A 57,671-nucleotide genomic window follows, 5' to 3' on the forward strand; every position below is an offset into this window, starting at 1 on the left:
GCCGTATGCGGGCGCCGTCGAGTAGACGGCGGTTCCAAGCAGCGGCTCTATTCGTGCTGGGTCTGGTCCTGCTGATCGCGGGGGTTGCCCTCCCGCTCAAGCCGGGCGGTTTTCCGATCATCAGCCTGTTCGGTTTCTTGTTCATGTTCGGCGCAGGGGTCTTGTTCCTCTGGGGTGGTGGACGCAAGTCCGCAGCAGCAGCCGAACCCGCTTCCGAAGGTGGCAATCATCCCTCCGGTCCGCCGGGTAGGGGTAGTGCCGGTGGATCCGGGCGGGGACGCGGCCGCAAGTCCGGCGGCGGATTCTCGTCGCGGATGGAAGATCGATTCAAACGCAGGTTCGAGCAGGACTAGCTCTCCCGCCCTTCTTCGGGCGTACTTCGAGAGTGGTGCAGTTCGGACATGACGCCCTCTGTAGGGCACGGACGACCACACGTGTGGCGGTCGGCAACCAAGGTTGCCGACCGCCACACGTCGTTGGTGTGGGTGTTGTACATGTGTGCCGGCAATCCATCGAAGTGAATCAGTGACGCGCGAGCGAATCACTCGCCACCCACGGTCGCCCCTAGGCAAGCCCGCGGGCTTCCTCCACTTCACTCCACTCGGCCCTCCACTTTCCTCCACCCTGGTCGAACTGCAACGCACGACCAGACCTCGTCCCGCTCACGTCTATTCGAAAACCGCGCTTGTACTGCGATTTTGCTTGGGGGAGCGACAAATCGTGGCGTGAAGGGTCGATATGACGGCGGTGTGGGCCGGGACACGGTTGCAAATTTCCCCCACGTATCCCCACCTGCGCTGACCTGCTATTTATCAGCAAATGATGCTGAATAGGGACCATGTGCTCCTTGTTTGTGGGGGAAAGTGGGGTACTGTGGGTTCGGGCGGAGAGCTGAAGCACGATCCGCTCGATAGGGAGGGTTTCAGCGCAAGCTCGCAGGAGGTGTCGAGTGTTCCTCGGTACCTTCACGCCGAAGCTCGACGACAAAGGTCGGCTCACGTTGCCGGCAAAGTTCCGAGACGAACTGGCAGGAGGATTGATGATCACCAAGAGTCAAGATCACAGCCTCGCCATCTACCCCCGGGACGAGTTCGTCAAGCTTGCTCGAAAGGCAGCGGCAGCTCCACGCAATGATCCGGCAGCTCGGGCGTATGTACGTGCCCTGGCCGCCGGTACAGATGAACAGCACGCCGATGCCCAGGGGCGAATCACCCTCTCGGCTGATCATCGGCGTTACGCAAACCTGTCCAAGGAATGCGTAGTGACCGGCTCCGTCGATTACCTCGAGATCTGGGATCTAGCAGCCTGGGAGAGGTATCTCGGAGACAACGAAGAGGACTATTCGCAGGCAACAGGCGAATCTCTCAGCGAGATCGTCTAGGCGAAGAGCCCCCGGCGAATGCCGCGAGGCCTCTGCCCGGAAAGACCCTGACGCACTTCCCCAGCGCCAGGTTCTCCTTCGGGCAGGGACCTCGAAGCATTCGCCTTCTCGAACAGTCATCGCCTTCTCGGAAAGTCAGCACCTTTTCGAAAAGTCATCGGAAATCATGAAAGTAGGAGCCGGAGCAATCATGGTGGATCACGAGGTGAACGAACCCTCGGATGCCGATGGCTTCGCGCACGTCCCCGTACTTCTGCATCGTGCCGACGATCTTCTCGGCCCTGCCATCACCGCCGTCGGTGACGGTGGCGAAGGCGCATACATGATCGATGCGACGTTGGGGCTCGGAGGCCACTCCGAATTCTTCCTCGGCAAGTATCCGGGCCTTCACCTCATCGGTCTCGATCGCGACACCAACGCACTCCGCATCGCTGCCGAGCGTCTGGCGCCATTCGCGGACCGAACCACGTTCGTGCACACCACGTATGACGGGATCGAAGACGCGCTCGAACAGGCAGGTCTGCCGTCGACGGAGTCGGTTCACGCGATCCTCTTCGATCTGGGTGTGTCGTCGATGCAGTTGGACGAAGCCGACCGAGGTTTTGCGTACTCGATCGACGCCCCTCTCGACATGCGGATGGATCAGACGGTCGGGCTGACCGCGGCAGAGGTCCTGAACACCTACAGTCACGGCGACCTTGCTCGCATTCTGAGCACGTACGGCGAAGAGCGGTTCGCCGGAAAGATTGCGTCCGAGATCCTTCGGCAGCGTGAGCGTGAACCATTCACCACCAGTGCAGCTCTGGTCGAGTTGCTGTACCGAACAATCCCGGCGGCCACGCGGCGTACGGGTGGACACCCGGCCAAGCGCACCTTCCAAGCGCTGCGGATCGAAGTCAATGCCGAGTTGGATTCGCTTCGTGCGGCCGTTCCTGCCGGGCTCGATGCACTGGCAGTCGGTGGGCGAGTGGTGTTCATGTCCTACCAGTCGCTCGAGGATCGAGTTGTGAAGGCGGAGTTGGTTCCCCGCTCGAAGTCCACCAGTCCTGAAGGTCTACCGGTCGAGTTGCCGGGTATGGGGCCGGAGTTCCGCATTCTCACCCGTGGCGCAGAACGTGCGTCTGAGCAGGAAATCGAAGAGAACCCACGATCAGCTCCGGTGCGTTTGCGTGCCGCAGAACGCATTTCCAGGAGGCGGGCATGAGTCGTCAGGGCAAATCCGGTGCAGCGCAACGCGCATACGACAAGCGCACCGCACGGGCGGCAGGCCGGACCGGAACTGCCGCTGCTGCCGGCCCGTCGATCTCTCCTCGGGCGATGCTCAAGGGGCGGGTACCGTTCGTGGCCTCCGTTATCGGACTTCTGTCCATCGGTCTCGCGGTGACTCTGCTGCTGACCACTCGCGCTGCCGAGGATTCGTACCAACTCAGTGATGCACGTGCATACAACCAGTCTTTGGTCGAGCAGAAAGCAGCGCTCGAACGTGACTTCCAGTCGCGTAACTCGGCTCCGGAGTTGGCAAATCAGGCAAGCGCTCTCGGCATGGTCCCCGCCAAGGACCCTGCACGTCTGGTAGTTCATCCGGATGGTTCGGTCGAGGTCGTCGGAACGCCGACTCCCGCGACTGCCGGCGCGATGCCGCCGCTCGATGCGCCCACATCGGTGCCCGCACCGACCGCGACACCGCCGCGCACCACAACGCCGGTTGTTCCTGGAGCCACGCCGAGCGTTCCGAATAACACGCGAAACCTCGCGCAGAGTGAACAATTGGTTCCTGTGATCCCCACGACGACAGCACCCGCCACCACGACGGCGGTGCCTGCTCCGCCTGAGGAACGTCGGTGAGTCAGAACTCCCGTAACAACCCCGGTCGGCGTCCGCGCCGCTCGGCCACTGCCTCATTTCCGTTTCGTCAGCGAGTCGGTCGTATCACCATGTGTGGTGCGCTCGCCGTTGCGGCATTGCAGCTCTTGTGGATTCAGGGAATCGATGCGCCGAGCCTGGCTGCGGAATCTGCGAATCAACGAACCACGACGCAGGTCGATCCGGCCGTACGCGGCTCGATAACCGATCGCAACGGAAACCCCCTCGCGTTCACCATGGAAGCCAAGGCGCTGACTTTCCAGCCGGTGCGAGTACGCAAGGAACTCGAGGAAGCGCGCGCGAAGAGCATCGAGCAGGGCGCCGAGGGTGACAAGCAGGCGCCGGAAGTCAGCGATCGCCTCGCCGAGATCGCCGCCGGAATCCACGCCAAGCTCGGCGATACCGTTCCGGAAAAAGATCTGCTTCAGAAGATGAACAGCAACGAGACTTTCACGTACCTCGCTCGCAGCGTGGATCCGGCGGTTGCTGCCGAGATCTCGGACAAGTTCCGGGAGGTCGGCCTCGAGCGACAGGACATCCGCGAGTACCCCGGTGGCTCTCTGGCGGCGAATCTCGTCGGCGCGACCGGCTGGGACGGGCACGGTTTGCTCGGCCTCGAAGATTCGATGGACTCCACGCTCGCCGGAACCGATGGATCCGAAACGTACGACCGCGGTTCCGACGGCGCTGTGATCCCTGGTAGCTGGCGTGACAAGCAACCGGCCGTCAACGGTTCGGGTGTCGAGCTGACCATCGATTCGGACCTCCAGTTCTACGTTCAGCAGCAGGTCCAGATCGCCAAGGACAAGTCGGGCGCCAAGAACGCTTCGGTTGTGGTCATGGACTCCAAGACGGGACAGGTGTTGGCCATGTCCAACGACAGCACCTTCAACCCCGCGATCGGCATCGACAAGAACGCGCCGACAGCCGAAATGGGCAATCCGTCGGTCAGCACGCCGTTCGAGCCCGGATCGGTGAACAAGATCGTCACCGCAGCAGCGGCCATCGAGGACGGTAAGACAACTCCGGACGAAGTTCTGCAAGTCCCGGGCAGCATCACGATGTCCGGTGCCACAGTCAAGGATGCGTGGGATCACGGTGTGGCCCCGTATACCTCTACCGGTGTGTTCGGAAAGTCCTCGAACGTCGGCACCTTGATGCTCGCTCAGCGAGTGGGCGAGGATCGCTACGCAGACATGCTGAATAGGTTCGGCCTCGGACAACGCACAGACGTCGGACTTCCCGGCGAGAGCGCCGGCAGCGTCCCGAGTCGCGATCAGTGGTCCGGCGGAACCTTCGCGAACTTGCCGATCGGGCAGGGTCTTTCGATGACAACCTTGCAGATGACCGGGATGTACCAGGCCATTGCCAACGACGGTGTGCGAATTCCTCCGCGAATCGTGAAGTCGACTGTCGATTCTTCCGGCACTCGGACCGAGACGCCGCAGCCCGAGGGTGTCGAGGTGGTCAGCGCCCAGACAGCGTCGACGGTTCGGGACATGTTCCGATCGGTCACTCAGGAAGACACCGGCAACCAACGAGGAACCGGTGTTGCCGCGGGCGTCGAGGGATACCAGGTCAGCGGAAAGACCGGCACCGCGCAGCAAGTGGATCCCGCGTGCAAGTGCTACTCCAACTCCAACTACTGGATCACCTTCGCGGGGATCGCGCCCGCGGACAACCCCCGATTCGTGATCGGAATCATGCTCGACGCACCGGTTCGCGGTGTGGACGGCGGCGGCGGTCAATCGGCAGCACCGTTGTTCCACAACATCGCGTCGTGGATGCTGCAGCGTGACAGCGTTCCGATGTCGCCGGACCCCGGTCGCAAGTTGGTGTTGCAGGCGGACTGATTGCGGTGTGTCGGTTTCGACAGGGTCTTCGGGTGAATCCCGGACACGGTAATCTCAAACGTCGCAGTAACCTCATTCATCGCAGTACGCCGAACTTTGCTTGCGCTGCGACCGCCAAGAACAACGACAATTGCCAGGAGTCGAGTGACAGTGCCGAATCGTTTGCAATCGTCGAACTCGGACGGCGCTCCCGGGACGCGTCCGACACAACCGGTTGCTACCGCGATCACGGCGCTCTCCGAACTGTCCGGAGCTCGCCTCGAATGGGTCGGGCAACCGGGATCACAGTCGTCGGAGGTCGTCGTCAAGGGCGTCGACCTGCGTGCGCAGGGAATCGTGGCCGATGACCTCTTCGCCGCTCTGCCCGGTGCCAGGACGCACGGCGCTCAGTTCGCCGTCGACGCTCTGGGGCGCGGTGCGACCGCGATCTTGACCGACGAGGCCGGCCTCGAATTGATCGAGTCCGCCGAAAAGGCGCCCGACCGGTCCGTCCCGGTTCTCGTTCATCCGAACCCGCGGGATGTGCTCGGTGAGATCTCAGCGGAGATCTACGGCCGGCCCTCGGAGAAGATGCAGGTCGTCGGCATTACCGGCACATCCGGCAAGACGACGACGTCTTACTTGCTCGAAGCAGCGATTGCCGGAGCCGGCCGCAAGCCCGGTCTGGTTGGCACCATCGAGACTCGGATCGACGGCCGCCGAGTACCCAGCGCTCTGACCACGCCGGAAGCTCCGCAACTCCATGCGCTGTTCGCCGTGATGGCAGAGCAGGGGATCGATACCGTCGTCATGGAGGTGTCCAGTCACGCGCTCGCTCTCGGACGCGTCGACGGCATCCGCTTCGACATCGGCGCGTTCACCAATCTTTCGCAGGACCACCTGGATTTCCATCGGGACTTCGAGGAGTACTTCCAGGCCAAGGCTCGACTGTTCGATCCCGAGTCGACGGTGCGAGCCGAGCATGCCGTCGTCTGCGTCGACGACGTATGGGGTCGACGGATGGCTGAGTTGGCCGCGACCGACGAGAGCGATGCGGTGACCACGGTCTCGACCTCGACGGCCGAGGCCGAGTGGAAGGTCGGCGCCGTCGAGGTTGCCGAGGACGGCTCGCAGACTTTCGAGTTGGTCGGGCCGGACGGACAATCGTGGCCCGTCTCGCTTCGCCTCCCCGGTCGATACAACGTGGCCAACGCAGCCTTGGCACTGACTGTCAGCTTCGCGGCCGGACTCGATCCGGACGCTGCTGTTCGAGCACTCGGAACGGTGGATGTCCCCGGACGGGTCCAGCGGATCGACCGCGGGCAGAGCTTCCTGGCAGTGGTCGACTACGCCCACAAACCGGCGGCACTCGAAGCCGTGATCGCCACCCTGCGCAATCAGGTTCCCGGCCGAGTGGCTGTGGTCGTCGGTGCGGGCGGTGACCGCGACGCCGGCAAACGCACCCTCATGGGCGAAGCTGGTGCGAGGGGCGCAGACCTGCTGATCGTCACCGACGACAACCCGCGCACCGAGGATCCCGCGAAAATTCGCGCTTCGGTTATGCAAGGCGCCATCGACGTTCCCGAATCCGAACGCGGCGAGATTCACGAAGTGGGGGACCGGGCGCTCGCGATCGAGCAAGCAGTCCGGTGGGCGCAGCCAGGCGACGTAGTACTGGTGGCAGGCAAAGGCCACGAAGTGGGTCAAGAAATCGACGGGGTCAAACACCCATTCGACGACCGCGAGGTGTTGGGCGAAATGATCGGCCGATTCGCGATCAACACAGCACATGGAGGCAAGCAATGATCCCGATGACGCTCTCTCGGATCGCCGAGATCGTCGGAGGAACCCTGCATGACGTCGACGATCCGTCGACTCAGGTGACAGGAACCGTCGAATTCGATTCGCGCAAGGCTGGTCCAGGTGGACTGTTTCTCGCACTCCCCGGCGCACGCGTCGACGGTCACGACCATGCGGAAGCGGCGGTGGCCGCCGGTGCGGTGGCGGTGCTAGCAGCGCGGCCGGTCGGGGTTCCGGCGATAGTTGTCCCGTCGGTACCGAACGACGGTCCGAGCGCTGTGATGTTGCTCGAACATGACACAGACGGATCCGGGGCTGCCGTCTTGCATGCCCTCGGCCTCCTGGCCAGGGCCGTGGTCGACGAACTGGCAGCAGAGGGGTCGGCTTCGGGGGGCGGGCTGACGCTGGTCGGTGTCACTGGTTCGGCAGGCAAGACCTCGACCAAGGACCTGATTGCGGCGCTGCTTCGCGAGCGCGGTGAGGTGGTCGCCCCACCAGGCTCGTTCAACAACGAACTGGGTTTGCCGTGGACTGTGCTCCGCGCCGACGAGAAGACCCGCTTCCTGGTCCTCGAGATGTCGGCCCGTGGGGTCGGTCACGTCGGCGAACTGACCAAGATCGCGCCGCCGAAGATCGGCGTCGTTCTCAATGTCGGCACCGCCCATCTCGGTGAATTCGGTTCGCGTGAAGCGATCGCGGTCGCCAAAGGTGAACTGGTGGAAGCACTCCCGTCGGCAGCCGACGGTGGAGTTGCGGTCCTCAACGCCGACGACCGCATGGTCGCCGCAATGGCGAGTCGAACCAAGGCCCGGATCGTATTCGTCGGTCAGTCCGAAGACTGCGACGTTCGGGCGACCGACGTTGTTGTCGACGACCAGGCCCGGGCTTCCTTCACGCTGAACTGTTCACAGGGTTCTGCGCGTATTCGCCTGGCCGTTCACGGCGAACATCACGTGAGCAACGCTCTTGCCGCTGCGGCCGTCGCACTCGAGAACGGCCTCGCGGTTGCAGACATCGCGCGTGTCCTCGAGGGCACGAAGGCAGCGTCAGCGAGGCGGATGGAAGTCACCGAGCGCGCCGACGGCGTCACCGTCGTCAACGACAGTTACAACGCAAATCCCGATTCCATGCGCGCTGCGCTCAAAGCGTTGGTGTCCATGGCGCGATCGGATCGGCACTTCGGGCGCCGTAGCTGGGCTGTGCTCGGTGAGATGGGTGAACTCGGGCCGGAATCGGTCGTCGAGCATGACGCGATCGGTCGCCTGGCCGTCAGACTCGATGTCAGCAAGTTGATCGTCGTCGGAACGGGCCGCACCTCGCGTGCGATGCATCAAGGTGCGGTGATGGAGGGGTCGTGGGGTGACGAGTCCGTCGTCGTGCCAGACGCAGCTGCGGCAATCGCCATTCTCGAAGCGGAACTCGAACCGGGCGATCTCGTCCTGGTGAAGGCGTCCAAGTCGGTTGAACTGTGGACGGTCGCCGAAGCGATTCTGGCCGCAACGCCCAGCGACAACACCGGTGACGCGAACACCGATGGCGAGAACGGCGGGGATTCGCAGTGATCCAGATTCTTCTCGCCGCAGGCATCGCGCTGGCGGTCTCCATCATGCTCACGCCGATCCTGATCAAGGCGTTCTCGAAACAAGGTTTCGGGCAGGAGATCCGAACCGAAGGTCCAGCCAGTCACCAGGCCAAGCGCGGCACTCCCACGATGGGCGGCGTCGCGATCCTGACCGGAATCTGGGCCGGCTATCTCGGCTCACACCTCATCGGTCTCGGCATGGACAACGCGGAGGGACCGTCGGCGTCCGGCCTACTCGTTCTCGGTCTGACCACCGCGCTCGGTGGAGTCGGTTTCCTCGACGACTTCATCAAGATCCGCAAGCAGCGCAATCTGGGACTGAACAAGACAGCGAAGCTGGTCGGCCAGTTCGTCGCTGCCATTGCCTTCGGAATCTTGGCCCTGCAGTTCCGCGGTGACGACGGGCTGACTCCGGGCAGTGTTCATTTGTCGTACGTTCGCGACATCGCCACCGTCTCACTCGGTTCCGTGGTCTTCATCGCCTTCTGCTACCTACTGGTCAGCGCCTGGTCCAATGCCGTCAACCTGACCGACGGCCTCGACGGATTGGCCGCCGGAGCGATGAGTTTCGTTCTCGGCGCCTACGTCATCATCACGTTCTGGCAGTTCCGCTACTCGTGCGAGACGAATCCCGGTAAGGGTTGCTACGACGTCCGAGACCCGCTCGATCTCGCGGTGCTCTGCGCGGCCGGCGCCGGCGCGTGCATCGGTTTCCTCTGGTGGAATGCCGCACCCGCCAAGATCTTCATGGGCGACACCGGTTCTCTTGCCCTCGGCGGCATGCTCGCCGGATTGTCGATCACCACCAGCACGGAACTGTTGATGGTGGTCATCGGTGCACTGTTCGTCGCGGAGGCCGCGTCGGTGGTGATCCAGGTAGCGGTGTTCCGGTCCAGCCGACGGCGGGTCTTCCGAATGGCGCCGTTCCATCACCACTTCGAACTCGCCGGGTGGGCTGAAACCACGGTCATCATCAGATTCTGGTTGCTGGCGGCTATTGCGTCGGCTATCGGATTGGCACTCTTCTACAGCGAATACCTCGCAGCGCTCGGAGGCTGAAAACCATGACCAGCTCAGCGGATTCCGAGAACGACCTGTCCTGGCTCCGCGGTACGCGAGTGCTGGTCGCCGGTGGGCGGGTGTCCGGTCAAGCGACCATCGAACCTCTCGTCGCGCTCGGCGCTGTCGTGACGGTCGCCGATTCGACCCTCGACTTCGCGCAGCGCTGCGCCGAACTCGGCGCGGACATGGTGACCACCACCTCGATCGAGGATGCCCCGGATTCGATCACCGAGTACGGGCTCGTCGTCACCAGTCCGGGCTTTCGGCCGGACGCACCGATCCTTGCAGCGGCCGCCGGTCACGGGATTCCCATCTGGGGAGACGTCGAGTTCTCGTGGCGCGTCGACCACAGCGGGCACTTCGGCGGACCCCGTAAATGGCTCGTCGTGACGGGGACGAACGGAAAGACCACGACGACGTCGATGCTGGCCTCGATTCTCGACGCCGCCGGAGTTGTCGGCCGAGCCTGCGGGAACATCGGGCTTCCGATACTCGAGGCACTCGCCGAGACGTCGCCGCGCGTGGAGTACCTCGCTGTCGAACTGTCGTCTTTCCAATTGCACTGGGCGCCTTCGGTGCGTCCGGATGCCGGCGTCGTCCTCAATGTCGCCGAGGATCACCTCGACTGGCACGGCGGAATGAGCGCGTACGCCGAGGCCAAGTCGCGGGCGCTGAGTGGAAAGGTCGCGGTGGTCGGCCTCGATGACGCAATCGCGTCCGAACTGGGAACTCGCGCAACTGCAGACATTGTCACCGGGTTCAGATTGGGTGAACCGGGCGAAGGAGAACTGGGCGTCGAAGCGGGACACCTCGTGGACAACGCTTTCGGCGATCACGTCCGCTTGGCCGAAGCAGCTTCCATAGATCCGGCCGGCCCGGCAGGCGTCATGGACGCGCTTGCCGCTGCCGCTTTGGCGCGGGCACTCGGATTCGAGGCCGACGTCGTCGAACGCGGTCTGGCCGCGCACAAGGTCGGCCCACACCGAGGGGCCCTGGTCGGTCGTGTCGGGTCCGTTGCGTACATCGACGATTCCAAGGCCACCAATCCGCACGCAGCCAGGCCGTCGATACTCGCGCACGATCGCGTCGTCTGGGTTGCAGGCGGTCTGCTCAAGGGTGCAAGTGTCGAGCAGTTGGTGAGCGAGGTGGGACCGAGACTGTCCGGCGCTGTACTTCTCGGCCGTGACGCCGGTGTGATCGAGGACGCGCTGGCGCGACACGCGCCCGATGTTCCCGTGGTGCACGTGCTGTCGGGGGACGATGAAGCGGTGAGCGAAAACAGCAGCAACTCGACTCTCACCATCCGGCTGCCTTCGGGTGCCGACGCGGATGCCGTCATGGCCGCAGTGGTCGTCGAAGCTGCCGAGTTGGCGTCCCCCGGTGATGCAGTTGTACTTGCCCCGGCCGCCGCGTCCTTGGACATGTTCGCCAGCTACGGACATCGTGGTGACAGTTTCGCCGCCGCCGTCGCCGCATTACCCGATCCGTTCACGGATTCGCCTGGCCAAGCCGGGAACTTGCTATGACCAAGGGTCCCAAGACCCGGATCGGTGCCTGGTTGGCGCGGCCGTTGGCGTCGTTCCACCTGGTGGTGACGATTGCCACGATGTTGACTGTCTTGGGGCTCGTGATGGTTCTGTCGGCGTCGAGCGTCGAGCAGTACGTGTCCGGTGGCTCGGCATATTCGTTGTTCACCCAGCAGTTGATCTTCGCGATTCTCGGGGCGGTGCTCTTCTACGTCGCGCTGCGGATCCCGGCGAGAGTGCTCCGGCAGTATTCGTTTCCGCTGTTCGTCGTCGTGCTGATCATGCTGGTACTCGTCCTGATTCCGGGAATCGGCACCGAAGCGCAGGGTGCGCGTCGCTGGTTCAACGTCGGTGGATTCTCGGTGCAACCATCGGAAATCATGAAGGTCGCCTTGGCGATCTGGGGCGCGCATCTGTTGGCCTCGAGGCGTCCGGACGACCGATCCGTGAAGTCGATCCTGATTCCGCTCGTGCCCGCTGCGATGCTGGTCTTCGCCTTGGTCGTCGCGCAGCCGAACCTCAGTACGACCATCGCACTGGGAATCATCGTCGGGGCCCTGCTGTGGTTCGGCGGGCTGCCACTGAAACTCTTCGGCTCGATAGCGCTGACAGGCGTTGTCGGCGCCGCTGTCCTGGCCATGACGGCTGGGTATCGATCCGACCGAGTCCAGGCCTTCTTCAACAAGAGTGATGACCTGCAGGGCAACAACTATCAGGCCGAGCAGGCCTTGTATTCGCTCGCAGACGGCGGCGTTTTCGGTCGCGGACTCGGGCAGAGCGTCGCCAAATGGAACTACCTACCGAACGCGCACAACGACTTCATCTTCGCGATCATCGGCGAAGAGTTGGGATTTGTCGGCTGCGCTGTGGTGATCGGTTTGTTCGCTGTATTCGTGTACACGGGATTGCGGATCGCAGCCCGCAGCATCGATCCGTTCTGGCGGCTCCTGTCGGCCACCGCAACTACCTGGATCGTCGGCCAGGCGATGATCAACATCGGATACGTCATCGGACTGCTGCCGGTGACCGGACTCCAGTTGCCCTTGGTCTCCGCCGGTGGTTCGTCCTTGGCGATCACGCTGTTCATGTTCGGGGTCATCGCCAATGCAGCGCGCCACGAGCCAGAAGCAGTTGCCGCTCTGAACTCCGGGCAGGACGGCAAGATCTCGAAGTTGCTCAGACTGCCCAAGCCGGTGCTGTACCACCCGCCGTCAGGGGGCCGGCCTATCCGTCGACCGAAGCCCGCACGACAGATCGAACCGGCACGCGGACGCGACGGCCGGCGCGCGATCGAGACGGGCGATCGACGCAAGCGGGCAGATCAAGGCGCTCGCCCTTCCTCGGATTCCAACCGAGGTGCGGCCGCTGGGTCACGGAAGCGCACCGCGGGAGGGCAGAATGGTCAGCGTCGGCAGGCGCCGACACGTAGGGCACAAGATCCACGAGAAGTTCGAGAGCGAGGAATTCGTAGGTGAGCGGCAACAAATCGGCTCTGTCGGTAGTGGTGGCAGGGGGAGGCACGGCTGGTCACATCGAACCCGCACTTGCGGTCGCGGACGCGGTCAAGGCCGCTCAGCCCGACACCAGGATCACCGCACTCGGGACAGCACGTGGTCTCGAAACCACCTTGGTGCCTGCCCGCGGGTACACACTCGAGCTCATTCCGCCGGTTCCGCTTCCTCGTAAGCCCACGATGGATCTGGTGAAATTGCCGACACGCATCCTCGCCTCGGTGCGCAAGACCCGTGAGGTACTCGATTCCGTCGACGCCGACGTGATCGTCGGTTTCGGTGGTTACGTCGCGCTTCCGGCGTATCTTGCCGCACGTGGCGGTGTTCTTCGGCGCCGCCGCAAGATTCCGATCGTCATCCACGAGGCGAACGCCAGTGCCGGCATCGCGAACAAGATCGGTGCTCGCCTGGCGACGCGGGTGCTTGCCGCTGTTCCGGGTTCCGGAGTGAAGAACCGCGGCGATCAGGACGCCGAGATCGTCGGCATCCCGGTTCGCGCGTCGATCGCCAATTTCGATCGAGCGGGACTCCGCTCGCAAGCTCGCGAGTACTTCGGACTGCCTCAGGACGGTCCCGTTCTGCTCGTCTTCGGCGGATCGCAAGGCGCGAAGTCGCTCAACGACGCGGTGTCCGGAGCAGCGGAAGAACTGGCGAAGGCCGGGATCTCGGTCCTTCACGCACACGGACCCAAGAACTCCCTCGAGGTCACGCAGTACTCGGAGACGGCACCGTATGTGGCTGTTCCTTATCTTTCGCGGATGGATCTCGCGTATGCCGCAGCCGACGCGACGATCTGTCGTTCGGGCGCGATGACGGTCGCCGAGGTCTCGGCGGTCGGACTACCGGCCGTCTACGTTCCGTTGCCGCACGGCAACGGTGAACAGGAACTCAACGCGAAACCCGTTGTCGCAGCGGGCGGCGCGATCATCGTCTCCGACAACGAGCTCACGCCGACGTTCGTCGCCGGCACCGTCGTCCCGATGCTGAGCGACAGCGCGCGTCTCGACAAGATGAGCAGTGGCGCTGCCAATGTCGGGCACCGCACGGCGGCAACCGAGATCGCACGGATCGTGCTCGACATCGCGGCAAAGGAAAACGCCGTCCAGGAAAACGCAAGGGGAAACCGATGACCGCGCTGCCCGCCCACCTCGAGCGAGTACACATGGTCGGAATCGGCGGTGCCGGTATGTCCGGCATCGCTCGAATTCTGCTTTCCCGCGGGGGCCTTGTCTCGGGTTCGGACGCCAAGGAGAGCCGAGGAGTCCTGGCGCTTCGTGCACGCGGGGCACAGGTCCGGATCGGCCACGACGCCGATGCTCTCGACCTGCTGCCAGGTGGACCGACCGTCGTCGTCACGACGCACGCAGCTATCCCGAAGGACAACCCGGAACTCGTCGAGGCCGCTCGCCGCGGAATCCCGGTGATTCTTCGGCCGGCTGTCCTTGCATCACTCATGCAGGGCAATCGCACGTTCCTGGTTTCGGGAACACACGGCAAGACGTCGACGACCTCGATGCTCGTGGTCGCCCTGCAGCACTGCGGTTTCGACCCCTCGTTTGCCGTTGGCGGCGAACTCAACGAGGCGGGCACGAATGCCCATCACGGCAGCGGTGACGTTTTTGTCGCCGAGGCGGACGAGAGCGACGGGTCGCTGCTTCAGTACGACCCCAACGTGATCGTCGTGACCAACATCGAGGCCGATCACCTCGACTACTTCGGCAGCGTCGAAGCGTATGTGAAGGTGTTCGACGATTTTGTCGACAAGCTACGTCCGGGTGGACTCTTGATTGCTTGCCTCGACGATCCGGGATCTGCGGATCTCGCGAAGCGAATCGTGGCCTCGGGTCGTTCGGACATCCGTGTGCTCGGTTACGGATCAGCGGATGCGCAGGAAGTAGAAGCGGGCACTGCCTTCGAGCCTGTCGACGGCGTCGAGGTCGGAGTCCGACTACTGGGCTTCCATGCACACGACGTCGGGGGAGTCCTGCAGTTCCAACTGGCCGGTGAGAGCGCCGCGCGAACCGTGCGGATGGCAGTGCCGGGTCGGCACATGGCGCTCAACGCACTTGCCGCCCTGCTGGCCGCCCGTGATGCGGGCGCCGAGACCGAGGAGATCGTCGAGGGGCTCGCCGGATTCGGTGGCGTCCACCGCCGCTTCCAGTTCACCGGCCGCGAGCGTGGTGTCCGGGTGTTCGACGACTACGCCCACCATCCGACCGAAGTTCGCGCGGTTCTCGGCGCGGCCGCGGATCTGGTTCGACCGGAAGATGATTCGTCGTCGACCAATTCGGCAGCCGGACGTGTGATCGTGGTCTTCCAACCTCACCTCTATTCGCGCACAGCGGCATTTGCCGTGGAGTTCGCGCAGGCACTGGACTTGGCCGACGAGGTAGTGGTTCTTGATGTCTACGGTGCTCGCGAAGAGCCGATGCCGGGAGTCAGCGGTGCGCTTGTCGCTCAATCGGTCACCAAACCTGTTCACTATCAACCCGATCTGTCGCAGGCACCGAAGCAGGTGGCGGCGTTGGCTCACCCCGGCGACATCGTCATCACGATGGGCGCCGGTGACGTGACCATGCTCGGCAAACAGATCCTCGATGCTTTGCGTTCGGCGCCGCATCCCGCGCCGCGATGACACCCGACGCACGAAGTCGTCGCGGGCGTCGAGATCCTCAGGCCAGGCGAGCCACCAGTACGCGTCGGCGCAGTACTCGCACCGAATCGCGATATTCGACGCGGTCGACGGAGCCGGCTCCCGAACCCACGCCGACTCGTAAGTGGTTCAAGCGACCGCTGATCGTGGCACCGCTGGCAATCGTGCTGGTGGTGGGAATTGCGCTGACGGCCTGGTTGTCTCCGGTGCTCTCGGTCCGGGGCACCGAAGTTCTCGGTGCGACGACGGTCAGTGAGGAACAGATCCTTTCGCTCCTGGCAGTACCGACCGGTCAGCCGTTGATGCGGGTCGACACCGGCGCCGCCGCCGCACGTGTAGCGACGATTCCGAAGGTGGCCTCCGCCCGAGTGCAGCGGATGTATCCGTCGACCATTCGCGTCACCGTGACCGAACGGGTACCGGTTGTCTTCGTCGACTCACCCGAGGGGGCACACCTGCTGGACGAGAAGGGTGTCGACTTCGAGATGGGAGTCCCGCCGCCGGGGGTTCCGCGTCTGGTGACACCGACGCCGGGATGGAACGACGAGCCGACGCTTGCCGCGCTCGAGGTGTTGTCGGTGTTGCCGCCGGATCTGAGATTTCAGGTGGGAGAGGTTGCCGCTCGGTCGATTTCGAGTGTCACGCTGACTCTGCTCGACGGTCGCGTCGTAAACTGGGGCGGTGTCGAGCACTCGGATCGTAAGGCTGCCGTGACGCTTCCTCTGTTGACTCAACCGGGGCAGACGTACGACGTGTCCAGTCCTGATCTTCCGACGGTCCGATAGCGCACGGTGCACCCGTGCGCCGGTGCGTGGCAAATACTTCGGTGTGTCTCGGCGCGCCTAATGGCGGAACGCGACGACGGTGCATAGCGTTTCGTTTCAGATCGAATACTTGACATAACTCTAACCCTGTGGTTGAGGTTTAGAGTTTATCTCGAACACCAGCAGTAACAAATACACCAGCAGTTACAAATACAGCAGCAGTAAAAAGACAGCAGCACTGACAAACAGCGTGAAACACGACACGGAAGGCGAGAGCCGATGACGCCCCCGCACAACTACCTCGCCGTAATCAAGGTCGTCGGCATCGGCGGCGGCGGCGTGAACGCAGTCAACCGCATGATCGAACAGGGACTCAAGGGAGTCGAGTTCATCGCGGTCAACACGGACGCGCAAGCCCTTCTGATGAGTGACGCCGACGTCAAGCTCGACGTCGGTCGTGAATTGACCCGTGGCCTCGGCGCCGGTGCTGACCCTGAAGTGGGTCGCAAGGCAGCCGAAGATCACAAGGACGAGATCGAAGAGGTCATCAAGGGCGCCGACATGGTGTTCGTGACCGCAGGCGAGGGTGGTGGCACCGGAACCGGTGGTGCCCCTGTCGTGGCAAGCATCGCCCGGAAGCTGGGCGCACTCACCGTCGGCGTCGTGACTCGGCCGTTCTCCTTCGAGGGCAAGCGTCGTGGGGGACAGGCGGATACCGGAATCCAGGCGCTCCGCGAGTCCTGCGACACGCTGATCGTCATTCCCAACGATCGCCTGCTCCAGCTGGGTGACGCGGCCGTCAGCCTCATGGACGCCTTCCGCAGCGCCGACGAGGTTCTCCTCAACGGTGTCCAGGGCATCACCGACCTCATCACCACCCCGGGTCTGATCAACGTCGACTTCGCGGACGTCAAGGGTGTCATGTCCGGTGCAGGCAGTGCGTTGATGGGCATCGGATCCTCACGTGGTGAGGGACGCGCGATCAAGGCGGCGGAATCTGCGATCAATTCGCCTCTCCTCGAAGCATCGATGGAAGGCGCCCGCGGCGTTCTCCTGTCGATTGCCGGCGGTAGCGATCTGGGCCTGTTCGAGATCAACGAGGCGGCTTCGCTGGTGCAGGAAGCCGCGCACATCGACGCCAACATCATCTTCGGAACGGTCATCGACGATTCACTCGGTGACGAGGTTCGTGTGACGGTCATCGCTGCGGGATTCGACGGAGGAGCTCCGGCTCGTCGTCCCGTGGAGTCGACCGCACAGGGACGTGGAGCTATCGGCGCCGGGCGCGCGGGTGAGGTCGGCCGGTCACCGGTGGCCGCCGAACCTGCTGGCGAGCAGCCGATTTCCGCAGCGCGCGAGACGACGGGCTCGGGTAGCTTGCCTCCGATCGGTGGCCCACGCCATGCGCCGGTCCAGGAAGACGAGGGCGACGACGACGTCGATGTGCCTGTCTTCATGCGTCGCTGACGCAGGGCTACAAACAGTTTCGAGAACAGGGTGCCCGGAATTTCTGGGTACCCTGTTCTTGACTGGATGTCCGGTCACGTCTGAGCCGGACGACAACTTTCGACGTTTGTGAGCACACATATCTTGAGTACCGAGAAGTCGACCACCCGCACCCGCATTCGCCGCGTCGTGACCAGCCGAGCCGGTGGTGTTTCCGCGTCGCCGTACGAGTCGTTCAATCTCGGCGATCACGTCGGAGACGATCCGGCAGCCGTCGAGGCGAATCGCCGTCGTCTGGCACGCGAAATAGGCGTCGAGCCTGACCATCTCGTGTGGATGGAACAGATCCACTCGCGCAACGTCACTGTCGTGACGGAACCGACCGACGAAGTGATTCCCGTGACGGACGCTCTGGTCACCACCGTTCCCGGCCTGGCGCTCGCCACCCTCAGCGCAGACTGTGTTCCCGTTCTGCTCTCCGACGAGGAGGCCGGTGTGATCGCGGCAGTTCATGCCGGACGGATCGGTGCCCGCATCGGTATCGTCCCGCGCGTCCTCGCGGAGATGGTGCGACAGGGCGCGGACGTCTCACGTATCGGTGCCTTCCTCGGCCCGGCAGCGAGCGGACGCCAGTACGAGGTTCCCCCCGCGATGCGTGCGGACGTGGAAAAGCACTTGCCGGGCAGCGCAACTCGCACCGAGAAGGGCACGCCGGGACTCGATCTGCGTGCGGGACTGCGTAAGCAGTTGCTCGCCGCGGGTGTGTCCGGTGTTGCCGAGGACCCGCGGTGCACGATCGAGGATCGCGCGTTGTTCAGTCATCGCCGAGAATCTCTGACCGGGCGTCAAGCTGCAGTGATCTGGATGGAAGCGCCCGCAGCGCAGGAAACCGTCTAGGCAGAAATGCGCCAGACGGATATGCGGCTGACAGAAATATCGACGGCACTCGACTCGGTGCGTGCGCGGCTGGCGGCCGCCTGCCTTGCCGCCGGTCGTGAAGTTTCCGACGTAGCACTGCTGCCAGTTACCAAATTCTTTCCGGCGTCCGACGCCCGAATCCTGTACGAACTGGGTTGCCGTGAATTCGGTGAGTCTCGTGAGCAGGAAGCAGTGGAGAAGGTCGCGGACTTCGACGGCGCTGCACAGAGCGGCGCGATCGACGATCCGGTTCGCTGGCACATGATCGGGCAGTTGCAGCGCAACAAAGCGCGTTCGGTAGCGAAGTGGGCCTACGCAATTCACTCGGTGGACAGTGCACGACTGGCCGATGCACTCGATCGGGCGGCGCTCGGAGCTTTGTCCGACGGGGAGCGTAAAGCGCCGCTGCGGGTGCTCATCCAGGTAAGTCTCGACGGAGACCCTGCGCGTGGCGGAGTTCCGACGGGAGAGCTAACCCCTCTCGCCGAGCGGATCGAATCAGCCGAAGGTCTCGAATTTGCGGGACTGATGGCCGTCCCGCCGCTTGGATCAGATCCGGACGAGCAGTTCGAAATCCTCCGCAGGGCACATCTTTTGATTCTCGAATCGCATCCCCGGGCAACCGAACTCTCGGCTGGCATGACCGGTGATCTGGAGGCCGCAGTGCGCCACGGATCAACGTGCGTGCGTGTCGGAACCGCACTGCTCGGCTCACGACCAGTAATCTCGAGGTGATCGCTCAGGTGATCGCCCAACCCGTCCACACCGCTGCGACCGGTCGCAGTCGGATTGATTCCGCCGCGCCAAGGAAGGTCGATCAATGAGCAACCTGCATAAGTTCAAGGCTTACTTCGGCATGGTTCCCCTCGATGACTACGAGGACGAATACGTGGAGGAGCCCGATCAGGCTCGCCGCGCACCCCGTCGTAGTCACGACGGCTATGCCGAGCGCGACGACCGCGAGTTCGTCGAACCTGCCTTCTCGAAGGCGAGCTACGCGCCCAGTCGTCGTGACGAAGAGGACGCGGAGTTCGATCGCTACGATTCCCGGCCCCGCGTCGACACCGTTCCCAGCCGCAGTAGCCGCCCGGCGATGGCGCCGCGTCCGGCAAGCCGTGGAAACCTCGCGGTCGACGCCCGTGCAGAGCGTCCCGAAGCGCGACGTGCGCCTGTTGTCGATGACGGCGGCCCGCTCGCCAAGATCACGACACTGCGTCCGCAGAGCTACGCAGAGGCCCGCACCATCGGTGAGCGGTTCCGCGACGGCACCCCCGTCATCATGGATCTGGTCGACATGAGCAACGCCGACGCGAAGCGTCTGGTCGATTTCGCGGCCGGCCTGGCGTTCGCATTGCGTGGTTCTTTCGACAAGGTAGCCACCAAAGTGTTTCTTCTCTCACCGGCTGACATCGACGTTTCCGCTGAGGAACGCCGTCGTATCGCGGAGACGGGTTTCTACAGCCAGAAATGATGGTCTCGACCGCAGTCCGGCCCCTGAGCAGGGGTGACGTGAGCACATTCGAACGGCGGCCCGTCTCGGCGGACGCCGCATTCGGACCCATCGCCGGCCGTTACAAGACGGACTCGATGCGGGCCGGTTCCGGAATTGCTGCGGTGTGTCTGTTTTGGACACACCGCAGAAGTCAGGCAGAGTGAGGGTGTGGACGCGCTTCTCTCTGTGATCTATCTGGTGCTGGTTGTCTTCTGGCTGTTGCTGATCGGCAGAGTGATCGTCGAGTTCGTTCGTTCGTTTGCCAGAGATTGGCGACCGACCGGATTGGTCGCAGTCATTCTCGAAACCATTTTTACGATCACCGATCCTCCGGTGAAACTGCTCCGCAGGTTGATCCCCCCGATCAACCTCGGTGGAGTTCGCTTGGATCTATCCATCATGGTCTTGCTTTTCATCGTCATCATCCTGATGTCGGTTGTTCGCTGAGCGCAGTCCGAGTGAGTGGTATGCCAGAATGGAAGCCATAACTCATCCGGTGGTTCGCCACTACGTAGACTGTGTTGCAACTGAATGCTTGCTAGACCGCCAAATGACGCGTGAAGGGATCCTTCCATGCCGCAACTGACTCCAGCTGACGTGCACAACGTTGCGTTCAGCAAGCCGCCTATCGGCAAGCGTGGCTACAACGAGGACGAGGTCGACGCATTCCTCGACCTCGTCGAGCAGGCGCTGTCGCAGCTCATCGAAGAGAATGCGGACCTGCGCCAGCGCGTAGGTGAGCTGGATCAGGAGCTCGCGGCTGCCAAGAAGTCGCCGGCACCTGCTCAGCAGGCAGCACCCGTCGCAGCGCAGCCCAAGCCGGAGCCCGCTCGGGTTGTCGAACCGCCCAAGCCTGCACCCGTTGCAGCTCCGGTTCCCGCCGCCGCTGCCGTTGCAGCGCCGCAGAGTGGCGACACCCACATGCAGGCCGCGAAGGTCCTCGGACTGGCTCAGGAGATGGCGGATCGCCTCACCAACGATGCCAAGACCGAATCCGAGCAGCTGCTCGGCAGTGCTCGCACCAACTCCGAGCAGCTCATGAGCGAGGCTCGCAGCAAGGCCGACGGCATGATCGCGGATGCGCGCAACAAGTCGGAGGCAATGCTGACCGACGCTCAGACTCGCTCCGAGACCCAGCTTCGCCAGGCTCAGGAGAAGGCAGACGCTCTCAAGGCAGACGCCGAGAAGAAGCACACCGAAATCATGGCGACCATCAACCAGCAGCGTTCGGTCCTCGAGGGCCGTATCGAGCAGCTCAAGACGTTCGAACGTGAGTACCGGGTGCGCCTGAAGTCCTACCTGGAATCGCAGCTCGAAGAGCTCGAACAGCGTGGCTCGGCCGTTCCGGTCGACGGTGGACAGGATTCCTACAGCCCGTCCTTCGCCAAGGGAAACAGCTGACCGAGAGCGCCTCGTCGGCTCAGCTATCGGACCGGACAAAGGTTGATACGTGCTGGTCGTGACGTTGGTTCTCGCGGGAGTTGGCTTCGCTCTCCTGATCGTTGCCCTGACCACAGGGTCGCTGATCTGGGCGTGGGCATGTATCGCGATTTGTGTAGCAGGTGCCGTCCTCCTGCTGGTCAGTGCGCTGACCAGCAGGAAGGCGGTTCCTTCGTTGGATGACCCGATGTCGGGCAGCGGCGTGTCGTCGCCTTACGGTCGAGTCGAGAGTTCCTCGGATTCCTCGACCGATGATGCAGCTACTGCCAACGACGACAATCAGGGAAACCACGGCGGGTCGCCGGGTGCCCCCGACAAGACCTAGGGCGAGTTCCGACAAGGTCCAGGACGAGTATTAGACTGTCCAACACGAATACCAGGCTGTGATCCGGCAATCACCGGGGAGCTTTCGGAAGAACGGTTGTCGACGCTTTCGTACGTGTCGAGGACCCAGTAGAACCGAACGGGTGAGCCCGTCACAGCTCGATCGAGTGGCAGCTCGAGATCCGGTGTGAAAGCACGGATCTGCGGGGTGCAAACGGGGTGGTACCGCGGTGTCGGCGCACAAGCGTCACGTCGTCCCCGTGCCGAGTCCGACTGGCACGAGGAGATCGCCATGGCGAGTAACGGGTATCCCAAAGTCGACTACGGTGTCCCCGCCGACACCGGAGTCAAGTTCCCCGAACTGGAACAGAAAGTCCTGAAACAGTGGGACGACGACGACACCTTCCGTGCGTCGGTTTCCAATCGGGACGGTAACGAAGAGTTCGTTTTCTACGACGGACCGCCATTCGCAAACGGTTTGCCGCACTACGGCCACCTGCTGACGGGGTACGTCAAGGACCTGGTGCCGCGCTTCCAGACAATGCGTGGACGCAAGGTCGAACGACGCTTCGGCTGGGATTGCCACGGCCTTCCGGCAGAGCTCGAAGCGGAGAAGCAGCTCGGCATCAAGGACAAGGCCGAGATCGAAGTCATGGGTCTGGCCAAGTTCAACGAGTACTGCAAGGCCTCGGTGCTCAAGTACACCGACGAGTGGCGTGACTACGTCACCCGCCAGGCGCGCTGGGTCGATTTCGACAACGACTACAAGACCCTGGACGTCGACTTCATGGAGTCCGTCATGTGGGCCTTCAAGGAGCTGCACGACAAGGGCCTGATCTATCAGGGCTTCCGTGTGCTGCCCTACAGCTGGTACGAGCAGACTCCGCTGTCCAATCAGGAGACTCGTCTCGACGACGCGTACAAGATGCGTCAGGATCCTGCAGTCACAGTCGACATGCCGCTGGTCGCTCCGGGTTCACCCCTCGACGGCGCAAACGCGATCATCTGGACCACGACTCCGTGGACACTGCCGTCCAACTTGGCCACTGCGGTTCATCCCGAGGTCGACTACGTCCAGGTGCTCGGCGAGGACGGAAAGCGGTACGTGCTCGCAGAAGCACGGGTAGCTCATTACGCACGTGAACTGGGGGAGGACCCCGAGGTCGTTTCCCGTCACAAGGGCGCCGAGCTGGTCGGACTGTCGTACACTCCGCCGTTCGACTTCTTCCTCGGACATCCGAATGCGCACGTCGTGCTCTCGGCGGACTACGTGACAACCGACTCCGGAACCGGAATCGTCCACCTCGCACCGGCTTTCGGTGAAGAGGATATGGACGTGGCCACGGCCAACGGTATCGAGGTCGTACAGCCGCTCGATCCGGGTGGAAAGTTCACCTCGATGGTTCCGCCGTACGAGGGCCTGATGGTGTTCGACGCCAACCCGGTCATCATCAAGGACCTCAAGGCTGCCGGAAAGCTGCTGCGGCACGAGACGATCGAGCACTCGTACCCACACAGTTGGCGCAGTGGGCAGCCGCTCATCTACATGGCGGTTCCCTCGTGGTTCGTCGCGGTCACCAAGTTCCGAGATCGCATGGTCGAGCTGAACAAGGACATCACCTGGGTGCCCGAGCACATCCGTGACGGCCAGTTCGGCAAGTGGCTCGAAGGTGCACGAGACTGGAACATCAGCCGAAACCGTTACTGGGGCAGCCCGATCCCGGTGTGGGTGTCGGACGATCCGCAGTACCCGCGTACGGACGTGTACGGCTCGCTCGATCAGTTGGAGGCAGACTTCGGTGTGCGTCCGACCGACCTGCATCGCCCGATGATCGACGACCTGGTCCGTCCGAACCCCGACGACCCGACCGGGAAGTCGATGATGCGCCGCGTTCCCGAGGTGCTCGACTGCTGGTTCGAATCCGGTTCGATGCCGTACGCGCAGGTGCACTACCCATTCGAGAACCGTGAATGGTTCGAGGGCCATTTCCCGGGCGATTTCATCGTCGAGTACAACGGGCAGACTCGCGGCTGGTTCTACACGCTGCACGTACTGGCAACCGCACTCTTCGATCGTCCGGCGTTCAAAACCGTTGCTGCGCACGGCATCGTGCTCGGCGACGACGGACTGAAGATGAGCAAGTCCAAGGGCAACTACCCGGACGTGAAGGAGGTGTTCAACCGCGACGGCAGCGATGCCATGCGCTGGTTCCTGATGTCTTCGCCGATCTTGCGCGGCGGAAACCTCATCGTGACCGAGCAGGGCATCCGCGAAGGCGTACGTCAGGCGTTGCTCCCGCTGTGGAACGCCTGGAGCTTCCTGCAGTTGTACGCGCCGGAATCCGGTGTGTGGCGTACCGATTCGGAGAACATCCTCGATCAGTACATCCTGGCCAAGCTCGCTACCACCCGCGACGTGATCACCGAGGCCCTCGAGGTCAACGACATCGCCGGCGCGTGCGACGAGCTTCGGTTGTTCTGTGATGCGCTCACCAACTGGTATGTGCGACGGTCTCGTTCGCGGTTCTGGGACGAGGATCGCGACGCGATCGACACCCTGCACACCGTGCTCGAGGTCGTGACGCGTCTCGCTGCGCCGCTGTTGCCGCTGGTATCCGAGGTGATCTGGCGCGGGTTGACCGGGGAGCGCTCGGTTCACCTGGCTGATTGGCCGGAGGCGTCGGAGCTCCCCGCGAACCCCGAGCTGGTAGCGGCGATGGACGACGTCCGGACCGTGTGCTCCACGGTGCTGAGCCTGCGCAAGGCGCAGAATCTGCGAGTTCGTCTTCCGCTGCCCGAGGTTACGGTTGCGGCGCCGGATGCCGAGCGTCTGCGTCCGTTCCTCGGACTGATCGCCGACGAGGTCAACGTCAAGAAGGTCGATCTGACCGATGACGTCGACGTGCACGGGCGCTTCGAGATCGCGGTCAATGCGCGTGCAGCAGGACCGCGTCTGGGCAAGTCCGTTCAGACTGTCATCAAGGCGGTCAAGGCGGGCGACTGGACCGAGAACGCTGACGGCGTCGTGGTTGCGGCGGGCATCGAACTGCTGCCCGAGGAGTACACGCAGAAACTGGTTGCAGCCGAGCCTGATTCGACGGCTGCATTGCCAGACGGTATGGGACTCGTCGTACTCGATTCCGTCGTGACGGAGGAACTCGAAGCCGAGGGCTGGGCGAAGGACCGTATCCGTCAGTTGCAGGATGCGCGTCGTGCCGCCGGTTTGGACGTCTCGGACCGGATCAACGTCGTACTCGAGGTTCCGCAGGACTGCAAGGAGTGGGCGGAGCGTCATCGCGAATTGATCGCCGGTGAGGTTCTGGCCACCTCGTTCTCGGTGGGTGAAGCGGGAGACGACGCCGTCGATCTCGGTGACGGTATCCGCGCCGCGATCACGAAGGTCTAATACCGCCGTAACTACTCCGGCTCCCCGATGAATGTCTGTATGTCGGGGTGCCGGAGTAGTTTGCTCTCATGAGTACGAGCAAGGAAACCGTGGCGCGCATTCTCGAGCAGTTGGAACCGCTCGACGTGCGGGCAAGGGCGATGTTCGGCGAGTACGGATTGTATTGCGACGAGAAGATCGTGGCCTTGATCTGCGGAGACGTTCTGTTCGTCAAACCCACCGAGGTCAGTACCGAATTCGGATCAGAGGCCGATCTGGCTCCGCCGTACCCGGGAGCGAAGGATTACTACCGGGTGACGGAGGAAAGGCTGCAGGACCTCGATCACCTGCACGCCTTCATTCAACGGACTGCCGACGTACTACCCCTGCCGAAGAAGAAGTCGCCCAAGAAGAAGGCGCGGACGTAAATTCTGCACCTACTTTTGAGAGAACCGTAACGCCCGATGAATCAAGGTGATCCCACACGAAGTCGCAGGTGGGTGCTGCATCTCGACATGGATGCGTTTTTCGCCTCTGCCGAGCAGTTGACCCGTCCCACGCTGCGAGGTCGCCCGGTGCTGGTCGGCGGCTTGGGTGGGCGCGGAGTGGTGGCCGGGGCAAGTTACGAAGCGAGAGTTTTCGGTGCGCGTTCGGCAATGCCGATGCACCAAGCACGCCGGATGGTCGGTGGCGGAGCGGTGGTATTGCCACCTCGGATGTCGTTGTATTCGGTTCTGAGTAAACGCACCTTCGACGCGTTGCGCCTTCGTATGCCGATCCTCGAGCAATTGTCGGTGGACGAGGCCTTTGGTGAACCGGTGGAGTTGGCCGGAGTCGGCGCCGACGAGGTCCGCGCGTTTTGTGAGGACCTGCGGGCGTTGATCAAAGCCGAGACCGGGTTGGTCGCCTCGATCGGTGCCGGCGCAGGTAAGCAGGTCGCCAAGATCGCGTCGGGACTGGCAAAGCCCGACGGCGTCGCAGTGATTCCTCCCGGGATGCAGCACGAGTTGCTCGATCCACTTCCGGTGCGAAAGCTGTGGGGGATCGGCCCTGTTGCCGAGGAAAAGCTGAAGCGTCTCGGCATCGAAACCATCGGAGGGTTTGCCCGCACTCCCATAGCGGAGGTGGCGTCGATACTCGGAACCACTGTCGGACCGGGGTTGCATCGGCTCGCGCAGGGGATCGACGACCGGCCGGTCGCGGAGCGTGCCGAATCCAAGCAGATCAGCGCGGAATCCACGTTCGCCGCAGACATCGTCACTATGGCGCAACTGCGCGCGGCCGTCGAAAGTAGTGGTCGCGCAGCATTTTCCAGGCTGGAGAAGGACGGAAGAGCAGCTCGCACCGTCGTACTGAAGCTCAAGAAGTCCGATATGAGCATTCTGACGCGATCCGTGACGTTGCCGTTTGCCACCATCGACCGCCAAATCCTTGTCGCGACTGCGCAGAAACAGGTCATCGACCCGCAGGAATTGGGGCCGATTCGCCTCGTCGGTGTGGGATTCGCCGGTTTGTCCACCGTTCGGCAAGGATCACTTTTTCCCGAGTTGGATCAGGATGTTCCCGGCTATCCGGTCGAGACTCTCACGGGCGCCCTCGATGAGGCCGAACTCGACGTTCCGGTGGCCGCACGCGTCCCTCAGCGCTACTGGCACCCTGGTTTGGACGTGAAGCATCCAGAATACGGACACGGTTGGGTGCAAGGCGCCGGGCACGGAGTGGTGACAGTTCGCTTCGAAACCCGTTCCAGCGGAACGGGAATAGCCAAAACCTTCGCCGAATCGGATGAGGTGCTCGAGGTAGCAGATGCGGTCGACAGCCTTCTCTGAGGATGTCCTTAGACTTTTTCCGCTTACCGTTGGGTAATGTTGTCGACGATCCTCGAGCAAGCACGATGTTCGACTGACGCTCGAATGTGAACACCCGAATGGATAGGACTGAGAAGTTGAAGCTTCAGAAGATGACCGTTGCAGCCGTGGCGATCGCAGCAGCCCTGACGATGACCGCTTGTGGCTCGGATGACAAGACCGACTCACCCACCACGACGTCCAAGAGTGCGACGGCCACCACCAGCACCACGGACGTTGCAGCTCCCGAGCTCCCGACGTCTGCTGAGCTCAACGGCAAGGTCGCTCAGGCACTCGACGAGACCGTTCCGGCCGCAGACAAGGTCAACCTCGTCCAGGGCGCCGAGCAGGATCCCGAGCTGATCAACCAGGTCGCCGCTGCCGCCAAGGCTGCCGGCGCGCAGGTCGAGATCCTCGACCCGGTCACCGACACGGGTAGCGAGACGGCCGCAGCTTCGCTGAACATCGTCGTCAACGGCCAGCCGCTGCAGCAGGGTCTGCAGGCTTCGTTCGTCTACGAGGACGGCGTCTGGAAGCTCTCGAAGACCACCGCTTGCCAGATCGTGGGCGTTGCAGGTCTGACCTCGCCTGCTTGCGCTGCTTGATCTCTGCGCAACACCTGAAACACCAGAGCGGCCGTCGACCCCCGAAAGGGAGTCGGCGGCCGCTCTTCATGCAGTGAGCGTCGTCAGTGATGGAATCCCTCGGTGACGCGTGGCCGCGGCATCGGGCTGTCGAGTTCGTCGAGGAACGCGGTTTCCTCTTCGATGATGCGCAGCAGATTGGCTGCCAGGTCCATGCTCAGTCCGTTACGAACCACGATGCGCTGCACTGTCAGATCCGAGAGATCGTCCGGCATGGGATAGGCCGGCACCAACCAGCCCTTGCCCCGCAGCCGGTCGGACAGGTCGTACAGCGTCCAGTTGGACGTGTGGCCCTCGGCGAGGCGCCACGCGAAGACCGGGATGTCGGAACCGTCGTTCCACAATTCGAAGGCGTCGAGCTTCCCGATTCCTTCGGCGAGGAATTTCGCCACGTCCTGTGAGGACTGCTGGATCGCGCGATAGCCGTCGTGGCCGAGACGCAGGAACAAGTAGAACTGCAGGATCACCTGAGCACCGGGCCGCGAGAAGTTCAGCGCGAAGGTCGGCATACTGCCGCCGAGGTAGCTCACCTTGAACACGAGGTCGTCGGGAAGTAGATCCTGCGATCGCCAGACCACCCAGCCGAGGCCGGGATAGACGAGTCCGTACTTGTGCGCCGAGGTGTTGATGGAGTGCACGCGCGGGAGCCGGAAATCCCATTCGAGTTCCGGCTGTAGGAACGGGGCGATCATTGCGCCGGAAGCGCCGTCGACGTGGATGGGAACGTCGAGTCCCGTCTTTTCCTGGATCGCGTCGAGTGCCTTCGAGATTTCCAGGACCGGCTCGTACATCCCGGTGTACGTGACACCCATGATCGCGATTACGCCGATGGTGTTCTCGTCGACGTACTCGTCCAGATCGTGACCGTCGAGGGTCCGGTGTTCCTCGCTGATCGGCACGTAGCGCGCCTCGACGTCCCAGTAGTTGCAGAATTTCTCCCAGCACACCTGGACGGCGGAACTCATGATGAGATTTGGTTTTTCGGTGGACTTCCCCGCGGCTTTTCGTGCGTGCTGCCAGCGTCGTTTCATCGCCAGGCCACCGAGCATGCACGCCTCGGACGAACCGATCGTCGAGGTACCGATTGCGTCCTTGGGGGAGGGCGAGTGCCAGAGGTCGGCAAGGATGCGCCAGCAATAGGTTTCGATCGCGGCGGTCTGTGGATACTCGTCCTTGTCGATCATGTTCTTGTCGAACGACTCGGCATACAGTTTGGTGGCGTGATCGTCCATCCACGTGCTGACGAACGTCGCGAGATTGAGCCGCGCATTGCCGTCGAGCATCGTTTCGTCGTGGACGATCTGATACGCGGTCTCGGGAAGCATGCCGTCGGGTTCGAGTGTGTACTTCGATGCAACCGAATCCTCGCCAGGCCTCGAGAAGATCGGATTGACGGCTACGTAATCGGTGTGATCTGACCTTCTGGGTTCCGGCATGAACTCTGGCTCCTCACATCAGTGTGTCGCGTTGGTCTGTTTCGTACCTACTCTCACCGTTCAGTGTGGACGGGCAGTTGTCAAAGGGTCTGTGGTCCCGAATCATTCGCGTAAGGCCGAGACGGGACTAATCCGCTCGTTGTCAGGGCGTTTGTGCGCGCAGGCGATCGGCGGCGGCCGATGCCATCGAGTGCAGCACGTCGGGGGCGATCGGACTCGGCGCAGTTGCGGACACCTGGGTCAACGTGGTCCCGACTGCGGCCACGATCGCATCGGCGACCAAGGTGAAACCGCCACTCTCCGTGATGATTCGGAAAGCGAAAGACGCGTCGCCGACGTTCGGTTGCGACGCTCCGCCGACGCGATAGGTGATTGTCGTTCCGTCGGCATCGGTTCCTGAATACTCCGCACACCCGGCCAGCGTGGTCTGAAGTTTCTCGAAAGCTGCTGCTGCCGCGGTGCCGTCGGCGTACGAAGCAGAGTCCTGATCGATGCTCGTGAAATCGGGGCCGGTGAACATGTCGGAGAGGTCGGCGACGGATCCGGCGGCCTGGGTGGCTATCGGTGCCAGAACCTGAGCGCAGACGGCGGGGTCGGTGCTCGACTTGTCCGCCTCCGAACTCTCCGGCGCCGGTGCGAGGCCGAGGTCGTCGACCGGGTCGGGAACTATGTCGAAGTCCGCAGGTAGTTCGGAGAGGGTGAGCGCGGCTCGTTGCAGCGCATCACGGTCGAGAGGTGTCCCGCTCAGCGGTGCGGCCGGAGCAGCCGTGAACGGCGCCAAGCCGACCTGTGGGGCGGAAACCTGCGTAGTTGTGTCAGCTCTAGGAGAGTCGTCCGAGCCGCAACCGGTCACGACGAACAGTGCCGCCGTTGCTGTCAGGCCCAGTGCGAGCGACCGGCGTGTCACGATTCCCACCGAATGCTGTTGGAGATCGTCTGCCGGATCACCGAGGAGCTGTCCGGATCGCCGTACGCCTGGTCGCCGCCGACGGTCATCTGTCCGGCGATCGGCAAGGGGAGTGAGAGGTCGACGGTGAGGTTTCCGGAGCCGGCCATGACGTACTGATCGATGTTCAGCGTTCCGGCGTCACCGGCCAGGTTCCAGACCGGGCTCTGCGGGGTCTGCGATACGTCCACCGCGAGCGAAAGCCGATTGCCCTCCCGCGCGGTGAGCGTGACGGTGGTTGTCTGATCGAGCAGGATTTCACTGCTGACTTGTTGTCGAACCACCCAACGTGCGCCGACACCGACCGGAGCGTCGGGGAGTGCAACGGTCCGGTAGACCGCTTGGCCGAGCGCCTGTTCGATTGCAGCGCGGGCAGCATTGGCCGAGTTGGCGGACGGCTTCAACCGTAGGGCGGTGATGGCGCCCGAATCCGTGACCGACAATCCGGCCGCAGATCCGTCGGCCCCGCTCAGCGCTGCCTGCAGCGTTGCATCCGGCGAGGTCATCGACGACAGCGTCAGGTCCACGACAGCGGTGGGATCGTCAGCGGTCACGTTTGCCGAGAGCGGGATCGTGATCTCCGGCGAAGAGAAATCTTGTGCCGGCTGTTGATCGATCTGCTGACTCACGACCGCCTGGGTGACGAGCGTCGCCGTCTGCGTGGTGCCGACAGGCAAGTTCATGCGCAGTACCTCGCGCGGTTCGCTTCCCCCATCGAGTACCTCGACGGTGGCGGCGGTCACCGGAACAGTGACTTCGCTCGGCGACGAGGTAGGTGCGGTGGGAGGTTGATCCGAGTCGCCGCAAGCGGTGAGAACGGTGGTGAGAGCGAGGGCAGCGAGGGCGAACGGAACTCGTCGGCCGGTCGTGGACAGCAGTGGCACGCGCTCCAGGCTAGCCGCAGTTGCAGAGTGCGTGACCCGGTGCGGTGAACATGAGGGATGATGGTTGCGTGAGTACAGACCACCCAGACCGAGATGTCAACGCGGAGGATCAGCCGATTACCGAAATCTCGAAGGCCGACGAGCCCGAAACCGTGAAACCGGAAGCCGTGAAATCGGAAGACGGTGACCTGGCGGTTGCGCCGGTCGCAAAGCCCCGCCGGCTGACCATGCTCATTGCCATCGCCGCTGTCATCCTGCTCTCGGACATTCTCACGAAGGTGTGGGCAGTCGCCGCGGTCAAGCCGGGGCAGCCGATCGAAATCATCGGTGACGTGGTCACATTCACGATGGTGCGCAATCCCGGTGCAGCGTTCTCGATGGCAACGTCGATGACGTGGATCCTCACCCTCGTCGCCATCGGTGTCGTCATCGGTGTGATCAAGATCGGTCGCACGCTCCGATCACCGTGGTGGGCGCTCGGTCTCGGCCTCGTTCTCGGCGGCGCGCTGGGTAACCTCGTCGACCGATTCTTCCGCTCTCCCGGAATCATGCGCGGACATGTGGTGGACTTCGTCTCCGTCGGTTGGTGGCCCGTGTTCAACATCGCGGATTCCGCGATCGTCTGTGGCGCGATCCTGCTCGTCGTACTGACTCTTTTCGGCTTCGAACCCAACGGTGAACGCCTGCGTGATCACAAGGCGGACGCCAAGAAGCTCATCGAATCGAAGGCCGCAGCCGAGGGAGAAACCAAGTGAGGGAATCCCGTTCGATGCCCGTGCCCGACGGCCTCGACGCCATGCGGGTCGATGCCGGCCTGGCGCGCCTCCTCGGACTCTCGCGCACCGTGGTCGCGACACTCGCGGAAGAAGGCTCGGTACTCGTCGACGGTGTGGCGGTCGGCAAGTCCGATCGTCTGACCGCAGGGTCGTGGCTCGAGGTTGTCCTGCCCGAACCGCCGCGGCCCCTGACCATCGAGGCGACACCGGTCGAGGGGATGGAGATCCTCTACGCCGACGACGACGTCGTGGCAGTCGACAAGCCCGTCGGAGTTGCCGCGCACGCCAGCGTCGGGTGGACGGGACCGACCGTCATCGGCGGACTTGCCGCGGCCGGTTTCCGTATCTCGACGTCCGGTGCCCACGAGCGTCAGGGCATCGTCCACCGTCTGGACGTCGGAACGTCGGGTGTCATGGTGGTTGCCACCTCCGAGCGCGCATACACCTTGCTCAAGCGCGCTTTCAAGCAGCGGACCATCGACAAGCGCTACCACGCTCTCGTGCAGGGACACCCCGACCCGAGCAGCGGAACCATCGACGCCCCCATCGGACGCCACCACGGGAACGACTGGCGATTCACGGTCACGGCCGACGGCAAGCCCAGCGTCACGCACTACGACACCATCGAGGCGTTCCAGGCAGCGAGTCTGCTGGACGTGCACCTCGAAACCGGTCGCACACACCAGATCCGTGTCCACTTCTCGGCGTTGCGCCATCCGTGCTGCGGCGACCTGACCTACGGCGCGGACCCCCGACTTGCCGAGAGGCTCGGTCTCGAACGCCAGTGGCTGCACGCAGTCTCGCTCGGCTTCGCCCACCCTGCGGACGGTCGCTGGGTCGAGATCAAGAGCAAGTACCCGAAGGATCTCGAACACGCACTCGAAGTTCTCCGGTCCTCATGACACCGCGCGGGCTTACCCCCGCGCTGGCCGTCGTCGCGGTGGTGGTCGGCGTGGCGGCGGTGGTGGGCGTGGGGTTCGCGAATCCCGTGCCGACCCCGCCGATCACGACGGACACTCTCGGTCCGGACAGTGGGGAAGCTGTGCCGGGCTACCTCGAGCGAGCGCGAGATTCTGTCGCGTCGGTCGACGGGCCGGTGTGGGCGTTGGTCTCGTTCACGAAGGCACTCACCGTCGACGAGGTCATCACGTCGACCAGCAGTGTTCAGGTGCCGGGCGCTGAGGTCTCGGGCGTTCGCGTGTCCAGGGTCATGTTCCGAGTTCCGATCGAGCGCGTCCAGACGCCGCTCATGTCCGTGCCCGTTCCCGACAACGACGAAGCAGTGCGCAGATCGCCCGGTGTTGCAGCCACGCGACTGATCTCGCTCGGCGGCGACACCGATCGTCAGCAACAGGTGGCGCTCGCGTCGGCGAAGCAATTGTCCGCCGGGTGCGCCTGCGCGGTGGGCGTGCTGGTGCGAGCTACTCCCGAAGGACTCGAAGCGATCGAACATGACTCGAACGTCCGTGCAGTGGAAGCATTGCCGTCCGACGCCTCGCCGTGGTTGGCGGCCGTCCGTCCATTGCTGCCGGAGTACGTGGACGTCGTTGCTCCCGGCCCCGACGACGGCCCGGTCCCGTGAACTCCGGTTCCGTGAACTCCGGTTCTGTGAACTCCGGTTCTGTGAACAAGGACGAACGCGCTAGGTCCGGTTCGTCCTCGGGGATCTTCTACGGTGTGGCGGCTTTCCTGTTGTGGGGAACGTTCCCGGCATTCTTTGGGCTACTCGACTTCGCCGATCCGGTCGAGATCCTTGCGCACCGGGTGGTGTGGACCCTTCTGTTAATGCTGATCGTGTTGGCCTTTGCCGGCCGCCTCGGATCGCTTCGCGGAATCAGCGCACGCACCTGGCTGCTGGTGACCGCGGCATCAGCGGCGATCGCGGTGAACTGGGGAACGTACATCTATGCCGTGGTGTCAGGCCGCGTCGTGGAGGCGGCCCTTGGGTACTTCATCAACCCGCTGGTCACTGTTCTGCTCGGCGTCGTGATCTTCCGCGAACGATTGCGCCGCGCTCAGATCGCTGCCCTTGTTCTCGCTGCAACGGCAGTTGTCGTGATCACGGTCGACTTCGGTAAACCGCCGATCGTCGCATTGGTGCTCGCCGGTTCGTTTGCCACCTACGGGCTGGTCAAGAAGGTGGTTCCGCTCGATCCCCGAACCAGTTTGACTGCCGAGGGAGTCGTCGCCGCACCCTTCGCGGTCGGCTACCTCGTGTTTCTCGGCCTGACCGGGGCCGGTGCCTTCATCAGCAGCGGCGCCGGACACAGCCTGTTGCTGCTTGCCGCCGGCCCGGTCACCGCACTGCCCCTGCTCCTGTTCGGCGTTGCCGCTCAGCGAGTTCCCTTGGCGACGATGGGCATGCTGCAGTACCTCACCCCGGCGCTGCAGATGGCGTGGGGTGTGGCCGTCATGCACGAGGACATGCCGGCCTCACGCTGGATCGGCTTCGTTCTGATCTGGGCTGCGCTGGTGATCTTCACGACAGATACCTTCGTCGCCAGTCGACGTTCGCGGCGTTCGATGAGGTCGAGCGCCGAACCTGAGGTTCCGGTCACGTGATCGGAGGCGGCACACTGCGACTCCTCGATGGCGGTCGCCGAACGTGTCGGCAACGCGGCATACACTCGATCTCGCTCCCAGACCTTCAGAGAGGCGCACGTGGCTGACTCGTTCGTACATCTTCACAATCACACCGAGTACTCGATGCTCGACGGTGCGGCCAAGGTCGGCGCCATGTTCGAGGAGGCCGCTCGTCTCGAAATGACCGCTGTCGGCATGACCGACCACGGAAACATGTACGGCGCCAGCCAGTTCTACAACGAGGCCAAGAGTGCCGGCATCAAGCCGATCATCGGCATCGAGGCGTACATCGCACCCGAGTCTCGGTTCAACACCAAACGAGTTCTCTGGGGAGATCGCAGCCAGAAGTCCGACGACGTCTCCGGTAGCGGTGCGTACACGCACATGACGATGGTGGCCGAGAACGCCACGGGGCTCCGAAACCTCTTCAAGCTCTCTTCTCTCGCGTCAATCGAGGGACAGCTCGGCAAGTGGCCTCGCATGGACGAGGAACTCATCGCGGCGCACGCCGAGGGCATCATCGCCACCACCGGTTGCCCTTCGGGTGAGATTCAGACGCGTCTTCGTCTCGGTCACGATCGCGAGGCTCTCGAAGCTGCCGCGAAGTGGCAGGAGATCTGGGGACCGGACAACTTCTTCCTCGAACTGATGGATCACGGTCTCTCGATCGAGCGCCGGGTGCGCGAGGGTCTGCTCGACATCGGCAAGCAACTCGGTATCCCGCCGCTTGCCACCAACGACTGCCACTACGTCACCAAGGACGCCGCCGAGAACCACGAGGCGCTGCTCTGTATCCAGACCGGCAAGACGTTGTCCGACCCCACGCGCTTCAAGTTCGACGGCGACGGCTACTACCTCAAGTCCGCTGCAGAGATGCGCGCCATCTGGGACAACGAAGTACCGGGGGCGTGCGACAACACCGTGGCCATCGGCGAGCGTGTGCAGTCGTACGAGGACGTGTGGGCGTTCCACGACCGCATGCCGATCTTCCCGGTCCCGGAGGGTCACACGCAGCAGACCTTCCTGCGCGCCGAGGTGATGCGCGGACTCGATCGCCGCTTCCCGAGCGGACCTCCGCAGGAGTACCTCGCCCGCGCCGACTACGAGATCGGCGTCATCAACGAAATGGGCTTCCCGGCCTACTTCCTCGTGGTCGGCGACCTGATCAACCACGCCAAGGACGTCGGAATCCGCGTCGGGCCCGGCCGTGGATCGGCAGCCGGTTCGTTGGTGGCCTACGCGATGGGGATCACCAACATCGACCCCATCCCGTACGGGTTGCTGTTCGAGCGATTCCTCAACCCCGAGCGTGTGTCCATGCCCGATATCGATATCGACTTCGATGATCGCCGTCGCGGCGAGATGGTTCGCTACGCGACGGACAAGTGGGGCAACGACAAGGTCGCCCAGGTCATCACCTTCGGCACCATCAAGACCAAGGCTGCCATCAAGGACTCGGCTCGCGTCCAGTTCGGCAAGCCGGGCTTTGCCATCGCCGATCAGATCACCAAGGCGCTCCCGCCGCCCATCATGGCCAAGGACATCTCGGTTTCCGGTATCACCGACCCGAAGCACGAGCGGTACAAGGAGGCAGTCGAGGTTCGAGCGCTCATCGACTCCAGCCCGGACGTCGCGAAGATCTACAAGACCGCGGTGGGTCTGGAAGGGCTGATCCGTAACGCCGGTGTGCACGCCTGCGCGGTCATCATGTCGTCCGAACCGCTCACCGACGCAATCCCGGTCTGGAAGCGCGCCCAGGACGGCGCCATCATCACCGGTTGGGACTACCCATCGTGTGAAGCTATCGGCCTGCTCAAGATGGACTTCCTCGGTCTGCGAAACCTCACGGTTATCGGCGATACGCTCGAGAACATCAAAGCCAACCGCGGCATCGACCTCGACCTCGACACGTTGCCGATGGACGATGCGGCAACATACGAACTGCTCGCCCGCGGCGACACTCTCGGTGTGTTCCAGCTCGACGGCGGCGGTATGCGCGAGTTGCTGAAACTGATGCAGCCCACCGGATTCGGCGACATCGTCGCCGCATTGGCGCTGTATCGACCGGGACCGATGGGTGTGGACGCCCACATCTCGTACGCCAAGCGCAAGAACGCCTTGGAAGACGTCAAGCCGATTCACCCCGAGTTGGAGGAGCCGCTCGCGGAGATCCTCTCGGAGACGTACGGCCTGATCATCTACCAGGAGCAGATCATGCAACTGGCGCAGAAGGTGGCCGGTTACACCCTGGGTCAGGCCGACTTGCTGCGTCGCGCCATGGGTAAGAAGAAGCTGTCCGAGCTGGAAAAGGCCTACGCCGGCTTCCGGCAGGGCATGTTGGACAACAACTTCAGCGAAGCCGCCATCAAGGCGCTGTGGGACACGGTCCTTCCCTTCGCCGGGTACGCGTTCAACAAGTCGCACTCCGCCGGATACGGACTCGTGTCGTACTGGACTGCGTACCTCAAGGCGAACTACCCGGCCGAGTACATGGCAGGTCTGCTCACATCCGTCGGTGACGACAAGGACAAGTCCGCGATCTACCTCGCCGACTGCCGCAAGTTGGGCATCACCGTTCTCCCACCGGACGTCAACGAGTCACGCGTCGACTTCGCGACCGTCGGCGACGACATCCGTTTCGGTATGGGGTCGGTGCGCAACGTCGGCGCCAACGTCGTTGCCTCGATCATCAAGGCGCGCACGGAGAAATCGAAGTTCACCGATTTCTCCGACTATCTCGGCAAGATCGACGCGATGGCTTGCAACAAGAAGGTCACCGAATCTCTCATCAAGGCCGGTGCTTTCGACTCGTTGGGTCACCCGCGCAAGGGCCTGATGTTGGTCCATGCCGACGCCATCGATTCCGTGATGAGCACCAAGAAGGCAGAGGCGATCGGACAGTTCGACCTCTTCGGCGGTGCCGAGGCGGACGAGTCGATCACCTCGGTGTTCGACGTCAAGATTCCCGAGGAGGAGTGGGACTCCAAACATCGCCTGGCACTCGAACGAGAGATGCTGGGGCTGTATGTTTCCGGTCACCCGCTCAACGGCGTCGAGCACATTCTTCGCCAGCAGTCCGACACGTCCATCGCCGCGATACTCGAAGGCGGCGTTCAGGACGGTGCCCAGGTAACTCTCGGCGGCATCATCGCCTCGGTGGACCGCCGGGTCAACAAGAACGGTCTGACCTGGTGCATCGTGCAGCTCGAAGACCTCGTGGGTGGAATCGAGGTGCTGTTCTTCCCGCAGGCCTACGCCGTGTACGGGATGGACATCGCCGAGGATGCCATCGTGTTGGTCAAGGCTCGAGTTTCGATCCGAGACGATCGGATGTCGCTGATCGGCAACGACCTTGCGGTGCCTGATATTTCGGCGATCGGGGTCGCGCGCCCCCTGTCGGTCTCGCTGCCGCTTCGGCAATGCACCAAGGACAAGCTCAGTGCTCTCAAGCAGGTGCTGACGAGGCACCCCGGAACATCCGACGTTCACGTTCGGCTGATCGGTGGAACCGAGATCAGCTTGTGGAAGGTCGACGACGTCCTTCGGGTCGAACCATCCTCGGCTTTGATGGGCGACCTGAAGGCATTACTCGGGCCGAGCTGTCTGACGGTCTGACCGCCGATCGAGCGCACCTGAACCGAACGAAGGGACCTTGCTGCATCAGCAGCAAGGTCCCTTCGTGGTTCGCGGGAGTACGGGGAGTGGAGTGATCAGGTGGTGCGTGAGTAGTACACGCGACGCGCCCACCAGGTGACCACGGCTGCTGTTGCGGCAGTCAGTACGGCTACCTGCATCGACTGGGTGACAGCTCCGGCGACCACGAACAGCACAAAACCGACCGCGAGAGCTTCGATCTTGTACAGCGGCCACCGAGTCCCGGCCAGATCGACGAAATGGTCGGACGAGGGGCGTGATTCGCGAGTGGAGATATCTGCGGTAGTCATCTCGTCCCTTTCTCGGTGCAGTCTGTTCTCGCTGCGGCCTGGTTAGCGATACGGCTGTTCGAAGCTGTGGTTTCAGAGTAGCCAGAGATGAGAGTTCGGGCAAGCGAACTTTATTGATCGGCAGCTCACTTAATCGATCAACCAGGGGAGTGTGCCGACGACGGTCCTGGTCGGTGTGGTTCGGTGGCCAAGGTGCTCGAGTGGGTGTTCACTGGTACACATGCCAATCACAGGTGAGTACGAACCCAGTCCAGCGTCGTGGGCCGCCGATCAGGTCGCACGCATCGAGAACTCCGGTGGCACCGAGGGAAACGACATGAACGGCATGCCCGTCGTCGTTCTCACGACCGTCGGGGCAAAGTCCGGCAAGGTCAGGAAGACGCCGCTGATGCGCGTCGAGCACGACGGCTCGTATGCCGTTGTGGCTTCGCTTGGTGGCGCTCCGAAGAATCCGGTTTGGTACTACAACGTCAAGGCCGATCCGCACGTCACGCTGCGTGACGCGACGCAGGTCTTCGACCTGGTTGCTCGTGAAGTCACCGGAGACGAGAAGGCGATCTGGTGGGAGCGCGCTGTCGCTGCGTACCCCGACTACGCCGATTATCAGACGAAGACCGATCGTGAGATCCCGGTGTTCGTGCTCGAACCCAAGTAACGCACTGCAGTCCTCACGAAACGGCAGTCCACAAGAAGCACTGCATAAACCACAAGCAAATCGTCACTCGCGGGGGTCGGCGATCCCGACTCCCGTGAGTGTGTCATGGAGGTCTGATGAGTCCGAAAACCGTTGCAGATCAATTGGTTCAGCAGCTCGTTGACGCGGGTGTCAGTCGGATCTACGGAATTGTCGGTGACAGTCTCAATCCCATCGTCGATGCGGTACGTCGCACCGGTGGTTCCGAAAAGGGCGGAATTGACTGGATACACGTCCGTCATGAGGAAGCAGCTGCGTTTGCGGCCGCAGCGGATGCCCAGATCACCGGGAAACTCGCAGTGTGTGCCGGATCCTGCGGTCCCGGAAACCTTCACCTGATCAACGGCCTGTACGACGCTCATCGTTCGGGCGCGCCGGTCCTCGCGATCGCCTCACACATCCCCAGCGCCCAGATCGGAATGGGCTACTTTCAGGAAACGCATCCCGAGCGGATCTTCATCGAATGTTCGAGTTACACCGAACTCGTCAGCACGGCAGTCCAATCACCTCGCGTGGTGCAGTCGGCGATTCAGCATTCGGTGGCTCGAAACGGCGTCTCGGTGATCGTGCTTCCCGGGGACATCGCCGATTGTCCGGCAGAAGGCACCCCGCCGACGCTCGTCGAAACCCGAAGGCCGACAGTCGTTCCGGATGCCGGTGACGTCAAGGCGTTGGCAGATGTGATCAACGGCTCGCGTAAGGTTGCGATCTTCGCCGGCGCAGGCGTGCGAGACGCACGCGCCGAGGTGTTGGCGCTGGCCGAAACCGTCGGGGCTCCCATCGGGCATTCGCTGCGCGGCAAGGAATGGATCCAGTACGACAACCCGTACGACGTCGGGATGACGGGATTGCTCGGTTACGGTGCGGCGCACGACGGTATCCACGGAGCCGATCTTCTGCTCCTGATCGGTACGGACTTTCCTTACGACCAGTTCTTGCCCGATGACGTTCGTACCGCTCAGATCGACATCGCGGCCGAGCGGTTGGGGCGTCGAACCAGCCTGGACCTGGCGGTGCACGGTGACGTCGCGAGCACCTTGAGCGCACTGATTCCGCAACTCGATCGAAAGACCGACCGCGGGTTCCTGGAGGATACGCTCGCAAAGCACAACACTTTGATGACCAAAGTGGTTGGTGCGTACACGGATCCAGTCAAGCAGCGCACACCCATTCATCCCGAGTATGCGGCCTCGATCCTCGACGATCTGGCGGCCGACGACGCAATCTTCACCGCCGACACCGGGATGTGCAACGTGTGGACGGCGCGCTATCTCAATCCGAACGGATCGAGACGCTTCATCTCCTCGGCGCTGCACGGATCCATGTCCAATGCGCTCCCACATGCGATGGGTGCGGCATGGTCGAGTCCGGGGCGTCAGGTCATCTCGGTGTCGGGCGACGGTGGATTGTCGATGCTGCTCGGTGAGTTGGTCACCGTCGCGATGTACAAGTTGCCGGTCAAGATCGTGGTGTTCAACAACTCGACGCTCGGAATGGTCAAGCTCGAGATGCTGGTCGACGGCCTTCCGGATTTCGGGGTCGACGTGCCCGCGGTCGACTACGCGGCGGTTGCTGCTGCGCTCGGTATCTTCTCGCGCCGAATCGAGAATCCCGCGGACATCGAAGCGGGCCTACGCGCCGCGCTCGATCACGACGGTCCGGCCTTGGTTGATCTGGTGACCGATCCGCTGGCATTGTCGTTGCCGCCCACCATCACCGGTGGTCAGATGAAGGGCTTCGCTTTGGCGATGTCGAAGATGGTGATGAACGGCGGCGTCGGCGAGGCGGTGCAGATGGCCAAGTCGAACCTGCGGAACGTGCCACGTCCCTCACAGTTGGATCCTCGCGGCTGACCTACCCGCCGCCCTGCCTCGCAGACCATGTGGGGCGGGGTGGTGGGAAGGTTGATCCCCGACGTGCGAAAATGGCGGAGTGTCTAACTCGCCCGATGTCGTAGTAACGAAGTCCACCGTCCCCGCGCTCGACGCGCAGGAGATCGACGCGGCCATCGAGCGAATTCAGCACGTCATTGCGGCGACACCCCTGCAGTACAGCGACCGTCTTTCGGCGTTGACCGGCGCGCACGTGTACCTCAAGCGCGAGGACCTCCAGGGCGTTCGTTCGTACAAGATTCGTGGCGCGTACAACCTGATCGCTCAGCTCAACGAGGCCGAGCGCGCGGCCGGCGTGGTGACTGCCAGTGCCGGTAACCATGCGCAGGGTGTTGCCTTCGCGTGCCGAACGATGCAGATCAAGGGTCGGATCTACGTTCCGGCAAATACCCCCAAGCAGAAGCGTGATCGCATCCGCGCCCACGGTGGAGCGTTTGTCGAACTGTTCATGATCGGTGAGACCTATGACGCCGCCGCTGCTGCGGCCGCGGAGGACGTAGCCGAAACCGGCGCAACCATGGTTCCCCCGTTCGACGACGTGCGCACCGCTGCGGGGCAAGGAACCATCGCAGCGGAGATTCTCACGCAACTGGACGCACCTCTCGACACGATCGTCGTGCCGGTCGGCGGCGGCGGTTGCATCGCGGGCATAGCCACCTATCTGCACGAGCGATCGCCCAAGACGTCGATCGTCGGGATCGAGCCGTCCGGCGCGGCGTCCATGACGGCCGCTCTCGTTGCCGGGGGCCCGGTGACTCTTCCCGACGTCGATCCATTTGTCGACGGGGCAGCGGTCAAGAGGATCGGCGATGTTCCCTACGAGGTCGTCTCACGTCTGGGTGCCGCCGTGGTGTCGCACGCGTCGTTGCCGCTCGTGGCTCGTCAACTTCAGACACGCTCCGGTTCGGGATCGTTTGTCGTCAATCAGATCGACGAGGGCGCTATCTGCACGGCGATGCTCGAGCTGTATCAGAGCGAGGGCATCATCGCCGAACCCGCGGGAGCGCTTTCCGTTGCGGCACTTCAGAATTTGACGTTCGAGCCGGGTTCGACCGTCGTGTGCCTGATTTCCGGTGGCAACAACGACGTCTCCCGTTACGGCGAAATCCTCGAGCGCTCGCTCGTTCACCTCGGGCTCAAGCACTACTTCCTGGTGGACTTTCCGCAGGAACCGGGAGCGCTCCGTCGCTTCCTCTCGGACGTGCTCGGGCCGGACGACGACATCGCGCTGTTCGAGTACGTCAAGCGAAACAATCGCGAGACGGGTGCCGCGTTGGTGGGTATCGAACTCGGTTCCGCCGACGGTTTGGCGGCCTTGCTCGAGCGAATGGAGCGCGCGCCGATGCAGTCCGAGAGGCTCGAGCCGGGAAGCCCGGCGTACCGCTATCTGACGTAAGGGACGCCCCCGGTCAGGGCCGCAGTCGCTCGACCACCTGTCGATGCAATTCGGGATCTGGCTGGGGGAGCCCGAGCATGGCCGCCAAGTACAGACCGTCGCCGACGAGTCGGATGATCTCGGCTTGTATGGGATCGGCGATCTCGGTCTGAAGGCCTTTGTCCCAGCTGCGCATCACGTGGGTAACGGCTTTCTGGATCTCGTCGTGTTGTCCGTCGACTGTTCTCAGTGCCGCGATGATCGACCGGAAGAGTGAGAGTTCTTCGCTTTCGTTCGCATCGGGGATCTGCAGATAGAACTCGGTGACCGTCGTACCGCCTGCTACGGCGTCTTCGAGTTGTTGATCCGAGCGTTCTCCGAGTCTGCGGACCATCGCCGCGAGGAGTGCTTCCTTGCTGGGGAAGTGATAGAGAAGTCCGCCCTTGGAAACCCCGGCTTCGGCAGCAACGCCTTCGAGCGTGACTTGGGCAACGCCGCTGACCAGCAGCAGCTTCTCCAGTGCGTCGAGAATTCGATCGCGGGTGTCGGCAGCCATGTGATGTGACCCTACCCGGAAATAACTTTACCGCTTGGACGGTTCACTGTTACCGTAGACCTACTGTACCGGCTGGACGGTTCAGTGAAATTTTTTCGAAAGAACTCAGAGAAAGTCGCAGGGGAGCAATGTCAGTGTCGGCAGATCAGACGTCTGCAATCAATCCCGACGAGGTTCGGGCGACAAAGCGTGACTGGGCGGGCTTGATAGTCCTTGCCTTTGCTGTGTTGCTCATCGCAGTCGACGGCACGGTGCTCGATCTTGCGCTTCCGTTCATCAGCGCCGATCTCGAGCCGAGCAGCACGCAGTTGCTGTGGATCATCGACGTCTATTCGTTCGTGCTCGCCGGTCTGCTCATCACCATGGGTACGCTCGGTGACCGGATCGGTAGGCGAAAACTGCTCCTGATCGGCGCAGTCGGCTTCGGTCTCGCCTCGATCATCGCCGCTCTCGCTGTCAGTCCCGAGATGCTCATTGCCGCCCGCGTGCTGCAGGGTATTTCCGGTGCAACGCTGATGCCGGCCACCCTCGGTCTGATCCGCACGATCTTCGTCAACCCGCGTCAGCGCACCGAGGCAATCGGTGTCTGGGGCGCGATGGCCGGTGGCGGTACAGCGGCAGGCCCTTTGGTCGGTGGTTGGTTGCTCGAGCACTTCTGGTGGGGTTCGGTCTTCTTGATCAACATTCCGGTCATGATCGCGCTGGTTGTACTCGGCCCGATCCTGATCCCGGAGTCGAAAGACCCCAACCCGGGTCGATTCGACCTCATCAGCGCTGGTCTGTCGATGGCGACCATGTTGCCGTTGGTGTACGCGGTCAAGGAATCCGTGGTGCACGGCGTCAGCATCACGTTGCTGGTGATCGGCCTTGTGGGTCTCGCCGCCGGCTACGTGTTCGTGCGTCGTCAGCGGATGCTGAAGGATCCGATGTTGGATCTGAAACTGTTTGCCAATGCGTCGTTTTCCACCGCCGTCATCACCAACCTGCTCTCGATCTTCGCACTCGCCGGTGTCCTGTTCTTCGGCTCGCAGTACCTGCAGTTGGTGCTGGGTAACTCGGCGCTCGACGCCGGCCTGCTGATGCTCCCGGGTATGTTGCTCAGCGCATTCACCGCGGTTGCGGCGGCCTGGTTGATTCGCCGGTGGTCGGTGTCTCACGTGCTCAGCGCAGGCCTCGCGGTTGCCGGTATCGGTGCTGCGATGCTGCTCGCCCTCGGGGTGGACAGCGGCCCGTTGATGTTCGTGATCGGCTTCGGTCTGGCCGGTGCAGGTGTCGGTGTCGCACTGACCCTGACGTCGGATCTTGTGGTCAGTTCGGTGGAACCCGAGCGTGCCGGCGCTGCGTCCGCGGTGTCGGAGACTGCGTACGAACTCGGTATCGCGCTCGGTGTGGCGATCCTGGGCAGCGTGGTGATGGCGATCTTCCGCAAGGGAATCGACACGTCCATGCTCGAAGCAGATCAGGCGCACGCTGCGCAGGGCACCCTCGGCGGTGCGCTGCAGGAAGCGACGTACCTACCTGGTGAACTCGGTTCGGTGCTTGCCGATTCCGCGAAGGCGGCGTTTGTCGACGGTATGCACGTTGCCGCCGGCGCAACCGCTTTGGTTCTGTTCGTCAGTGCCGCATTGGTATTGCGGATGCTGCGGAGTACACCAGAGAACGCGAAGCGTTGATGCGTGTAACAGTAGAACGCGAAGCGCTAGCTCCTGCAGAATCCGGGTAGTCAGCTTTCGAGTACGACGAACGAGTGCCCAGGCACGACTGTTGCGGACGCGGTCTCGTCCTGTGTCGGCGGATCCCACCAGAGGATGGGGGTTCCGCCGGCTGGGACCGAGGCCGCGTCCGTTCCCAGATTGCACACGATCTGTAATGCGCCGCGGCGCAGGGTGATCCACTGGTCGTCCTCGTCGTAGTCGACGTGCAGGTGCCCCAGCCAGGGGTCGGTGATCTCGATTCGCCTCTTGCGCAGGGCAAGGAGATCGCGATAGCACGCCAGGACGCGAGCATGTGTCTCGTCGGTTCGCTCGTCCCAGTCCAGTTTCGATCGCAGAAATGTCTGTGGATCTTGCGGATCCGGAATGTCGTCGCTGTTCCAGCCGTGTGCCGCGAACTCCGCCTTACGGCCCTTGGCGGTGGCCTCGCCGAGTTCCCGTTCCGGATGCGAGGTGAAGAACTGGAACGGAGTGGAGGCTCCCCATTCTTCTCCCATGAACAGCATCGGCGTGTACGGCGAGAGCAGGACCAGTGCTGCCTTGATCGCCAATTGTCCTGGCGTCAGATAGGCGCTCGGGCGGTCGCCGATCGCTCGGTTGCCGATCTGATCGTGGGTGCACGTGTATGCAAGCAGAGCACTGGCGGGCTGATGCGTGATATCGATCGGCCGGCCGTGAACCCGCCCACGGAACGAGGAATACGTTCCGGCGTGGAAGAACCCGCGCCGCAATGTACTTGCAAGGGATTCCAAGGATCCGAAGTCGGCGTAATAACCCTGACGTTCGCCGGAGACGGCTGTGTGAATGGTGTGGTGGATGTCGTCGTCCCACTGCGCGTCCAAGCCGAACCCGCCCGCCGCTCGTGGCGTGATCAGAGTGGCGTCGTTGAGATCACTTTCGGCAATCAACGTGAGCGGTCGGCCCAGATGGGCCGACAGTGTTTCCGTTCGGACGGCGAGTTCCTCGAGGATGTGCGTTCCGGTGTGATCGACCAACGCGTGGACGGCGTCGAGGCGTAGGCCGTCGATGTGGAAATCACGCATCCATCGCAGGGCATTCCCGATGATGTATTCGCGAACCTCGCCCGACTGCGGGCCTCCGATGTTGATCGTTCGGCCCCAGGTGTTCGCGCCATCGGCAATGTAGGGGCCGAACTTTTCGAGGTAGTTACCCGACGGGCCCAGGTGGTTGTAGACCACGTCCAGGATCACGCCGAGTCCACGTTCGTGGGCCGCATTCACCAAGCGCTGTAACCCGTCCGGGCCACCGTAGATCTCGTGGACCGTGTACCAGAGCACACCGTCGTAGCCCCAGTTGTGAGTTCCGTTGAAACCGTTGACCGGCATGATCTCGACGAACCCGACGCCGAGGTCCACGAGGTGATCGAGACGCTCGATCGCGGCGTCGAAAGTTCCTTCGGGGGTGAACGTTCCGATGTGCAGTTCGTAGACCGACGATCCTGGGAGTTGCCGTCCGGTCCACTGAGAGTCGGTCCAGGAGGACTCGTCGAGTTGGTGCAGTTGGGAGCGGAGATGCACGCCTTCGGGCTGGCGTGGTGACCGCGGATCCGGGAGTATTTGACCGTCGACGACAAAGCCGTAGCGAGCTTCGTTGTCGCAGTCGACCTCGCCTCGCCACCACCCGTCGTCGGTCCGCTCCATGTCGTGCGTGATGCCATCGACTTCGACCCGGACCGATTCCGGCGTTGGCGCCCAGACCTCGAAAGTATGCACACGATCAGCATGCCTTGTTCGGTCGGATGTGGCAGCCCGGCGGGGTGGATCCGTCGTCATGGACTGTTTCTAGCCGCGGGTGTTGCCAGACGGAGCGGACAACGTGATCAGTTCCGGAGTGGGTGCGCCGCAGCATCCGCCCTCGGCTTCCCCGCCTTCGGCTTCCGCTGCGTCAGCTTCGTCGAAAACACCTGCACCGCCGCAGACTCCGGTCTCCGGAAGGATCAGCTCGACGCGGGCTGCCGCTTCGTGATCGCCGGCGAGTTCGGCGGCGATGCTGCGAACCTGCTCGTAGCCGGTCATCGCCAGGAAGGTGGGTGCCCGGCCGTAGCTTTTCATTCCTGCCAAGTACACGCCTGGCTCCGGATGGCGAAGCTCCTTCGCGCCATGCGGGTACACCGTGCCGCACGAGTGGACGTTCGGGTCGATCAGTGGAGCCAACTCGACCGGTGCTTGTAAGACCGGGTCGAGGCCGAGTCGAATTTCCGAAAGCCAGGAAAGATCGGGGCGGAATCCGGTCAGCGTTATGACGTTGTCCACGTTCTCGATGCGATCACCGGCATCGGAGGCAAGTACGAGTTGTCCCGAAGGGGTTGTTGTCACCTCTGCGGTGCGGAAGCCGGTGACCACTCTCAGTAGTCCGTCCTCGACGGCCTTCTTTGCGCGCAGTCCCAGGGCGCCGCGCGCGGGCAGTTCGTCAGCTTCGCCGCCACCGAACGCTGAGCCGACGTTTCCTCGGCGGACCGCCCAGATGATGCGGGTGCTCGGAGCCTGCTCCGCCAACCCCGACAGCGCAACGATCGCCGTCAGCGCAGAGTGGCCGCTCCCCGCGATGACCGTGTGTTTTCCGGCAAACTGTGCACGCACCGCCGGATCGTCGAGATCAGGAACCCGGTACCTGATCGCAGTGCCCACAGCGCCCTCGCCGAGGGCGGGAAGACCTTCACCGCCGAGCGGGTTGGGAGTACCCCAGGTGCCGGATGCGTCGACAACCGCCTGGGCGAACACGCGGTCCTCGGTTCCGTCACGGCGGCGCAGATGAATCGAGAGGGGTTCGGTATCGCGGCCGGCGTCGACGACCAGGTCACGTCCGCGTCGGGCTACGCCGATCACTTCGGTGTCGAACTGGATGGCGTCGCCGAGTGTTGAGGCGAGTGGCCCGAGGTAGAGGTCGCGCCATTGCCGGCCGGTCGGGTACGTCTCAGCGTCGGGAGAGCGCCATCCATTCTGCTCGAGGAGTCGCTGCGCGGCGGGGGAGACGAGTTCGGACCACCGGGAGAACAGTCGAACGTGATTCCACTCGGAGATCGCAGCACCGGCTGTGCTTCCGCGCTCGAAGACAAGGGGTGTGAGTCCGCGTTCGCGCAGTTCTGCTGCGGCTGCCAGGCCGATCGGGCCGGCCCCGATCACGACAACGGGTAGGGGGTTCATCTCGTACCTTTCATCGACGATTATCGATCTTAGTGGAACTGTATCGACAATCATCAATGTAGGCAACCATCGACAGCTGTCGATATAGTGGAGAGATGACATCGCTGCAGACTCCGACGGTGCGCGTCGGTGATTCGGACCCGGATCAGATTGGTTCTTCCGTCCTCGCGCAGGGCGATGCCGATACCTACGCGCAGTGGTTCGCCTGCCTTGCCGAGCCGATGCGCGTCCGATTGCTTCACCGGGTGGCGAGCGCGGTCGGTGGTATTACCGTCGGAGCGCTCGCGGAAGCGTTGGGGATCGGACAACCGACGGTGTCGCACCACCTGCGCAAGCTCGCCGATGTGGGTTTTGTGACCATGCGTAAGGAGGGGACGAGCACGGTCGTCGCGGTGAATCCGACGTGTTGCGTTGCCTTGCCGCAGGCGGCGGACGTGGTGATGGGAGTCCTCGCTCCGCGTCCTTGCTGCCCGAGTGATCTGCCCGACGATGTCTCTGTCCGGGCCATGATCGACGACGACTGGGATGCGGTTCGCCGTATTTACGGCGAGGGTATCGACACCCGAAATGCCACCTTTGCTACTGAGGTCCCCTCGCGTGAGCATCTCCACGAACGGTGGCTGTCGAAGCATCGGTGGGTCGCGACTATCGAGGGTGTTGTTGTCGGTTGGGCTGCGTTGAGTCCAGTTTCCGAGCGTGACTGCTACCGCGGGGTGGCGGAAAACTCCGTGTACGTCGCGGGCGGAATGCGTGGTCGGGGTGTCGGAAAGGCGTTGTTGCGCAAGCAAGTCATGGCCGCTGATGTCGACGACCTCTGGACACTGCAGACGTCGATATTTCCCGAGAATCGCGCCTCCATCTCGCTGCATCATTCGGCCGGGTTCAGAACTATCGGTCTCCGCGAGAGGATTGCCCAGCTTGACGGTGTGTGGCGTGACACCGTTCTGCTCGAACGACGTGCGGTGACCGCCGAGGGGTGAGTCCGGGATCCGGCCGACCGGGCACTCGATTGCGCGTTGATTCGATATCTGTCAATATCGAAGAATGTCGAATCAAGAGTCACCGGAGTCCGAGCCTTGCTGCACCCCGCTCGTCCGTGAACCGCTGACCGAGGATTGGGCCGGCGATTTGTCGCGGATGTTCAAAGCCCTCGGCGATCCGGTTCGTCTCCGCTTGCTGAGCTTGGTGGCAAGTCACGAGGGTGGTGAAGCCTGCGTCTGCGACATCTCCGACTCGTTCGATCTGTCTCAGCCGACGATCTCGCATCATCTCAAGGTGTTGCGCCAGGCCGGGCTGCTCGACTGTGAACGTCGCGGGACCTGGGTGTACTACTGGGTGATTCCTACTGCACTGCAACAGCTTTCCGCCGTTCTACTGGTTGAAGGTACGAGCGTGAGTGTCGCGGACGCGTGCGCAGAGGTCACCGCATGAGCAACACCGCTGCCACCACCGAACACCCCGAAGTCGTCGGAAAACTCTCCACCCTCGACCGCTATCTTGCGGTCTGGATCGGCGTGGCCATGGTCGTCGGCCTGCTGGTTGGACGCTGGATCCCCGGTGTGAACACTGCCCTGGACAAGGTGCAGATCGACGGCATCTCGTTGCCGATCGCCCTCGGCCTGCTGATCATGATGTACCCGGTCCTGGCGAAGGTCCGCTACGACCGCCTCGACACTGTCACCGGGGACAAGAAACTCCTCGCAGGCTCCCTGTTCCTGAACTGGGTTCTCGGCCCGGCGCTGATGTTCGCCCTCGCCTGGCTGTTTCTGCCTGACCTGCCGGAATACCGAACCGGTTTGATCATCGTCGGTCTCGCTCGCTGCATCGCGATGGTGATCATCTGGAACGACCTGGCCTGCGGAGACCGCGAAGCCGCCGCGGTGCTGGTCGCCATCAATTCGGTGTTCCAGGTGATCATGTTCGCCGTGCTCGGTTGGTTCTACCTCTCGGTCCTGCCCGGGTGGCTCGGCCTCGAACAGACCACCATCGACACCTCGCCCTGGCAGATCGCGAAATCGGTCCTGATCTTCCTCGGTATCCCGCTGCTGGCAGGTTTTCTGTCCCGCTTCTTCGGTGAACGCGCCAAAGGCCGCGACTGGTACGACAACAAGTTCATCCCCAAGATCAGCCCCTGGGCGCTCTACGGTCTGCTGTTCACCATCGTCGTGCTCTTCTCGATGCAGGGCGAACAGATCACCTCCCAGCCTTGGGATGTCGTCCGGATCGCGCTGCCCTTGCTCGCGTACTTCGCGCTCATGTGGGGCGGAGGCTACATCCTCGGCGCCGCAATCGGATTGGGCTATGAACGCACGACGACCCTGGCGTTCACCGCCGCGGGCAACAACTTCGAACTCGCGATCGCGGTAGCCATCGCCACCTACGGCGCCACCTCGGGGCAAGCTCTTGCCGGTGTTGTCGGCCCGCTGATCGAGGTACCGGTGCTCGTCGGGCTGGTCTATGTCTCCCTTGCTCTACGCAAACGCTTTGCAGTCAAAGAGGTTTCATCCAGTCGAGAAAGAGCGAGGTCATGAGCAAACCATCGGTGTTGTTCGTCTGCGTCCACAATGCCGGCCGATCTCAGATGGCCGCGGGATTCCTGAGCCATCTCGCAGGCGACGCCATCGAGGTCCGTTCCGCCGGATCCGCACCCGCCGAGACCGTCAATTCGGCAGCGGTCGAGGCGATGGCAGAGCGCGGTATCGATATCTCAGCTCGGTCTCCGAAGATCCTCACCGTTGACGCCGTCCAGGATTCGGATGTCGTCATCACCATGGGCTGCGGCGACACGTGCCCGATCTTCCCCGGCAAGAGCTACCGAGACTGGGTTCTCGACGATCCGGCGGGACAGGGCCTCGAAGCGGTTCGCCCGATCCGTGACGAAATCGAGCGTCGCGTTCAAGCCTTGATCGCTGAACTCACCACTGCCGCGAAGTCTCCCTGACCGATCGGGGAATCGAGAGGATCATTCGCCCGCGGGCTCGATGTGTTCGGCACCGAGGACCGAGAGTCGGTATTCCTGTGCGTCCTGCTCGGTTTCGAAATCTTTCTCTTCGAGGAGGTTTCGATCGGCGTCGAGGTATCGGTAGGTAGTCATTCCTCCACCGTGCCACTGATGTCCGATTCGTGCTCGGATACCGGTTCGATTTCGTCGACGACTGTTTGAATCAGACTTCCGTAGCGCCGGATCAGGTCCTTCGACGACAACGAATCCTCACCGAGGAGTTCGAGCGTCCGCATGCCGGTGGCAAGTCCGAGCAACAGTGAGACGACGACCTGGCTGCGAACCAAACCGGGCTCGGTGTCGCCGATGCGTCGTGCGATCCCGTGAACGTATCGTTCCTTGATCTCTGCCCGGGCGGCGTCCGGATCTGGCGCCTCGTGAACGTGTACTGCGAGCATTGCCCACGGATCGGTTTCGTCGGATTCTCTACGAGCGACAAGTTTCTCGACCAGTTGACAGCCGATGTTTCCGGTGGCGTCGGCATTGGGATCCTCGTCCATCGGAGGTGCGGACGGGATCGCAGCCGAATACAATCGAGCTTTGCTGCCGTAGATCTTCATGACCAGGGCAGGGGAGTAACCGGCTGCGACCGCGATGTCCTTGATGGTCGTCGATGCGTAACCTCGTTCCGCGAACAAGGCTTTCGCTGCTGTGAGGATGCTGGCTTCACCGCTGCTCATGCCGCTCGCCTCGATACCCGATCGCCATGCGTTTGGTTGCTCATACTGTCGTCAACGGCTCGGCATCGACGGGTACGTCGAAGTCGACGACGGTGGACTGCGCGATGACCGCTATCTGACGAGCCAATGTGCCGTGTCCACTCTCGGTCAGCGCGGTCAGGATGTACCGGCCGGATGTCGGGAGTGCGATTCCGTAGTGCCCGGTTCCGTCGGTGACGGTGGATGCGACGAATTCGCCGGTCGGTTTCGTGAGTGTGACGACGGTTCCCGAGGTTGTTCGGCCGTCGACTCCGACCTTGCCGGAGATGGTGAGGCGGTCACCGAGTTCGACGGTGTGCGTCGATTGCGCGCTGTCGAAAGCGATCACCTGCGACCGAGGGGACCAGCCGTCGGCACTCGTCACCACCAAGTACCGTCCGGGCCGGGGTAGTGCGAGGGAGAAGTTGCCCTCGTTGTCGGCGCGACTCCAGTCGATCGGTCGCCCCTCCATGTCCATCACGGTGACAACAGCCTGCCGGATCGGTCGGCTGTCGGCTCGGACCACACGACCGGCAACCACAATTTCCGTTTCGGACACGGCGGCGTCGGGAAGCTCGAACCCTTCCGGGGTCACCGGGCGAAGCGCCGTTTCCGGTTTTGCGCCGCGGCGAGGAATGAACGCAGCGGCAGCGGCAGCAGCCACGGCGGCGAGGGCGGCCAGCCAGAAGATGTTCTTGAAGGCGTCGATCGACGGAAGGCCCTCGCCCGGCCCGGACGGGATGACCATCGAGGTGAGCATGGCGGCAACCACTGCGCTGGATGTGGACGTACCGACTGAGCGGAGCAGCGAATTGAGGCCGTTTGCGGACGCGGTTTCGGTGATCGGAACCGATCGCATGATCAGCATCGGCATCGCGGAGTAGGCGATTGCAGTTCCGATGCTGACCACCGCCGCGCTGATGATGATCAGTGTTATCGAGCCGGTCAGGAACACGCGCGCGATGTAGGCGAGCGCGAGCACAGTGCCGCCGACGATCAGGGTGATCTTGGCTCCGAATCGCTTCGTGATGTTCGCGGAGACGGGAGCGAAGAAGACCATCGCGAGGCCTGCCGGAATCATGCACAGTCCGGCCGCCATCACTCCCAGTTCGAAGCCGTAGCCGGAGATCTTCGGCATCTGGAGTTGCTAAGTGGTGGAGAGGTTGTTCGCATACATCGAGAAGCCGACGAGGATCGAGGCGACGTTGGTCAGCAGAACGGGCCGCTTGGCCGACGTTCGCAAGTCGACCATCGGCTGGGTGACCCGGAGTTCGTACGGGAACCACAGTGCGAGCGTCACGATTCCGATGACGAACATGAGCAATGTCAGTTCGCTCGTCCATCCCCAACGGGCCCCCTTGGAGATGGCGAGGAGGATCGCCGTGAGTGCTGTCGAGAGCATGACCGCGCCGAGGAAGTCGAATTTGCCGCGGGTGCGAACACTCGATTCCGGGACGACGGCGGCTACCGCGATGATCAACAGGACGCCCACGATCGCCGAGAGCCAGAAGATGGCGGGCCAGCCTAGATGCTCGAAGATCAACCCGGACAGGGGGAGCCCGAGTGCGCTGCCGATTCCGAGAGTGGCACTCATCAAGGCTGTTGCCGACGCCACCTTCTCCTTGGGCAGTTCGTCGCGCATGATGCTGATTCCGACGGGGATCATCGAGATCGCGAAGCCCTGGAGGCCACGGCCGATCAGCAGGGCGACAAAGTTGCCGCCGATCGCCGCGACCAGTGATCCGACCACGATCATCGTCATCGAAATCAGCATCATGCGCCGTTTTCCGAACATGTCCGCCAGGCGGGAGACGATCGGAGTGGCGACGGCGCTCGTGAGGAGTGTGACGGTGACGAGCCAGGAGGCGTCGTCAGCGCTGACGCCGAGGATTTTCGGGAAATCGGGCAACAACGGAATGACCATCGTTTGCTGCAGCGCGACCACGGTGCCGGAAAGACAGAGAATTGCAGTGATGAGCCGACTTGAACGGCGAGTGGTCGGAGACGAGTGCAATGCCAAGCGACGGTCCTTCACGCGGCGGTGGTGAACGGGAATTCACCCATGAGTGAACCACTGTTCACCCCTCGCTGTCACCTTCGGTGAATATGCGATTCCTCACGACGGCAACCCGTCCAGGGTTTCCAAGTCGGTATCGCGGGAACAACGTCAGTGGTTGGTCTGCGCCCGCGCGAGCGGGCAGCGAGGAGGAGTGATGCATGCCGAAGTGGGTGACCGTCTCCATGTCCAGGGGCGCGTGGTTGGGCAGGCGGAGGTAACTGCCGAGGTCCTCGAAGTCCACGGGGAGGACGGAGGGCCGCCCTATCTGGTCAGGTACGACAACGGGCACGAGGCGTTGGTGTTTCCCGGTAGCGACGGCTGGATAGATCACCCCGGAAAAGGCTCTTGAACTGCACGATTCTTTCCATGCATGGCCGTTGCATCGAATGCGGCTAAAGTGTGCGCAATGGAGGGCAGACGCCAGTACCACTCCCGCGTGCGTGAAGCTTCCGCACAGCGAACGCGTGAACTCATTCGTGATGCGGCGACGACCTTGTTTGTCCGAGACGGATACGTCAGTGCCACCGTCAAACAGATTGCCGACTCGGCCGGCGTCGCCAATCGGACGGTGTTCACAGCCTTCCCGGGCGGGAAGCTCGAGATCTTCGAAGCGGCCCTCGCCGCGGCGCTCGATGCCGACGAGGTTCCACTCGGCGCGCCGAACCTGGCCTCGGACCCCGATGACGTTCGCCGGATCGTCTCCCAGATCGTGGCACAGGGCATCGGACTGCTCGAACGTGCCGGCGCTCTGATGATGGTCGCGGTCGAATCGTCAGGTGCGGATGCCGACATGCGGCGACTGTCCGAGGAATCGTCGGATCAGTCGGCCGTCAATGCGATGTCGATAGCCGAGGGTCTGTCCGAGCACGGATTGTTGAGGCCCGAGATTTCGCTCGAGAAAGCCGCGGGCATACTTGCCGCTTTCGTCTCGCCTCAGCTTCATCAGCAATTGCGTCGGGTCAGTGGATGGGATGTCGATGCATACCGAGGATGGCTCGAGTTCAACATTCGCCAGAATCTAATGTACTAATCGGTCTGTTTTCGTTAGCATGGCGAGGGTTTTTTATTCTCGGGAGGAATCGCCAGCGTGCCCTATGCCTTGTTCGGCCTCATCACGATGTTGCTGTGGATTTTCTGCATCGTCGACGCCATCACGAGAGATGACGCCTACATCCAGTACCTACCCAAGGTCGTCTGGATTCTGATCATCATCTTCCTTCCCACCTTGGGGTCCGTTCTGTGGCTGGTGGTCGGGCGCGGACAGAACGCGCCCCGCGGTTACGTGGGTCCAACCGGTTACGGCGAATACGAGCGTCCGGGACGCGCCGTTGCGCAGGATCCGGCGGCGGACGAAGCATTCTTGCGTCAGTGCCGCGAGCGGGCGGAAGAGCAGCGTCGAATTGCAAAGCAGCAGCGCCGCGACGGCGACGCTGATCGGATTTGAGTTATCGGTAGGCCGTGAGACGGTCCAGCACGAGCCGAAGCGGCGGCCACGACGATCGGCCGCGACGCGTCACCGCATGGGCGGTGAGGATGACAGGCGGATCGGTCAGCGGCACGACGCGTACGCCTTCGCGGGTCTTGCGTTCGAGTGGCATCAGCCCCACGCCGTAACCACTGAGGATCAAGAGTTCGACCAAGTCGAGACTGTCGATCTGGTGAGTGATCCGAGGGGTGAATCCAGCCAGTGACGCGAGGGTTCGCACAGCGCGCTCGTCGGCTGTGTTTCGTGAGTTCACTATCCATGGTGTGTCTGCGAAGGCGCGGAGATCGATCCCGGATTTCGTGGACTCGTCGGGTGTGCGGGCGTTGTCGGGAACGCATAATCCCCACGGCGTCGACCAGAGCGGTAGTGCTTCGAGTAACGAGCTCGGGGATGCGGGGGCGAGGTTGTAGTCGTACGTCAGCGCGAGGTCCAGGTCATCTCGTTCGAGTAGGGCAAAAGCCTCGGCCGGTTCGTACTCGCAGATCACCACGTCTACCTGTGGATGGCTGTGTTGCAGGCTCAGGGCGACGGGGAGCATCGCGGTTCTGACGGCAGTAGCGAATCCGCCGACTCTCAATGTCCCCTCCGGTTCGGCGGTCGGATCGAGGTCCAGGCGAGCTGCATCCACGGCTGCCAGGATGGTGACGGCATGATCGGCGAGTCGTTGACCGGCAGGTGTGAGGCGAACGCGTCGGCCTTCCGGTTCGATCAATGCAGTACCGGTTTCCGCGGTCAAAGCCGCGAGCTGTTGGGACACTGTCGATGTCGTGAGGTTGTGAGCTTCGGCGACCGCGCGCATGGAACCCAAGCGGGAGAGTTCGAGGAGGAGATGGAGTCGACGGGTTTCCATCGTTCGATCATTCACTAATCGTGAACATAATGTAGGTCAAAATCGCGTGGACACGAACGGTTGGCGTCCCGTTCAATTCAGCTATGGATACGAAAGCGCGGGCCGGAGTGGGCCTGGCTGTTCTGGCGATGTTGTGCGTGCAGCTCGGGCTTGCCGTGTCGGTGGGTCTGATCGATCAGCTCGGAGCAGACGGAGCAGCGTGGATACGTCTCGCCTGGGCGGGCATCATTCTTCTGATCATCGTCAGGCCCCGTTCCTCCGCGTTCACTCGCAAAGCGTTTCTGGCCTGCGTGGTCCTGGGTGTGGTCACCGCCGGCATGACGCTGTTGTTCATGGCGGCCGTCGAGCGTCTTCCTCTGGGAACGGCAAGCGCGCTGGAGTTCTTGGGTCCGCTGACGGTTGCTTTGCTCCGGGGGCGTGGCCGCGTTCTGTGGCCGGTTCTGGCAGGCGTGGGCGTAGTCCTTCTCACTGAACCGTGGGCAGGGACAGTCGATCTGGTCGGTGTGGCGTACGCACTTGGCGCGGCGCTCTGCTGGGCGATGTACATACTGCTCACCCAGCGGGTCGGCGACGAGGTTGCCGGTATCAACGGGCTGGCGGTGTCGATGGCGGTTGCCGGGTTGGCCGCGACAATTGCCGTGGGCCACTCGGCCATTGGGCGGCTGACCCCGCACCTGGTTCTCGTGGGCCTCGGACTTGCGATCTTGCTGCCCGTCGTGCCGTTCGTTCTGGAGATGGTCTCACTGCGGCGGCTGTCGACAGCAGCATTCGGCACGCTGATGAGTCTCGAACCCGCTTTCGCGCAGCTCATCGGTCTTGTTGTGTTGCAACAAGTTCCGAGTGTTCTGGCAGTGGCAGGTATCGCATGCGTCGTCGTCGCGGGGATCGGCGCGGCCCGCGGTGGTGCTCGGGGTGGTGGCGGGAAGCCGGCAGGCCCACCGTCCGATTCCGAGCGAACGTACCTTTCGGCGCCTTCATGAGACCGAGAGTGCCGTTCGCTCAGGGCATGTCAGCTCAGTGCACGGCTGCCGCAGCGATTGCTCCGTCGAACACGTCGGCGACCTCGCCGAGCGAATCGAGGATCGGCTGACCTGATCGTTCGACGCGAGCCCGCACCAGCGAACCCTCGAGTGCGGACACTGCCAGGACGGCAAGCCGTTCCGATCGAGTGCGTTCGACACCGGACTCGATCAGTGAGTCGCGCAGTAGTGAAGTCCACTGTCGGTAGACCGCCTGTCCTGCGCCTGTCACGCTCTCCGAATCGGGGGCAAGTTCCAACAACACCGTCGTGATCGGCGAGCCTTCGTGGAAGTCCGAATCGCTCACCCATCCAGCGAGCAACCGCGCATACTCGCGCAGCAGTGCTCCGGCGTCCGGTTGACTGTCGGCGAGTTCGGTCAGAGTGTCGGTGACCAACTGCCCGCCGACGCGGACGACCTCTTCGCCGATCTGCTCTTTGCCGCCGGGAAAGTAGTGGTAGAGCGAACCTTTCGGGGCGCCACTCGACTTGAGGATCTCGTTGAGTCCCGTAGCCGCATACCCCTGGCGGCGAAACAGATCGGCTGCAGCTCGTACCAGTGCTTTGCGGTGTTTCGGGGGAGTCGCCACGAGTTGGAGCTTAAACACCCCAGCGATCCACCACAATCTATGTAGACTGGTCTACATGGAACATCCGGAGATGCTGGAACAATTGCGCGCAGTCAACGCCTCGGCGGCCTTCAACCGGTGGGCCGGATTCGAAGTGACGGAGGCCGAACCAGGACGTGTCTGCCTGCGGCTCGAATGGCGTGAGGATCTTGGCCAGTACTCGGGACACTTGCACGCTGCGCTTGTGGCGGGACTTATCGACACTGCGTGCGGATTTGCCGCCTTTACACAGGTTGGTGTCGTGGCGGCGTCCAACTGCGCGGTCAATTTCGTGAGCCCGGGAGTCGGAACGGCATTCGTCGCCACGGCACGCTCGGTCAAGGCTGGGCGCAAGCAGGTGTTCGTCACTGCCGAGGTACATGCCGAACGCGAAGGCGAATCCGTGCTCGTCGCGTTCGGCACTACCCTCTTGGTTCCACTCGCCGTTCAGGCTTAGGGAACCTCGGGCAACCTCAGGGAATGAGGATGAACTTCCCGGCGGGATGAGAACTCTGCAAC

General features: G+C 62.9%; 56 protein-coding genes (2 of these 56 running past the window's edge). 42 read left to right on the top strand and 14 right to left on the bottom strand.

Annotated elements, in window-relative coordinates; genetic code table 11:
• The 24 genes from RE4_RS15940 to RE4_RS16060 form a co-directional block, all read left to right on the top strand.
• Positions 1-353 carry the 3' portion of an SCO2097 family morphological protein gene (locus RE4_RS15940; RefSeq protein ID WP_019748880.1) on the top strand. 94 nt of this gene lie to the left of the window's left edge, so only the last 353 of its 447 coding nucleotides appear in the window; its start codon lies beyond the left edge, outside the window; it ends in the stop codon at positions 351-353.
• Positions 354-949: 596 nt separating this feature from the next.
• Entirely contained in the window at positions 950-1,381 is a 432-nt protein-coding gene (gene mraZ, locus RE4_RS15945; RefSeq protein ID WP_003941779.1) for a division/cell wall cluster transcriptional repressor MraZ, read from the top strand.
• Between the two features lie 190 nt (positions 1,382-1,571).
• Positions 1,572-2,585, top strand: coding sequence for a 16S rRNA (cytosine(1402)-N(4))-methyltransferase RsmH (rsmH, locus tag RE4_RS15950; RefSeq protein ID WP_029538264.1), 1,014 nt, complete (start codon positions 1,572-1,574; stop codon positions 2,583-2,585).
• Complete coding sequence (ftsL, locus tag RE4_RS15955; protein ID WP_019748878.1) at positions 2,582-3,226, top strand: cell division protein FtsL; 645 nt, start codon at positions 2,582-2,584, stop codon at positions 3,224-3,226. The genes rsmH and ftsL overlap by 4 nt, the downstream gene beginning before the upstream one ends.
• Positions 3,223-5,097, top strand: coding sequence for a peptidoglycan D,D-transpeptidase FtsI family protein (locus RE4_RS15960; RefSeq protein ID WP_020908076.1), 1,875 nt, complete (start codon positions 3,223-3,225; stop codon positions 5,095-5,097). The genes ftsL and RE4_RS15960 overlap by 4 nt, the downstream gene beginning before the upstream one ends.
• A 150-nt stretch (positions 5,098-5,247) precedes the next feature.
• The gene (locus RE4_RS15965) at positions 5,248-6,882 is read left to right on the top strand and encodes a UDP-N-acetylmuramoyl-L-alanyl-D-glutamate--2,6-diaminopimelate ligase (protein ID WP_060938940.1); all 1,635 of its coding nucleotides are present in this window, start codon (positions 5,248-5,250) and stop codon (positions 6,880-6,882) included.
• Positions 6,879-8,438, top strand: coding sequence for a UDP-N-acetylmuramoyl-tripeptide--D-alanyl-D-alanine ligase (locus tag RE4_RS15970; RefSeq protein WP_020908074.1), 1,560 nt, complete (start codon positions 6,879-6,881; stop codon positions 8,436-8,438). Before RE4_RS15965 ends, RE4_RS15970 begins: the two co-directional genes overlap by 4 nt.
• Entirely contained in the window at positions 8,435-9,517 is a 1,083-nt protein-coding gene (gene mraY, locus RE4_RS15975) for a phospho-N-acetylmuramoyl-pentapeptide-transferase (protein ID WP_003941699.1), read from the top strand. The genes RE4_RS15970 and mraY overlap by 4 nt, the downstream gene beginning before the upstream one ends.
• Positions 9,518-9,522: 5 nt before the next feature.
• Positions 9,523-11,046, top strand: coding sequence for a UDP-N-acetylmuramoyl-L-alanine--D-glutamate ligase (murD, locus tag RE4_RS15980; RefSeq protein WP_060938908.1), 1,524 nt, complete (start codon positions 9,523-9,525; stop codon positions 11,044-11,046).
• Positions 11,043-12,521: a putative lipid II flippase FtsW gene (gene ftsW / locus RE4_RS15985; protein ID WP_060938909.1), complete on the top strand. Its 1,479-nt coding sequence runs from the start codon at positions 11,043-11,045 to the stop codon at positions 12,519-12,521. The genes murD and ftsW overlap by 4 nt, the downstream gene beginning before the upstream one ends.
• Complete coding sequence (murG, locus tag RE4_RS15990) at positions 12,518-13,687, top strand: undecaprenyldiphospho-muramoylpentapeptide beta-N-acetylglucosaminyltransferase (RefSeq protein ID WP_019748872.1); 1,170 nt, start codon at positions 12,518-12,520, stop codon at positions 13,685-13,687. Before ftsW ends, murG begins: the two co-directional genes overlap by 4 nt.
• On the top strand, positions 13,684-15,192 hold the full coding sequence (gene murC / locus RE4_RS15995; RefSeq protein ID WP_019748871.1) for a UDP-N-acetylmuramate--L-alanine ligase: 1,509 nt from the start codon (positions 13,684-13,686) through the stop codon (positions 15,190-15,192). Before murG ends, murC begins: the two co-directional genes overlap by 4 nt.
• Positions 15,189-15,995: a cell division protein FtsQ/DivIB gene (locus tag RE4_RS16000; RefSeq protein ID WP_019748870.1), complete on the top strand. Its 807-nt coding sequence runs from the start codon at positions 15,189-15,191 to the stop codon at positions 15,993-15,995. The genes murC and RE4_RS16000 overlap by 4 nt, the downstream gene beginning before the upstream one ends.
• Positions 15,996-16,253: 258 nt before the next feature.
• Entirely contained in the window at positions 16,254-17,441 is a 1,188-nt protein-coding gene (ftsZ, locus tag RE4_RS16005) for a cell division protein FtsZ (protein WP_003941788.1), read from the top strand.
• Positions 17,442-17,549: 108 nt separating this feature from the next.
• Positions 17,550-18,317, top strand: coding sequence for a peptidoglycan editing factor PgeF (pgeF, locus tag RE4_RS16010; protein WP_060938910.1), 768 nt, complete (start codon positions 17,550-17,552; stop codon positions 18,315-18,317).
• Between the two features lie 6 nt (positions 18,318-18,323).
• Positions 18,324-19,073, top strand: coding sequence for a YggS family pyridoxal phosphate-dependent enzyme (locus RE4_RS16015; protein ID WP_019748868.1), 750 nt, complete (start codon positions 18,324-18,326; stop codon positions 19,071-19,073).
• An 85-nt stretch (positions 19,074-19,158) separates the two neighbouring features.
• Positions 19,159-19,809 (top strand): cell division protein SepF, encoded by a 651-nt coding sequence (locus RE4_RS16020; RefSeq protein WP_003941752.1) that lies wholly within the window; start codon positions 19,159-19,161, stop codon positions 19,807-19,809.
• A 189-nt stretch (positions 19,810-19,998) separates the two neighbouring features.
• A complete protein-coding gene (locus RE4_RS16030; protein ID WP_003941780.1) occupies positions 19,999-20,277 on the top strand; it encodes a YggT family protein in 279 nt (92 codons plus the stop codon).
• Between the two features lie 126 nt (positions 20,278-20,403).
• Complete coding sequence (wag31, locus tag RE4_RS16035; protein WP_003941722.1) at positions 20,404-21,231, top strand: DivIVA-like cell division protein Wag31; 828 nt, start codon at positions 20,404-20,406, stop codon at positions 21,229-21,231.
• A gap of 49 nt (positions 21,232-21,280) precedes the next feature.
• A complete protein-coding gene (locus RE4_RS16040) occupies positions 21,281-21,595 on the top strand; it encodes a hypothetical protein (protein WP_021334087.1) in 315 nt (104 codons plus the stop codon).
• Positions 21,596-21,886: 291 nt separating this feature from the next.
• Positions 21,887-25,000, top strand: a complete 3,114-nt coding sequence (gene ileS / locus RE4_RS16045) for an isoleucine--tRNA ligase (RefSeq protein WP_060938941.1) — start codon at positions 21,887-21,889, stop codon at positions 24,998-25,000.
• 68 nt (positions 25,001-25,068) lie between these two features.
• Positions 25,069-25,407, top strand: a complete 339-nt coding sequence (locus RE4_RS16050) for a TfoX/Sxy family protein (RefSeq protein WP_060938911.1) — start codon at positions 25,069-25,071, stop codon at positions 25,405-25,407.
• A 36-nt stretch (positions 25,408-25,443) separates the two neighbouring features.
• Positions 25,444-26,808 carry a DNA polymerase IV gene (locus RE4_RS16055; RefSeq protein ID WP_019748863.1) on the top strand — a complete coding sequence of 455 codons (1,365 nt, stop codon included), beginning with the start codon at positions 25,444-25,446 and terminating at the stop codon, positions 26,806-26,808.
• 116 nt (positions 26,809-26,924) lie between these two features.
• On the top strand, positions 26,925-27,431 hold the full coding sequence (locus RE4_RS16060) for a WKL family lipoprotein (protein WP_029255549.1): 507 nt from the start codon (positions 26,925-26,927) through the stop codon (positions 27,429-27,431).
• An 83-nt stretch (positions 27,432-27,514) separates the two neighbouring features.
• On the opposite strand, the gene gad is transcribed toward RE4_RS16060, so the two are convergent.
• The 3 genes from gad to RE4_RS16075 all read right to left on the bottom strand — a co-directional run bounded on the left by gad (position 27,515) and on the right by RE4_RS16075 (position 30,736).
• Positions 27,515-28,906 (bottom strand): glutamate decarboxylase, encoded by a 1,392-nt coding sequence (gene gad / locus RE4_RS16065; protein ID WP_060938912.1) that lies wholly within the window; start codon positions 28,904-28,906, stop codon positions 27,515-27,517.
• 142 nt (positions 28,907-29,048) lie between these two features.
• Positions 29,049-29,822, bottom strand: coding sequence for a sensor domain-containing protein (locus RE4_RS16070; RefSeq protein ID WP_060938913.1), 774 nt, complete (start codon positions 29,820-29,822; stop codon positions 29,049-29,051).
• The gene (locus tag RE4_RS16075; RefSeq protein ID WP_060938914.1) at positions 29,810-30,736 is read right to left on the bottom strand and encodes a hypothetical protein; all 927 of its coding nucleotides are present in this window, start codon (positions 30,734-30,736) and stop codon (positions 29,810-29,812) included. Before RE4_RS16075 ends, RE4_RS16070 begins: the two co-directional genes overlap by 13 nt.
• 68 nt (positions 30,737-30,804) lie before the next feature.
• On the opposite strand from RE4_RS16075, the gene lspA reads away from it, so the two are divergent.
• From lspA to dnaE, 5 genes are all read left to right on the top strand, one after another.
• A complete protein-coding gene (gene lspA / locus RE4_RS16080; RefSeq protein WP_060938915.1) occupies positions 30,805-31,491 on the top strand; it encodes a signal peptidase II in 687 nt (228 codons plus the stop codon).
• Entirely contained in the window at positions 31,488-32,414 is a 927-nt protein-coding gene (locus tag RE4_RS16085) for an RluA family pseudouridine synthase (RefSeq protein ID WP_007733161.1), read from the top strand. The genes lspA and RE4_RS16085 overlap by 4 nt, the downstream gene beginning before the upstream one ends.
• Positions 32,411-33,094, top strand: coding sequence for a hypothetical protein (locus RE4_RS16090; protein ID WP_019748857.1), 684 nt, complete (start codon positions 32,411-32,413; stop codon positions 33,092-33,094). The genes RE4_RS16085 and RE4_RS16090 overlap by 4 nt, the downstream gene beginning before the upstream one ends.
• Positions 33,095-33,135: 41 nt before the next feature.
• A complete protein-coding gene (rarD, locus tag RE4_RS16095; protein ID WP_037120403.1) occupies positions 33,136-34,074 on the top strand; it encodes an EamA family transporter RarD in 939 nt (312 codons plus the stop codon).
• 99 nt (positions 34,075-34,173) lie between these two features.
• Positions 34,174-37,710 carry a DNA polymerase III subunit alpha gene (gene dnaE, locus RE4_RS16100; RefSeq protein WP_007733155.1) on the top strand — a complete coding sequence of 1,179 codons (3,537 nt, stop codon included), beginning with the start codon at positions 34,174-34,176 and terminating at the stop codon, positions 37,708-37,710.
• Between the two features lie 95 nt (positions 37,711-37,805).
• Here the strand turns inward: dnaE and RE4_RS16105 are convergent, their stop codons facing one another.
• The gene (locus RE4_RS16105; protein WP_019748854.1) at positions 37,806-38,039 is read right to left on the bottom strand and encodes a hypothetical protein; all 234 of its coding nucleotides are present in this window, start codon (positions 38,037-38,039) and stop codon (positions 37,806-37,808) included.
• A 220-nt stretch (positions 38,040-38,259) separates the two neighbouring features.
• Between RE4_RS16105 and RE4_RS16110 the strand changes: the two genes are divergently transcribed.
• From RE4_RS16110 to ilvA, 3 genes are all read left to right on the top strand, one after another.
• Entirely contained in the window at positions 38,260-38,694 is a 435-nt protein-coding gene (locus RE4_RS16110; RefSeq protein ID WP_019748853.1) for a nitroreductase family deazaflavin-dependent oxidoreductase, read from the top strand.
• 116 nt (positions 38,695-38,810) lie between these two features.
• Positions 38,811-40,586, top strand: a complete 1,776-nt coding sequence (locus RE4_RS16115) for a pyruvate dehydrogenase (protein ID WP_020969844.1) — start codon at positions 38,811-38,813, stop codon at positions 40,584-40,586.
• 79 nt (positions 40,587-40,665) lie between these two features.
• On the top strand, positions 40,666-42,021 hold the full coding sequence (ilvA, locus tag RE4_RS16120; RefSeq protein ID WP_019748851.1) for a threonine ammonia-lyase IlvA: 1,356 nt from the start codon (positions 40,666-40,668) through the stop codon (positions 42,019-42,021).
• 13 nt (positions 42,022-42,034) lie between these two features.
• Here the strand turns inward: ilvA and RE4_RS16125 are convergent, their stop codons facing one another.
• Positions 42,035-42,556, bottom strand: a complete 522-nt coding sequence (locus tag RE4_RS16125) for a TetR/AcrR family transcriptional regulator (RefSeq protein WP_019748850.1) — start codon at positions 42,554-42,556, stop codon at positions 42,035-42,037.
• A 128-nt stretch (positions 42,557-42,684) separates the two neighbouring features.
• Between RE4_RS16125 and RE4_RS16130 the strand changes: the two genes are divergently transcribed.
• On the top strand, positions 42,685-44,229 hold the full coding sequence (locus RE4_RS16130; protein WP_019748849.1) for an MFS transporter: 1,545 nt from the start codon (positions 42,685-42,687) through the stop codon (positions 44,227-44,229).
• A gap of 50 nt (positions 44,230-44,279) precedes the next feature.
• On the opposite strand, the gene treZ is transcribed toward RE4_RS16130, so the two are convergent.
• Both treZ and RE4_RS16140 read right to left on the bottom strand, forming a co-directional pair.
• Positions 44,280-46,001, bottom strand: a complete 1,722-nt coding sequence (treZ, locus tag RE4_RS16135; RefSeq protein ID WP_060938916.1) for a malto-oligosyltrehalose trehalohydrolase — start codon at positions 45,999-46,001, stop codon at positions 44,280-44,282.
• A 69-nt stretch (positions 46,002-46,070) separates the two neighbouring features.
• Positions 46,071-47,432: an NAD(P)-binding domain-containing protein gene (locus RE4_RS16140; protein WP_020969841.1), complete on the bottom strand. Its 1,362-nt coding sequence runs from the start codon at positions 47,430-47,432 to the stop codon at positions 46,071-46,073.
• 95 nt (positions 47,433-47,527) lie between these two features.
• Between RE4_RS16140 and RE4_RS16145 the strand changes: the two genes are divergently transcribed.
• From RE4_RS16145 to RE4_RS16160, 4 genes are all read left to right on the top strand, one after another.
• Complete coding sequence (locus RE4_RS16145; protein WP_020969840.1) at positions 47,528-48,412, top strand: helix-turn-helix domain-containing GNAT family N-acetyltransferase; 885 nt, start codon at positions 47,528-47,530, stop codon at positions 48,410-48,412.
• 64 nt (positions 48,413-48,476) lie between these two features.
• Positions 48,477-48,863 (top strand): ArsR/SmtB family transcription factor, encoded by a 387-nt coding sequence (locus RE4_RS16150; RefSeq protein WP_020969839.1) that lies wholly within the window; start codon positions 48,477-48,479, stop codon positions 48,861-48,863.
• Positions 48,860-49,963, top strand: coding sequence for an ACR3 family arsenite efflux transporter (gene arsB / locus RE4_RS16155; protein ID WP_020969838.1), 1,104 nt, complete (start codon positions 48,860-48,862; stop codon positions 49,961-49,963). Before RE4_RS16150 ends, arsB begins: the two co-directional genes overlap by 4 nt.
• Positions 49,960-50,373, top strand: coding sequence for an arsenate reductase ArsC (locus RE4_RS16160; RefSeq protein ID WP_019748843.1), 414 nt, complete (start codon positions 49,960-49,962; stop codon positions 50,371-50,373). The genes arsB and RE4_RS16160 overlap by 4 nt, the downstream gene beginning before the upstream one ends.
• 21 nt (positions 50,374-50,394) lie before the next feature.
• Here the strand turns inward: RE4_RS16160 and RE4_RS31585 are convergent, their stop codons facing one another.
• Genes RE4_RS31585 through RE4_RS31595 form a run of 4 tightly spaced genes read right to left on the bottom strand, consistent with a single transcriptional unit; the run spans position 50,395 to position 53,151 of the window.
• A complete protein-coding gene (locus RE4_RS31585; RefSeq protein WP_007733137.1) occupies positions 50,395-50,526 on the bottom strand; it encodes a hypothetical protein in 132 nt (43 codons plus the stop codon).
• On the bottom strand, positions 50,523-51,113 hold the full coding sequence (locus RE4_RS16165) for a TetR/AcrR family transcriptional regulator (protein WP_019748842.1): 591 nt from the start codon (positions 51,111-51,113) through the stop codon (positions 50,523-50,525). The genes RE4_RS31585 and RE4_RS16165 overlap by 4 nt, the downstream gene beginning before the upstream one ends.
• A 40-nt stretch (positions 51,114-51,153) precedes the next feature.
• Entirely contained in the window at positions 51,154-52,269 is a 1,116-nt protein-coding gene (locus RE4_RS31590; RefSeq protein WP_238076774.1) for an MFS transporter, read from the bottom strand.
• Between the two features lie 9 nt (positions 52,270-52,278).
• The gene (locus tag RE4_RS31595) at positions 52,279-53,151 is read right to left on the bottom strand and encodes an MFS transporter (protein WP_255246883.1); all 873 of its coding nucleotides are present in this window, start codon (positions 53,149-53,151) and stop codon (positions 52,279-52,281) included.
• Between the two features lie 193 nt (positions 53,152-53,344).
• Between RE4_RS31595 and RE4_RS30740 the strand changes: the two genes are divergently transcribed.
• The 3 genes from RE4_RS30740 to RE4_RS16185 are packed head-to-tail and all read left to right on the top strand — an operon-like array spanning position 53,345 to position 54,634.
• Complete coding sequence (locus tag RE4_RS30740; protein ID WP_003941743.1) at positions 53,345-53,539, top strand: DUF1918 domain-containing protein; 195 nt, start codon at positions 53,345-53,347, stop codon at positions 53,537-53,539.
• Between the two features lie 57 nt (positions 53,540-53,596).
• Positions 53,597-54,220 carry a TetR/AcrR family transcriptional regulator gene (locus RE4_RS16180; RefSeq protein WP_019748839.1) on the top strand — a complete coding sequence of 208 codons (624 nt, stop codon included), beginning with the start codon at positions 53,597-53,599 and terminating at the stop codon, positions 54,218-54,220.
• A 57-nt stretch (positions 54,221-54,277) separates the two neighbouring features.
• Positions 54,278-54,634, top strand: coding sequence for a PLD nuclease N-terminal domain-containing protein (locus tag RE4_RS16185; protein ID WP_019748838.1), 357 nt, complete (start codon positions 54,278-54,280; stop codon positions 54,632-54,634).
• Position 54,635: 1 nt separating this feature from the next.
• Here the strand turns inward: RE4_RS16185 and RE4_RS16190 are convergent, their stop codons facing one another.
• Positions 54,636-55,526, bottom strand: coding sequence for a LysR family transcriptional regulator (locus RE4_RS16190; protein ID WP_021333706.1), 891 nt, complete (start codon positions 55,524-55,526; stop codon positions 54,636-54,638).
• A gap of 83 nt (positions 55,527-55,609) precedes the next feature.
• Here RE4_RS16190 and RE4_RS16195 point away from each other — a divergent pair, with 83 nt between their 5' ends.
• Positions 55,610-56,506, top strand: coding sequence for an EamA family transporter (locus RE4_RS16195; RefSeq protein ID WP_060938917.1), 897 nt, complete (start codon positions 55,610-55,612; stop codon positions 56,504-56,506).
• Between the two features lie 34 nt (positions 56,507-56,540).
• On the opposite strand, the gene RE4_RS16200 is transcribed toward RE4_RS16195, so the two are convergent.
• Complete coding sequence (locus tag RE4_RS16200) at positions 56,541-57,134, bottom strand: TetR/AcrR family transcriptional regulator (RefSeq protein WP_060938918.1); 594 nt, start codon at positions 57,132-57,134, stop codon at positions 56,541-56,543.
• A 55-nt stretch (positions 57,135-57,189) separates the two neighbouring features.
• On the opposite strand from RE4_RS16200, the gene RE4_RS16205 reads away from it, so the two are divergent.
• On the top strand, positions 57,190-57,609 hold the full coding sequence (locus RE4_RS16205) for a PaaI family thioesterase (protein ID WP_238076796.1): 420 nt from the start codon (positions 57,190-57,192) through the stop codon (positions 57,607-57,609).
• A 16-nt stretch (positions 57,610-57,625) separates the two neighbouring features.
• Here the strand turns inward: RE4_RS16205 and RE4_RS16210 are convergent, their stop codons facing one another.
• Positions 57,626-57,671 carry the end of an NADP-dependent oxidoreductase gene (locus RE4_RS16210; protein WP_060938919.1) on the bottom strand. 884 nt of this gene lie beyond the right edge of the window, so the window shows 46 of its 930 coding nt (coding positions 885-930); its start codon lies beyond the right edge, outside the window; it ends in the stop codon at positions 57,626-57,628.

Source organism: Rhodococcus erythropolis NBRC 15567 (assembly GCF_001552595.1).
GTDB lineage: Bacteria > Actinomycetota > Actinomycetes > Mycobacteriales > Mycobacteriaceae > Rhodococcus_F > Rhodococcus_F erythropolis.

What these genes read in the sequence shown, in the direction of transcription:
- rsmH (WP_029538264.1), top strand. Translation starts at nt 1,572, where the DNA reads ATGGTGGATCACGAGGTGAACGAACCCTCGGATGCCGATGGCTTCGCG.
- ftsL (WP_019748878.1), top strand. Translation starts at nt 2,582, where the DNA reads ATGAGTCGTCAGGGCAAATCCGGTGCAGCGCAACGCGCATACGACAAG.
- RE4_RS15970 (WP_020908074.1), top strand. Translation starts at nt 6,879, where the DNA reads ATGATCCCGATGACGCTCTCTCGGATCGCCGAGATCGTCGGAGGAACC.
- murD (WP_060938908.1), top strand. Translation starts at nt 9,523, where the DNA reads ATGACCAGCTCAGCGGATTCCGAGAACGACCTGTCCTGGCTCCGCGGT.
- ftsW (WP_060938909.1), top strand. Translation starts at nt 11,043, where the DNA reads ATGACCAAGGGTCCCAAGACCCGGATCGGTGCCTGGTTGGCGCGGCCG.
- murC (WP_019748871.1), top strand. Translation starts at nt 13,684, where the DNA reads ATGACCGCGCTGCCCGCCCACCTCGAGCGAGTACACATGGTCGGAATC.
- RE4_RS16000 (WP_019748870.1), top strand. Translation starts at nt 15,189, where the DNA reads ATGACACCCGACGCACGAAGTCGTCGCGGGCGTCGAGATCCTCAGGCC.
- ftsZ (WP_003941788.1), top strand. Translation starts at nt 16,254, where the DNA reads ATGACGCCCCCGCACAACTACCTCGCCGTAATCAAGGTCGTCGGCATC.
- RE4_RS16015 (WP_019748868.1), top strand. Translation starts at nt 18,324, where the DNA reads ATGCGCCAGACGGATATGCGGCTGACAGAAATATCGACGGCACTCGAC.
- RE4_RS16020 (WP_003941752.1), top strand. Translation starts at nt 19,159, where the DNA reads ATGAGCAACCTGCATAAGTTCAAGGCTTACTTCGGCATGGTTCCCCTC.
- wag31 (WP_003941722.1), top strand. Translation starts at nt 20,404, where the DNA reads ATGCCGCAACTGACTCCAGCTGACGTGCACAACGTTGCGTTCAGCAAG.
- ileS (WP_060938941.1), top strand. Translation starts at nt 21,887, where the DNA reads ATGGCGAGTAACGGGTATCCCAAAGTCGACTACGGTGTCCCCGCCGAC.
- RE4_RS16050 (WP_060938911.1), top strand. Translation starts at nt 25,069, where the DNA reads ATGAGTACGAGCAAGGAAACCGTGGCGCGCATTCTCGAGCAGTTGGAA.
- RE4_RS16055 (WP_019748863.1), top strand. Translation starts at nt 25,444, where the DNA reads ATGAATCAAGGTGATCCCACACGAAGTCGCAGGTGGGTGCTGCATCTC.
- gad (WP_060938912.1), bottom strand. Translation starts at nt 28,906, where the DNA reads ATGCCGGAACCCAGAAGGTCAGATCACACCGATTACGTAGCCGTCAAT.
- RE4_RS16090 (WP_019748857.1), top strand. Translation starts at nt 32,411, where the DNA reads ATGACACCGCGCGGGCTTACCCCCGCGCTGGCCGTCGTCGCGGTGGTG.
- RE4_RS16105 (WP_019748854.1), bottom strand. Translation starts at nt 38,039, where the DNA reads ATGACTACCGCAGATATCTCCACTCGCGAATCACGCCCCTCGTCCGAC.
- RE4_RS16110 (WP_019748853.1), top strand. Translation starts at nt 38,260, where the DNA reads ATGCCAATCACAGGTGAGTACGAACCCAGTCCAGCGTCGTGGGCCGCC.
- RE4_RS16115 (WP_020969844.1), top strand. Translation starts at nt 38,811, where the DNA reads ATGAGTCCGAAAACCGTTGCAGATCAATTGGTTCAGCAGCTCGTTGAC.
- RE4_RS16125 (WP_019748850.1), bottom strand. Translation starts at nt 42,556, where the DNA reads ATGGCTGCCGACACCCGCGATCGAATTCTCGACGCACTGGAGAAGCTG.
- RE4_RS16130 (WP_019748849.1), top strand. Translation starts at nt 42,685, where the DNA reads ATGTCAGTGTCGGCAGATCAGACGTCTGCAATCAATCCCGACGAGGTT.
- RE4_RS16140 (WP_020969841.1), bottom strand. Translation starts at nt 47,432, where the DNA reads ATGAACCCCCTACCCGTTGTCGTGATCGGGGCCGGCCCGATCGGCCTG.
- RE4_RS16145 (WP_020969840.1), top strand. Translation starts at nt 47,528, where the DNA reads ATGACATCGCTGCAGACTCCGACGGTGCGCGTCGGTGATTCGGACCCG.
- RE4_RS16150 (WP_020969839.1), top strand. Translation starts at nt 48,477, where the DNA reads ATGTCGAATCAAGAGTCACCGGAGTCCGAGCCTTGCTGCACCCCGCTC.
- arsB (WP_020969838.1), top strand. Translation starts at nt 48,860, where the DNA reads ATGAGCAACACCGCTGCCACCACCGAACACCCCGAAGTCGTCGGAAAA.
- RE4_RS16160 (WP_019748843.1), top strand. Translation starts at nt 49,960, where the DNA reads ATGAGCAAACCATCGGTGTTGTTCGTCTGCGTCCACAATGCCGGCCGA.
- RE4_RS31585 (WP_007733137.1), bottom strand. Translation starts at nt 50,526, where the DNA reads ATGACTACCTACCGATACCTCGACGCCGATCGAAACCTCCTCGAAGAG.
- RE4_RS16165 (WP_019748842.1), bottom strand. Translation starts at nt 51,113, where the DNA reads ATGAGCAGCGGTGAAGCCAGCATCCTCACAGCAGCGAAAGCCTTGTTC.
- RE4_RS31590 (WP_238076774.1), bottom strand. Translation starts at nt 52,269, where the DNA reads ATGCCGAAGATCTCCGGCTACGGCTTCGAACTGGGAGTGATGGCGGCC.
- RE4_RS30740 (WP_003941743.1), top strand. Translation starts at nt 53,345, where the DNA reads ATGCATGCCGAAGTGGGTGACCGTCTCCATGTCCAGGGGCGCGTGGTT.
- RE4_RS16180 (WP_019748839.1), top strand. Translation starts at nt 53,597, where the DNA reads ATGGAGGGCAGACGCCAGTACCACTCCCGCGTGCGTGAAGCTTCCGCA.
- RE4_RS16190 (WP_021333706.1), bottom strand. Translation starts at nt 55,526, where the DNA reads ATGGAAACCCGTCGACTCCATCTCCTCCTCGAACTCTCCCGCTTGGGT.
- RE4_RS16195 (WP_060938917.1), top strand. Translation starts at nt 55,610, where the DNA reads ATGGATACGAAAGCGCGGGCCGGAGTGGGCCTGGCTGTTCTGGCGATG.
- RE4_RS16205 (WP_238076796.1), top strand. Translation starts at nt 57,190, where the DNA reads ATGGAACATCCGGAGATGCTGGAACAATTGCGCGCAGTCAACGCCTCG.